The organism is Amycolatopsis xylanica (genome assembly GCF_900107045.1).
Lineage (GTDB): Bacteria > Actinomycetota > Actinomycetes > Mycobacteriales > Pseudonocardiaceae > Amycolatopsis > Amycolatopsis xylanica.
Window position 1 is genome coordinate 742493 of record NZ_FNON01000004.1, and the last position, 57157, is coordinate 799649.

Annotated in this window: 52 protein-coding genes (2 of these 52 cut by a window edge); 25 read left to right on the top strand and 27 right to left on the bottom strand. The window is 68.5% G+C overall.

What is annotated here, in order from left to right:
- On the bottom strand, positions 1-639 hold the beginning of the coding sequence (locus BLV57_RS22325; RefSeq protein WP_091291696.1) for an alkaline phosphatase D family protein. Its footprint begins 906 nt before the window's first position; 639 of the gene's 1545 nt are visible here — the first part of the coding sequence; its start codon is at positions 637-639; its stop codon lies beyond the left edge, outside the window.
- A 78-nt stretch (positions 640-717) separates the two neighbouring features.
- On the opposite strand from BLV57_RS22325, the gene BLV57_RS22330 reads away from it, so the two are divergent.
- Positions 718-2994: a penicillin acylase family protein gene (locus BLV57_RS22330; RefSeq protein ID WP_091291697.1), complete on the top strand. Its 2277-nt coding sequence runs from the start codon at positions 718-720 to the stop codon at positions 2992-2994.
- A gap of 51 nt (positions 2995-3045) precedes the next feature.
- On the opposite strand, the gene BLV57_RS22335 is transcribed toward BLV57_RS22330, so the two are convergent.
- From BLV57_RS22335 to folC, 3 genes are all read right to left on the bottom strand, one after another.
- Positions 3046-4122, bottom strand: coding sequence for a hypothetical protein (locus BLV57_RS22335; RefSeq protein WP_091291698.1), 1077 nt, complete (start codon positions 4120-4122; stop codon positions 3046-3048).
- 690 nt (positions 4123-4812) lie between these two features.
- The gene (locus BLV57_RS22340) at positions 4813-5199 is read right to left on the bottom strand and encodes a DUF4233 domain-containing protein (RefSeq protein WP_091291699.1); all 387 of its coding nucleotides are present in this window, start codon (positions 5197-5199) and stop codon (positions 4813-4815) included.
- Positions 5196-6812: a bifunctional tetrahydrofolate synthase/dihydrofolate synthase gene (gene folC, locus BLV57_RS22345; protein WP_425426017.1), complete on the bottom strand. Its 1617-nt coding sequence runs from the start codon at positions 6810-6812 to the stop codon at positions 5196-5198. Before folC ends, BLV57_RS22340 begins: the two co-directional genes overlap by 4 nt.
- A gap of 70 nt (positions 6813-6882) precedes the next feature.
- Here folC and BLV57_RS22350 point away from each other — a divergent pair, with 70 nt between their 5' ends.
- The 3 genes from BLV57_RS22350 (at position 6883) to BLV57_RS22360 (ending at position 11744) form a co-directional block, all read left to right on the top strand.
- Positions 6883-7497, top strand: a complete 615-nt coding sequence (locus BLV57_RS22350; RefSeq protein WP_091291701.1) for a class I SAM-dependent methyltransferase — start codon at positions 6883-6885, stop codon at positions 7495-7497.
- A 37-nt stretch (positions 7498-7534) separates the two neighbouring features.
- Complete coding sequence (locus BLV57_RS22355) at positions 7535-10723, top strand: DEAD/DEAH box helicase (protein ID WP_091291702.1); 3189 nt, start codon at positions 7535-7537, stop codon at positions 10721-10723.
- Positions 10724-10883: 160 nt separating this feature from the next.
- Positions 10884-11744, top strand: a complete 861-nt coding sequence (locus BLV57_RS22360) for an SGNH/GDSL hydrolase family protein (protein ID WP_091291703.1) — start codon at positions 10884-10886, stop codon at positions 11742-11744.
- Here BLV57_RS22360 and BLV57_RS22365 read toward each other — a convergent pair.
- Positions 11731-12519: an alpha/beta fold hydrolase gene (locus tag BLV57_RS22365; protein WP_091291704.1), complete on the bottom strand. Its 789-nt coding sequence runs from the start codon at positions 12517-12519 to the stop codon at positions 11731-11733. The genes BLV57_RS22360 and BLV57_RS22365 overlap by 14 nt on opposite strands.
- Positions 12519-13262, bottom strand: coding sequence for an alpha/beta fold hydrolase (locus BLV57_RS22370; RefSeq protein ID WP_091292000.1), 744 nt, complete (start codon positions 13260-13262; stop codon positions 12519-12521). Before BLV57_RS22370 ends, BLV57_RS22365 begins: the two co-directional genes overlap by 1 nt.
- Before the next feature lie 87 nt (positions 13263-13349).
- Here BLV57_RS22370 and BLV57_RS22375 point away from each other — a divergent pair, with 87 nt between their 5' ends.
- Together BLV57_RS22375 and BLV57_RS22380 are read left to right on the top strand one after the other, a co-directional pair.
- Complete coding sequence (locus BLV57_RS22375; protein WP_091291705.1) at positions 13350-14228, top strand: LysR family transcriptional regulator; 879 nt, start codon at positions 13350-13352, stop codon at positions 14226-14228.
- Positions 14229-14325: 97 nt separating this feature from the next.
- Positions 14326-14697: a hypothetical protein gene (locus tag BLV57_RS22380; protein ID WP_143047119.1), complete on the top strand. Its 372-nt coding sequence runs from the start codon at positions 14326-14328 to the stop codon at positions 14695-14697.
- A 63-nt stretch (positions 14698-14760) separates the two neighbouring features.
- Here BLV57_RS22380 and BLV57_RS22385 read toward each other — a convergent pair whose 3' ends face one another.
- The gene (locus BLV57_RS22385) at positions 14761-17391 is read right to left on the bottom strand and encodes a valine--tRNA ligase (RefSeq protein ID WP_091291707.1); all 2631 of its coding nucleotides are present in this window, start codon (positions 17389-17391) and stop codon (positions 14761-14763) included.
- Between the two features lie 90 nt (positions 17392-17481).
- Here BLV57_RS22385 and BLV57_RS22390 point away from each other — a divergent pair, with 90 nt between their 5' ends.
- The 3 genes from BLV57_RS22390 to BLV57_RS42915 all read left to right on the top strand — a co-directional run bounded on the left by BLV57_RS22390 (position 17482) and on the right by BLV57_RS42915 (position 21023).
- A complete protein-coding gene (locus BLV57_RS22390; RefSeq protein WP_091291708.1) occupies positions 17482-18411 on the top strand; it encodes a hypothetical protein in 930 nt (309 codons plus the stop codon).
- A 28-nt stretch (positions 18412-18439) separates the two neighbouring features.
- Complete coding sequence (locus BLV57_RS22395; protein WP_091292002.1) at positions 18440-20746, top strand: FdhF/YdeP family oxidoreductase; 2307 nt, start codon at positions 18440-18442, stop codon at positions 20744-20746.
- 70 nt (positions 20747-20816) lie between these two features.
- Positions 20817-21023, top strand: a complete 207-nt coding sequence (locus tag BLV57_RS42915) for a hypothetical protein (RefSeq protein WP_143047120.1) — start codon at positions 20817-20819, stop codon at positions 21021-21023.
- Between the two features lies 1 nt (position 21024).
- Here the strand turns inward: BLV57_RS42915 and BLV57_RS43375 are convergent, their stop codons facing one another.
- The 4 genes from BLV57_RS43375 to BLV57_RS22415 all read right to left on the bottom strand — a co-directional run bounded on the left by BLV57_RS43375 (position 21025) and on the right by BLV57_RS22415 (position 24263).
- Positions 21025-22404 carry a hypothetical protein gene (locus BLV57_RS43375; protein WP_176968746.1) on the bottom strand — a complete coding sequence of 460 codons (1380 nt, stop codon included), beginning with the start codon at positions 22402-22404 and terminating at the stop codon, positions 21025-21027.
- Positions 22405-22407: 3 nt separating this feature from the next.
- On the bottom strand, positions 22408-22953 hold the full coding sequence (locus BLV57_RS22405; RefSeq protein ID WP_091291709.1) for a DUF3558 family protein: 546 nt from the start codon (positions 22951-22953) through the stop codon (positions 22408-22410).
- Complete coding sequence (locus BLV57_RS22410; protein ID WP_091291710.1) at positions 22950-23441, bottom strand: hypothetical protein; 492 nt, start codon at positions 23439-23441, stop codon at positions 22950-22952. Before BLV57_RS22410 ends, BLV57_RS22405 begins: the two co-directional genes overlap by 4 nt.
- Positions 23442-23516: 75 nt before the next feature.
- A complete protein-coding gene (locus tag BLV57_RS22415; protein WP_091291711.1) occupies positions 23517-24263 on the bottom strand; it encodes an ESX secretion-associated protein EspG in 747 nt (248 codons plus the stop codon).
- Between the two features lie 136 nt (positions 24264-24399).
- On the opposite strand from BLV57_RS22415, the gene BLV57_RS22420 reads away from it, so the two are divergent.
- The gene (locus tag BLV57_RS22420; RefSeq protein WP_091291712.1) at positions 24400-25272 is read left to right on the top strand and encodes a hypothetical protein; all 873 of its coding nucleotides are present in this window, start codon (positions 24400-24402) and stop codon (positions 25270-25272) included.
- 46 nt (positions 25273-25318) lie between these two features.
- On the opposite strand, the gene BLV57_RS22425 is transcribed toward BLV57_RS22420, so the two are convergent.
- From BLV57_RS22425 to BLV57_RS22440, 4 genes are read right to left on the bottom strand one after another with little or no spacing between them, the layout of a single operon-like run.
- The gene (locus tag BLV57_RS22425) at positions 25319-26116 is read right to left on the bottom strand and encodes an LLM class flavin-dependent oxidoreductase (RefSeq protein WP_091292004.1); all 798 of its coding nucleotides are present in this window, start codon (positions 26114-26116) and stop codon (positions 25319-25321) included.
- Between the two features lie 28 nt (positions 26117-26144).
- A complete protein-coding gene (locus BLV57_RS22430; RefSeq protein WP_091291713.1) occupies positions 26145-27533 on the bottom strand; it encodes an LCP family protein in 1389 nt (462 codons plus the stop codon).
- A gap of 55 nt (positions 27534-27588) precedes the next feature.
- A complete protein-coding gene (locus BLV57_RS22435; protein ID WP_091291714.1) occupies positions 27589-28311 on the bottom strand; it encodes an SDR family NAD(P)-dependent oxidoreductase in 723 nt (240 codons plus the stop codon).
- The gene (locus BLV57_RS22440; RefSeq protein WP_091291715.1) at positions 28308-28727 is read right to left on the bottom strand and encodes a VOC family protein; all 420 of its coding nucleotides are present in this window, start codon (positions 28725-28727) and stop codon (positions 28308-28310) included. The genes BLV57_RS22435 and BLV57_RS22440 overlap by 4 nt, the downstream gene beginning before the upstream one ends.
- Positions 28728-28771: 44 nt before the next feature.
- Here BLV57_RS22440 and BLV57_RS22445 point away from each other — a divergent pair, with 44 nt between their 5' ends.
- The 4 genes from BLV57_RS22445 (at position 28772) to BLV57_RS22460 (ending at position 32130) form a co-directional block, all read left to right on the top strand.
- A complete protein-coding gene (locus tag BLV57_RS22445) occupies positions 28772-29464 on the top strand; it encodes a GntR family transcriptional regulator (RefSeq protein WP_091291716.1) in 693 nt (230 codons plus the stop codon).
- Between the two features lie 62 nt (positions 29465-29526).
- Positions 29527-29847: a hypothetical protein gene (locus tag BLV57_RS22450; protein WP_091291717.1), complete on the top strand. Its 321-nt coding sequence runs from the start codon at positions 29527-29529 to the stop codon at positions 29845-29847.
- A complete protein-coding gene (locus BLV57_RS22455; RefSeq protein ID WP_091291718.1) occupies positions 29847-31475 on the top strand; it encodes an alpha/beta hydrolase in 1629 nt (542 codons plus the stop codon). The genes BLV57_RS22450 and BLV57_RS22455 overlap by 1 nt, the downstream gene beginning before the upstream one ends.
- An 85-nt stretch (positions 31476-31560) precedes the next feature.
- Complete coding sequence (locus BLV57_RS22460; protein ID WP_091291719.1) at positions 31561-32130, top strand: hypothetical protein; 570 nt, start codon at positions 31561-31563, stop codon at positions 32128-32130.
- Positions 32131-32227: 97 nt separating this feature from the next.
- Here the strand turns inward: BLV57_RS22460 and BLV57_RS22465 are convergent, their stop codons facing one another.
- The gene (locus BLV57_RS22465; RefSeq protein ID WP_091291720.1) at positions 32228-32587 is read right to left on the bottom strand and encodes a MerR family transcriptional regulator; all 360 of its coding nucleotides are present in this window, start codon (positions 32585-32587) and stop codon (positions 32228-32230) included.
- 60 nt (positions 32588-32647) lie between these two features.
- Between BLV57_RS22465 and BLV57_RS22470 the strand changes: the two genes are divergently transcribed.
- Complete coding sequence (locus BLV57_RS22470) at positions 32648-33523, top strand: polysaccharide deacetylase family protein (protein ID WP_091291721.1); 876 nt, start codon at positions 32648-32650, stop codon at positions 33521-33523.
- Here BLV57_RS22470 and BLV57_RS44415 read toward each other — a convergent pair.
- Complete coding sequence (locus BLV57_RS44415) at positions 33492-33602, bottom strand: MFS transporter small subunit (protein WP_425426018.1); 111 nt, start codon at positions 33600-33602, stop codon at positions 33492-33494. The genes BLV57_RS22470 and BLV57_RS44415 overlap by 32 nt on opposite strands.
- Entirely contained in the window at positions 33599-34948 is a 1350-nt protein-coding gene (locus BLV57_RS22475; protein ID WP_091291722.1) for an L-lactate MFS transporter, read from the bottom strand. The genes BLV57_RS44415 and BLV57_RS22475 overlap by 4 nt, the downstream gene beginning before the upstream one ends.
- Before the next feature lie 101 nt (positions 34949-35049).
- Between BLV57_RS22475 and fdhD the strand changes: the two genes are divergently transcribed.
- Positions 35050-35877 carry a formate dehydrogenase accessory sulfurtransferase FdhD gene (gene fdhD / locus BLV57_RS22480; RefSeq protein ID WP_091291723.1) on the top strand — a complete coding sequence of 276 codons (828 nt, stop codon included), beginning with the start codon at positions 35050-35052 and terminating at the stop codon, positions 35875-35877.
- A 153-nt stretch (positions 35878-36030) separates the two neighbouring features.
- Here the strand turns inward: fdhD and BLV57_RS22485 are convergent, their stop codons facing one another.
- Complete coding sequence (locus BLV57_RS22485) at positions 36031-37470, bottom strand: carotenoid oxygenase family protein (protein WP_091291724.1); 1440 nt, start codon at positions 37468-37470, stop codon at positions 36031-36033.
- Positions 37471-37541: 71 nt separating this feature from the next.
- Between BLV57_RS22485 and BLV57_RS22490 the strand changes: the two genes are divergently transcribed.
- Entirely contained in the window at positions 37542-38240 is a 699-nt protein-coding gene (locus BLV57_RS22490) for a TetR/AcrR family transcriptional regulator (RefSeq protein WP_245757454.1), read from the top strand.
- 75 nt (positions 38241-38315) lie between these two features.
- Positions 38316-39251 carry an alpha/beta hydrolase gene (locus BLV57_RS22495; RefSeq protein ID WP_218134855.1) on the top strand — a complete coding sequence of 312 codons (936 nt, stop codon included), beginning with the start codon at positions 38316-38318 and terminating at the stop codon, positions 39249-39251.
- 8 nt (positions 39252-39259) lie between these two features.
- Here BLV57_RS22495 and BLV57_RS22500 read toward each other — a convergent pair whose 3' ends face one another.
- From BLV57_RS22500 to BLV57_RS22525, 6 genes are all read right to left on the bottom strand, one after another.
- Entirely contained in the window at positions 39260-39592 is a 333-nt protein-coding gene (locus BLV57_RS22500; protein WP_143047121.1) for a hypothetical protein, read from the bottom strand.
- Positions 39593-39606: 14 nt separating this feature from the next.
- Positions 39607-40902, bottom strand: a complete 1296-nt coding sequence (clpX, locus tag BLV57_RS22505) for an ATP-dependent Clp protease ATP-binding subunit ClpX (protein ID WP_091291727.1) — start codon at positions 40900-40902, stop codon at positions 39607-39609.
- A gap of 212 nt (positions 40903-41114) precedes the next feature.
- Positions 41115-41741 (bottom strand): ATP-dependent Clp protease proteolytic subunit, encoded by a 627-nt coding sequence (locus BLV57_RS22510; RefSeq protein ID WP_091291728.1) that lies wholly within the window; start codon positions 41739-41741, stop codon positions 41115-41117.
- 28 nt (positions 41742-41769) lie between these two features.
- Positions 41770-42378, bottom strand: a complete 609-nt coding sequence (locus BLV57_RS22515; RefSeq protein ID WP_091291729.1) for a ClpP family protease — start codon at positions 42376-42378, stop codon at positions 41770-41772.
- A 137-nt stretch (positions 42379-42515) separates the two neighbouring features.
- Positions 42516-43895: a trigger factor gene (tig, locus tag BLV57_RS22520; protein ID WP_091291730.1), complete on the bottom strand. Its 1380-nt coding sequence runs from the start codon at positions 43893-43895 to the stop codon at positions 42516-42518.
- 117 nt (positions 43896-44012) lie between these two features.
- The gene (locus tag BLV57_RS22525; protein WP_091291731.1) at positions 44013-44573 is read right to left on the bottom strand and encodes a TetR/AcrR family transcriptional regulator; all 561 of its coding nucleotides are present in this window, start codon (positions 44571-44573) and stop codon (positions 44013-44015) included.
- A 149-nt stretch (positions 44574-44722) separates the two neighbouring features.
- Between BLV57_RS22525 and BLV57_RS22530 the strand changes: the two genes are divergently transcribed.
- The 7 genes from BLV57_RS22530 to BLV57_RS22560 all read left to right on the top strand — a co-directional run bounded on the left by BLV57_RS22530 (position 44723) and on the right by BLV57_RS22560 (position 54868).
- Entirely contained in the window at positions 44723-46486 is a 1764-nt protein-coding gene (locus BLV57_RS22530) for a fatty acid desaturase (RefSeq protein ID WP_091291732.1), read from the top strand.
- A gap of 323 nt (positions 46487-46809) precedes the next feature.
- Complete coding sequence (locus tag BLV57_RS22535; RefSeq protein ID WP_091291733.1) at positions 46810-47628, top strand: transglutaminase-like domain-containing protein; 819 nt, start codon at positions 46810-46812, stop codon at positions 47626-47628.
- Positions 47629-47692: 64 nt separating this feature from the next.
- Complete coding sequence (locus tag BLV57_RS22540) at positions 47693-49129, top strand: sensor histidine kinase (RefSeq protein WP_091291734.1); 1437 nt, start codon at positions 47693-47695, stop codon at positions 49127-49129.
- A 10-nt stretch (positions 49130-49139) separates the two neighbouring features.
- Entirely contained in the window at positions 49140-50963 is a 1824-nt protein-coding gene (locus BLV57_RS22545; RefSeq protein ID WP_091291735.1) for an ArnT family glycosyltransferase, read from the top strand.
- Between the two features lie 62 nt (positions 50964-51025).
- Positions 51026-52273 (top strand): bifunctional glycosyltransferase family 2/GtrA family protein, encoded by a 1248-nt coding sequence (locus tag BLV57_RS22550; RefSeq protein ID WP_091291736.1) that lies wholly within the window; start codon positions 51026-51028, stop codon positions 52271-52273.
- A 1-nt stretch (position 52274) separates the two neighbouring features.
- A complete protein-coding gene (locus tag BLV57_RS22555; protein ID WP_091291738.1) occupies positions 52275-54104 on the top strand; it encodes a glycosyltransferase family 39 protein in 1830 nt (609 codons plus the stop codon).
- A gap of 65 nt (positions 54105-54169) precedes the next feature.
- Positions 54170-54868, top strand: coding sequence for a PP2C family protein-serine/threonine phosphatase (locus BLV57_RS22560; RefSeq protein ID WP_091291740.1), 699 nt, complete (start codon positions 54170-54172; stop codon positions 54866-54868).
- Here the strand turns inward: BLV57_RS22560 and BLV57_RS22565 are convergent.
- Both BLV57_RS22565 and BLV57_RS22570 read right to left on the bottom strand, forming a co-directional pair.
- The gene (locus tag BLV57_RS22565; protein WP_091291742.1) at positions 54836-56011 is read right to left on the bottom strand and encodes an MFS transporter; all 1176 of its coding nucleotides are present in this window, start codon (positions 56009-56011) and stop codon (positions 54836-54838) included. The two genes, BLV57_RS22560 and BLV57_RS22565, sit on opposite strands and share 33 nt — an antisense overlap.
- Before the next feature lie 316 nt (positions 56012-56327).
- Positions 56328-57157, bottom strand: partial view of an SAM-dependent methyltransferase gene (locus BLV57_RS22570; protein WP_245757455.1) — the 3' portion only. It continues 19 nt past the right edge of the window; the window shows 830 of its 849 coding nt (coding positions 20-849); its start codon lies beyond the right edge, outside the window; its stop codon occupies positions 56328-56330.

The following is a 57157-nucleotide window of genomic DNA, read 5'->3' on the forward strand; positions in this document are numbered from 1 at the left end:
CTTCGACTTCTCCGGCGTGACGATGTTGCGCCACGTCTGCCCGCCAGGCAGCGCGACGGTCTCGGTGAGCGGCCCGTCGGCGTACACGGTGTCACCGCTGTGCAGGAACAGGTCGGGGTTCCGCGCGGCCATGGCGGCCCAGATGGTCATGCCGCCGCGTTCGGGGTTGATGCCCCAGTTCTGCCCGACGACGTCACCGCCCCACACCAGCCGCAGGTCACGGCGGCTGAACGGCAGCGGCGCCGTGCCGAACCGCCCGGTCAGCGGCTCGCTGCAAGTGCGGTCGTCGTCGGCGACCACGCGGTAGTGGTACTCGGTGCCGGGCAGCAGGCCGGGGACGCGGACCTTGCCGGTGCCGCCGGTCTCGGGGCTCATCACCGGCCCGGCGATCCGGCGCGCGTGCCGGAACGATTCGTCGCGCGAGACCTCGACGATCAGCCGCGACGGCTTGTCGGCGCGCGTCCAGACGATGGCGGAGTCGGTGGTCACGTCGCCCGACTGCACGCCGTGTGTCAGCACGGGACGCGGGCGGACCAGCGGGGACGCTCCCGCGAGCGGGGCGCGGAGTGCTCCGGTGGCGAGCACACCGGCGCCCAGGAAACCTGCGCGCAGCAGGGTACGGCGAGTCGGTTCGGTCATGCGCGGTTTCTATCCCGGCATTACGGCCGGTTGGCCAACGGCGGCTTTCGGGCCGGTGAACCGGCTAGCTTGGAAACTATGCGAGTCCCAGTGCTGGCGGCCTGTGTGCTGACCACCATGTCCTTGCTCACTTCGCCCGCGTCGGCGGGCCACGAACCCCGCGCCACGATCCGCTACACCGAGCACGGCGTCCCCCACATCGTCGCGCGGTCCTTCGACGGCCTCGGCTACGGCTACGGTTTCGCCGCCGCGAAGGACAACATCTGCGAGCTGGCCAACGGCTACCTGACGCTGAGCGCCGAGCGGTCCCGGTTCCTCGGGCCGGACGGCCAGGGGAACGACGCGCTCAGCGGCGCGCGCTCGAACCTCGCCAGCGACCTGCATTTCCAGCGACTCAACGACTCCGGCGTCGTCGAACAGCTGCTCGCCCAGCCTTCGCCGCAGGGTCCGCTGCCCGAGGTCCGGAAGCTCGTCGCGGGCTATGTCGACGGGTACAACAAGTACCTCTCGCAGGGCGTCACCGACCCGGCCTGCCGTGGTGCGGCGTGGCTGCGGCCGATCCGGGACCTCGACGTTTACCGGCACTTCTACGCCGTCGCGGGTGTCGCGGGGCAGGGCGCGCTCGCCGACGCGCTGGTGAACTCCCAGCCCAGCGCCGCCGCCGAGGCCCCGGCCGACGCGGCGAAGATCGCCGCGGCGGCGGACGCCGCGCTGGGCACCGGTGACCTGGGCAGCAACGGCATCGCGATCGGCGCGGAGAGCACCGCTCACGGCAGCAGCGTGCTGCTCGGCAATCCGCATTACCCCTGGCAGGGCGGGCGGCGGTTCTGGCAGTCGCAGCTCACCATTCCGGGGCGGTTCGACGCCTCGGGCGCCAGCCTGCTCGGCTTCCCGCTGATCCAGATCGGGCACACGGCCAACGCCGCGTGGACGCACACGGTCGCCACCGCGCGGACCGTCGGGCTGTACGAGGTGCCGCTCTCCCCTGACGACCGGACGACGTACCTCGTCGACGGCAAGCCGGAGAAGATGACGTCGACGACCGTGCGCGTCAAGGTCAAGCAGCCGGACGGTTCGCTCGCCGACGTCAGCAGGCAGCTGTACTCGACGCGCTACGGGCCGGTGCTGACCTCGTTCTTCGGGACGCCGGTGCCGTGGACCACGAAGTCCGCGTACGCGCTGCGGGACGCGAACGCCACGAACCTGCGCGGCCTCAACACCTGGTTCCAGCTGGACCAGGCGCAGGACACCCGCCAGGTCGTGCGGGCGCTGTCGTCGACCTTGGGCGCGCCGTGGGTCAACACCATGGCCACCGACCGCGCGGGGAACGCGATCTACGCGGACATCCAGGCTGTCCCGCACGTCACGGACGAGCTGGTGAACCAGTGCTCGACTCCGTTGGGGCGCAACCTCTTCCCGGCTTCCGGCTTCTCCATCCTGGACGGCTCCCGGTCGGCGTGCGGCTGGGGCAGCGATCCGGACGCGGTCCAGCCGGGACTGCTCGGGCCGGGCAAACTGCCGCTCACGCAACGCCGCGACTACGCGCTCAACGCGAACGACAGTCCCTGGCTGGCGAACGCGAAGGCGCCGATCACCGGATATCCGCGGATCGTCGGCGACATCGGCACCACGCGCTCGGCGCGCACGCGTGAGGCGTTGCTGAGTGTCGACGGCAAGGTGTTCACGACCGACTCGATGAAGCAGCTGCTCTTCGGCGACCGGAGCCGGATGGCCGAACTCGCCGCCGCGGACGCGGCGAAGCTGTGCGACCTCGGACCCGAATGCGCCGCGCTGGCGACTTGGGATCACCGGTACACGCTCGATTCACGCGGATCGCTGCTGTTCCAGCGTTTCGTGCTGAAGCTGCCCGCCAATCCGTGGAAGGTCGCGTTCGATCCGAAGGACCCCGTCAACACGCCGAACACGCTCGACACCGCGAACCCATTGGTGCGCAAGGCTTTCAGCGACGCGGTCGCGGAGCTGACGGCCGCGAAGCTTCCGCTCGACGCGAAGCTGGCCGACGGGCAGGCGGTCACCCGCAACGGCGAGCGGATCCCGATCCACGGGGCTCCGCACGCGCTCGGCGTGCTGAACGTCGTCACGCCGCTGTGGGATCCGGCGAAGGGCAACGCCGAGATCGTCCACGGCTCGAGCTTCGTGCAGGTGGTCGGGTTCGGACGGGATCGCTGCCCGGACACTTCGACGCTGCTCACATACTCGCAGTCGACCGACGCGACGTCGCCCTACTTCTCCGATCAGACCAAGGAATTCAGCCAGGGCGCGTGGGTGCGCGGGCGCTTCTGCGAGCGGGACATCCTGAGTTCGCCCGCGCTGCGCGTGGTGCGGCTCCGGTAAAGGGTCGTGAGTGTTTTGACCGGTTAGAACCGGCCGTACCACTCACGACCCCTACGCCTCGCGAGGCCTCAGGACGGGCGCGGTGGCCAGTGTGTCGACGACGAGGTCGGCAGGGGCCGCCGCGCCCGGCTCGGGCCGCGGCTCGCCCCGCACCGCGCGGCAGAGCCAGTGCTGCACGTAAGCCACGTACGGATCCGGCTCGCTCGCGGCCGTCAGACGCAAAGCCTTGCGATAAGCCGTCGCCAGCTCGGCGTCGGGGAGCAGGATGGCGAGCCGCTCGGACGTCTCATCCGTCGCCTTGTTGTTCGCGAGGCTGGTCAGTCGCTGCAGCATGAGCGCGGCGAGCTTCCGGGACACCAACGGTTCCTTGAGCTGCGCCGCGATCTCATGGATGTCGTCCGGGTCGTACAGGTCCACCGACTGGAGGTTGCTCCCGTAAAAGGCCCCGACCCGCGGCTGGAACAAATGGTCGCGGACGCCGAGGTGATCGGCGAGCTCCGGCACGGCTTCGACCGGGACCTTCCACAACGCCGCCACGTGCCGGCGCGGCGCCCATTGGTCTTTCGGGAGGTGCACACGATCGACGACCTGCTTGCGTTCCACCGTCACGGCGGGCAGCTGATCCCGCAGCCAGTCCACCAGCCGTCCGCCACCGTCACCCTTCACCCTCGGGCAGGAGAATTCCTCCTGCTCCGCGTGGAACTCGACGTCGAATCCGCTGAGCTCCCCCAGCCTGACGCGGTCGACGACCTCGACTCGCCGCACCTGCCCGATCGGCACCAACGTTGTGCCGATCACCCGCTTGACGTGCAGTATCCCGGTTTCCGCGCGCAACTCGACCCAGCGCACGGCACGCAGCTCCATCTTCACCATCAAAATCGCCACGCCGATCCCGGCGATGCCCAGCAACGCGCCGATCACCAGCAAGGTGTGCCAGAGTGCGGAAAACCCGAAGATCAGCCAGACCGCCGGTATCGTCACCGCGAGGACGAGCGGCCCCGCCAGCAGGAACGGGACGGCCACGCCGCCGACGGCGTTCGCGGCGAGGTAGCGCGGAACGCTGGGCAGGAACCGCAGGCGCCAGCCAGTGGGAGTGGCGGCGGTCACGATTCTGGGTAACACGTCCATCGTCGACCTCCCCTGAAGCAGTCGCTCCAGCCTCCCCCACCAGCCCCCGCGACGGCGACGCCCACCTGGCCGAACTCTCCGGGGTCGTGAGTGTTCCGGCCGGTTAGAGCGAACCGGTATTCGACGACCTACCCGTGACGTGGCCTTGGCTGGCGCGCACGGACGGGGCGTTTCCCACTCACCCGGCCGCGGTCTGGGTGACAAGGGCCGCCCTTGTCACCCAGAGCGTGACAAGGGCCCCCCTTGTCACGTGCCACGGTGGACGAGCCACGCGAGTGGAAGAATTTCTGCACCCAACGGAGCAAACCTTCCACTCGCACCGACACTCGGGCGACAGGTAACCAAGTACCGATCCGCCAGAACCGCACGCAACACTCACGACTGTCTTCGAGTGAGGCATTGCCACGCGAAACCCGAGTTTGGGCCATCCAGTGGCCCAAACTCGGGTTTCGCGAAGATCGACTTCCTCGAAAGTCGCCGGTCTTGCCGCGGCGCGCGTCCACAAAGGACGGAAAGCCCGCCGCTCTGCCTCTTGGGTCGTATTTGTCCTATTTCGCGTGGTCTCCGGAGGGAATGAGCGGGGCTTTTGCGTCGCTCAACGTTGTGAACGTGGCGTTCACGCGGATCGGGGCGGCCAGGACGCGCGCGGGGGTCGTGAGTGTTTAGGCCGGTTAGAACCGGCCAGGACACTCACGACTGCTGTTGGCTGGGCAACGTCCCGGCGGCCATGCGGCGCAGGACGTCCTTGCGCAGCCAGAGCAGCCACAGCCAGATGCCGCCGAAGATGAGGCCGAGGATGCCCACGGCGGGCAGTGTCACGATGAACGCGATCATCACGACCTGCAGCGCCAGCACCACGGGCACCGCCCACGGCCGCTTGACCATGCCGCACAGCACGATCAGCGCGACCGCGATCGCGATCATCGACCACCCGGTCAGCGTGCTGATGCCGCCGCCGACGTTCGCGACCACGGGCAGCGCCAGCGCGACCGCGATGGCCTCCATGATCAGGGTGCCCGACATGACCCCGCGGAACGACTTCATCGGGTCCTTGACAGGCGGCTTGACCTCGCTCATGCGGGTTCCTTCCCGAACAGCGTGCGCGCGTCGCCGGCGGTGACCACCGAGCCGGTGATCAGCACGCCGCCGCCCGCGAGCGGCTCTTCCGGGTCGTCGTGCTGCTCGACCAGGCCGATGGCGGTCTCGACGGCGGCGTCCAGGCTGGACTCGGCGCGCACGCGGTCTTCGCCGAAGACCGAGATCGCGAGGTCGTTCAGCTCCAGCAGCGGCATCGAGCGCGGCGACGAGTTGACCGTCACCACGATGTCCGAAATGGCTGGTTCGAGCGCTTCGAGGATGCCGAGCGCGTCCTTCTCGGACATCACGGCGACCACGGCGGCGAGCTTGCGGAAGGCGAACTCGTCGGTCAGCGCCTGCGCGAGCGCGCGGGCGCCGTGCGGGTTGTGCGCGGAGTCGAGGATGACGGTCGGTGCGGCGCGGACACGTTCGAGCCTGCCGGGCATCTCGACCTCGGCGAACGCCTCGCGGACGGCCTCGGCCACCAGCTGGCGGTCCTTGCCAGCGCCGAAGAACGCCTCGACCGCGGCGAGCGCGAGCGCGGCGTTGGCCGCCTGGTGCGCGCCGTGGAGCGGCAGGAAGATCTGGTCGTAGACGCCTCCGAGGCCCTGCAGCTTGAGCAGCTGGCCGCCGACGGCGATCTCGCGCTCCAGCACGCCGAACTCGCTGCCCGCGCGCGCGACGCTGGCGTCGACCTCGATGGCGCGCTCCAGCAGCACCTTGAGCACGTTTTCGTCCTGCTCGGCGAGGATGGCGACGCTGCCAGGCTTGATGATGCCCGCCTTCTCGGCGGCGATCTTGGTCACGTCTGTGCCGAGGTAGTCGGTGTGGTCTAGCGAGATCGGGGTGATGACCGCGACCTCGCCGTCGGCCACGTTGGTGGCGTCCCAGGTGCCGCCCATGCCGGTCTCGATGACCGCCGCCTCGACCGGCGCGTCCGCGAAGGCCGCGAACGCCATGCCGGTGAGCACCTCGAACTTGCTCATCGGCACCGCGTCCGGCCCGCCCGCACCGTCCACCATGGACACGAACGGCGCGATGTCCTCATACAGGTCAACGTATTTGGCCGCCGAGATCGGCTGGCCGTCGAGCGCGATCCGCTCGGTGACCAGCTGCAGGTGCGGGCTGGTGTACCGGCCGACGCGCAGCCCCATCCTGGTGAGCAGCGCGTCGATCATGCGCGTGGTCGAGCCCTTGCCGTTGGTGCCAGCGACATGCAGCACCGGGTACCCGCGGTGCGGCTCACCGAGCAGGTGCAGCAGCGCGGAGATGCGCGCGGTCGACGGCTCGATCTTCGTCTCGGGCCAGCGCTGGTTCAGCTCGGCCTCGACCCGCATCAGCGCGTGGCGTGCCTCGCGGCCGTTGGGGTCGGCGTGGTGCTCTTCGACGCCCTGGTCGTCGAGCTCGTGCAGCTCCTGGTCCTCGTCGGCGACCAGGTCCGGCACCGGGCCGAGCACCACGTTGTCACCGAGCTGCCCGACGCCGCCGATGCCGCTGCCCGGCCGTCCACCGGCCTCGAAGGCGGGGTCGTAGCCCTCTTCATCGACCAGATCCGGCAGGCCGGTGACCGGGCCTTCGTCTTCTTCGTCGTCGAAGGGCTCGTCTTGCCGCACACAATCTCCCAAGCTCGATACTTTCCGCAGTACACGAGTCTACGTGCGCGTTTACTGGCACTCTCGACCTATGCCGTTCAACCACAACGACCACTACCACCCGCTGCTGCTGCGGCATCTGCCGCCGGGGCCGGGCGTCGCGCTGGACGTCGGCTGCGGGACCGGCCGGTTCGCGAGGCGGCTGGCCGCGGCCGGGTTGACGGTGGACGGCGTCGACTCGTCCGGCCTGATGGTCGAGGCGGCCAGGGCCACCGGCTCGCCGGGCCCCGGCAAGGTGAAATACCGCCAGGCCGACGTGACCAAAGAGCCGCTGCCGATCGAGCACTACGACTACATCTCGTGCGTCGCGTCGCTGCATCACATGCCGATCGAGATGCTCGGCGTGCTGGAGGAGGCGCTGGTGCCGGGCGGGGTGCTGGTGGTGCTCGGGCTGGCCAGGCCCAGCAAGATCCGCGACTACGCGCTGTGGCTCGCGGCGGCGCCGGTCAACCTGGTCGCCAGGGTCGTCGTGCACGCGGGCGAGCGGCTCAACGGCGGCAGCGAGCCCGCGCTGCGCGCGCCGATCAGGGAGACCTACCCGACGATGAGCGAGATCCGGCGGACCTCGCGGGACCTTTTGCCAGGTAGCACCGTCCGGCCGCTGCTGTTCTGGCGCTACCTGCTGGAGTACACGAAACAGCCCTGATGCCGTTTCTGTCGGTGCCGGGGGCTAGCTTCGGAGGATGGCCACACTGCCCGCCTTCGACACCGACGACCTCAAAGACGTCGTCGGTGGTGCGACGTACGCACGCGGCGTCGAGCACGCGAAGCGGTACGCGATCGCGGAGCCCGCGTGGAGCCCGGCGAAAGGCACGCTGAGCGGCCCGGTGCCCGGCAGCCGGGGTGACACCTACCGCGCGACCGTCTATTTCCACACCATCGAGGGCGAGCCTGCCGAGCTGCAGGCCGGGCAATGCACCTGCCCGGTCGGCTACAACTGCAAGCACGTCACGGCGCTCGTGCTGGCCGCCGCCGACGCGGGCAGGCGTGCCGCACGGCCGGTTTCCTGGGAGACCTCGCTCGGCTACCTGCTCGAGCACGAGCCGGTCACCCCGCGCACCCCGCTCGCGATCGAGCTGACGCTGACCGGCCGCAGCCCGCTGGCCAAGCTGGTGAAGCAGGGCAAGCGCGGCTGGATCGCCAGCGGGCTGAGCTGGACGAAGCTGGCCGCGCTGCATCACTACGACGAACATCCCAGCGAGCAGCTCAGGGTGCTGCAGGAGCTGTTCGCGCTCTACCAGGCGCACAATCCGAGCCGGAACTTCTACGGCGACGTGCGCACGATCGACCTGTCCGGGTTCGACAGCCACCAGCTCTGGCCGCTGCTGGAGGAGGCCGCGACGCACGGCGTCCGGCTGGTGCACGGTGGCAAGGACCTGGGTGAGCTCGACCCGCCGACCAGCGGCGACGTCTGCCTGGACGTCACGACCGCGTCCGGCGACGGGCTGGCCGTCGCGCCGTCCATCCGGCTCGGCGGTGTCCCGGCCGACGCGGTGCCGGTGGCGTTCATCGGCTCCGGCGGGCATGGCCTGGTCTATGTGGATCGCGCCGACACCGAGCGGAGCGACGATCCGGCGGGCTGGCGGCTGCGGCTGGCCAGGCTCAACCCGCCCGCTCCCCCACAGCTGCAACGGATGGCGCTGGAGCGGGAGAAGCTGAGCATCCCGCCGGGTGAGCTGCCGCGGTTCCGCGACGAGTACTGCCCGCGGCTGCGCACGGTCGCGACGCTCGTCTCGTCGGATTCCTCGTTCACCCCGCCGAAGGTGTCGGGGCCCAAGCTGATCGTGCACGCCGAGTACGGCAAGGAGCACGCGCTGGAGGTCAGCTGGGAATGGGCGTACCGCGTCGGCGAGTCCAAGTTCCGCGATCCGCTCGGCACCGAGGACGTCTCCGGGTATCGCGACCTCGGCCGCGAGGAGAAGCTCCTGGCCGCGCTGGACGTGCCGCCGGGCTTCGCGCCGAGGCGGAAACGGCTGGCGTGCGAAGGCGTCGACACCATGCAGTTCACCACGGAAGTGTTGCCACTGCTGCGAGGCAGGCCCGATGTCGAGGTCGAGGTGACCGGGCAGCCCGCCGACTACCGCGAAGCCGGTGATTCGCTGAGCATCGGGTTCTCGACGGCCGAACTGGTCGGCAAGCGGGACTGGTTCGGCCTCGACATCGCGTTCTTCGTCGAAGGCCACCCGATCGCGTTCATCAACGTCTTCCTCGCGCTCAGCCGGGGCGAATCCCAGCTGCTGCTGCCGAGCGGCGCGTACTTTTCCTTGCTGAAGCCGGAATTCCAGACGCTGAAGCGGCTGATGGAAGAGGCGCGGATGATGCAGGACAAGCCCAGCGGGCCCCTGCAGATCAGCCGGTACCAGGTCACGCTGTGGGACGAGCTCACCGCGCTGGGCGTGGTCGACCAGCAGGCCGAAGCGTGGCGGCGGCAGCTGGCCGACCTGCGCTCGCTGGACCAGGTCGGCGCGGTCGATCCGCCTGCTTCGCTGACCGCGCACCTGCGCCCGTACCAGGTCGACGGGTTCCGCTGGCTCGCGTTCCTGTGGAAGTTCGGGCTCGGCGGGATCCTCGCCGACGACATGGGTCTCGGCAAGACCGTGCAGACGCTGGCGTTGATCTGTCATGCCCAGGCCTCGGCGCCGTTCCTGATCGTCGCCCCGACGAGTGTCGCGCCGAACTGGGCGGCCGAGGCGGCCCGGTTCGCTCCGGGCTTGAAGGTCGTCGTGCTGACGGACACGCTGAAGAAGCGGAAGCAGACCCTCGCCGAAGCGATCGGGGACGCCGACGTCGTGGTCACCTCGTACACGTTGTTCCGGCTGGACATCGACGCCTACACCGAGCGCGAGTGGGCCGGGCTGGTGCTCGACGAGGCTCAGTTCGTCAAGAACCACAACGCCAAGGCGCACCAGTGCGCGCGCAAGCTCGACGCGCCGTTCAAGCTCGCGATCACCGGCACGCCCATGGAGAACAACCTGATGGAGCTGTGGTCGCTGCTGTCGATCACCGCGCCGGGGCTGTTCCCCAACCCGCACCGGTTCGAGGAGTACTACGTCCGGCCGATCGAAAAACGGGGCGACCCCGAGAAACTCGGCCGCCTGCGCCGCCGCATCAAGCCGTTGGTCAAGCGGCGCACCAAAGAACAGGTCGCCGCCGACCTGCCCGAGAAGCAGGAGCAGGTCTTGGAGGTCAACCTGCATCCCAAGCACCGCAGGCTGTATCAAACCCATCTGCAGCGGGAGCGGCAGAAAATCCTTGGCCTGGTCAGGGATCTCGACAAGAACCGCTTCACCATCTTCCAGTCCTTGACGTTGCTGCGGCGCCTGAGCCTCGACGCCGGGCTGGTCGACGAGGAGCATTCCGGCCTGCCGAGCGCGAAGGTCGACGCGCTGGTGGAACAGCTCCAGGACGTCACCGGCGGCGGGCACCGGGCGCTGGTGTTCAGCCAGTTCACCGGTTTCCTCGACGTGGTAAGGAAAAGGCTCGAAGCCGAAGGGTTCACCTACTGCTATCTCGACGGCAGTACGCGGCGTCGCGGCGAGGTCATCGAGCGGTTCAAGACCGGCACCGACCCGGTGTTCCTGATCAGCCTGAAGGCGGGTGGCTTCGGGCTGAACCTGACCGAGGCCGATTACTGTTTCCTGCTCGATCCGTGGTGGAACCCGGCGTCGGAGGCGCAGGCCGTCGACCGCACCCACCGCATCGGCCAGACCCGCAACGTCATGGTCTACCGGCTCATCGCCAAGGACACGATCGAGCAGAAGGTGATGGCGCTCAAGGCGAAGAAGGCCGAGCTGGTGGCCAGCGTGATGGACGACGGCAACGCCTTCGGGTCCGGTTTGGACGCTGAGGACATCCGGGGCTTGTTCGCCTAGATCGTTGGTTGACCCTAAGCAACATCGAAATCACCCGTTGTTACACCACGGCCGAGTGAACAAAGGTCTTGACCACCCGAACGGCGGCACCGGCTTCGGATCATCGCTGGCTAGAACGTGAACGGAGTCCGTGAATTCCGCTCACGAAACAGAGGTCTCGATGCGTACCGTCTTCACCGCCGCAGCCGCGACGATCGTGCTGCTGGCGTCCACTCTGACCGCTCAAGCCGGGGTGCTGAACTACGTCGCGCTGGGCGACTCGTACACGTCGGGACCGCTGATCCCGCAGCAGCGGAGCGACCCGCTCGGCTGCGGGCGGTCCAAGAGCAACTATCCGGCGATAGTCGCGGCGAGACTCGGCGCGCAGTACACGGACGTCAGCTGCGCCGGGGCGGCGACAGCGCAGATGGCCTACGCGCAGCCGACGGTGTCGGGGACCAACGCGGCGCAGTTCAAGGCCTTGGAGACCTTCACCGACCTGGTCACCGTCGGCATCGGCGGCAACGACTTCGACCTGTTCCGCAAGGTGATCGACGCCTGCCCGCTGCTGCGCGCGTCGGACTCCACCGGCAACCCGTGTGAACGCCGGTTCTCGAAGTCCGGGACCGACAGCATCAAGGCAGTCATCCCGACGATCTCCCAGCGGGTCAAGGACGTACTGGCCGGCATCCATGTCCGCTCGCCCAAGGCGAAGGTGTACGCGATCGGCTACCCCCGGATCCTGCCGCCAAGCGGCTACTGCCCCATCCAGCTGCCGTTCGCCGACGGCGACTACGCCTGGTTGAACAGTGTCGAGGAGGCACTGAACGCCGCCATCGCCGACGCGGTCAAGGCCGACGGCAACTCGTCCTATGTGGACCTCTACGGGCCGTCGCTCGGCCATGACGCCTGCGCGGGCAACGCCGCGTGGATCAACGGCAAGGATGACTCCCGCTCGCCGGCGGCGGCCGCGTATCACCCCTTCCTGGCAGGCATGGAAGGGATGGCCAACGTCGTCTATCAGCAAGTCACTCGTCCATAAAGGACAAGACAGCCGCGGCGAACCCCGCCGGATCCTCGGCGGGGGCGCCGTGCCCGGCATCGAGCCCGGCGCGGCGCACGTCCGGAATGGCCGCGGCGAGCAGCTCCTGCTGCGCGCGGTCGATGATCCGGTCGTGCTCGCTGGCGAGCAGCAGCGTCGGTGCGGTGATCTTCGGCAAGATGTCCCGGAGGTCGACCCGCCGGTCGACCTCGATCTGCCTGGCCGCGCCGACCGGGTCGATCAGGTCGTCGAGCGTCGCGACGAGTTCTTCGTTCGACTCGGTCGTGGCCGTGGCCCAGTAGCGGGGCCCGAACGCCATCAGCGGCAGCATGCGGGCGAACGCGCCGGTGTCCAGCAACTCGAGCCAGTACCGCAGTTCCGCGTCGAAGCGGGTGTCCGTGACGGCCCAGCAAGCGTGCAGCACCAGGGAGTGCACGCGGTCCGGGTGCGTGCCCGCCAGGTGCGCGGCGACGACGGCGCCGAGTGAATGGCCCGCGAGGCGGAACTCGCCGAGCCCGGCGTCGTCGGCGGCCGCGAGCACCTCAGCGGCCAGGTCTTCGACCGTGAGCACGCCGCCGTGGTCGACGGTCAGGCCGGAGCCCGAGTAGTCGGGCGCGACGACGGTGTACCGGTCTCGCGCGGCGTCCGTCAGCGGCAGCCATTGCTCCCGGGTCGCGGCGGTGCCGTGCACCAGCACGAGCCCCGGTCCGCTGCCGGTCACGTCGTAGTGCACGAGCGCCTCGCCACCAGTGATCTCGACGGAGGTCTTCGGCATCAGTCCTCCCCCAGCACCTTGCGCAGCACGGCGTTGAACGCGAGCGGCCGTTCCTGATGAGGCAGATGTCCTGAGCCGTCGATCACGATCAGCTCGGCGCCCGGCGTGAGCGCGGCGCAGGCGCGCGGGACTTCGAGCGGGATCTCGGCGTCGAGCTCACCGTGCACATAGGTGATCGGCACGCTGAGATCCGCCAGCCGCGGGCGCGGGTCGTAGCGAGTGCAGTCGGTGAATAGCTCGTCGATGTAGACGCCCGAATCGAGGACCTGGCGCAGTGTCCAGTCGATCAGCGCCGGGGAGGTTCGTGGCGCGAACCAGTTCGGGAGCCAGCCCGCGAGTGTGCCCGCCCGGTCGGTGACCAGTGCCTCCCGTAGCGCGAGGACCTTGTCGAGCATGCCCGTCGACGGCCAGTACGCCGGTCCGCCGACCGTCACGACCCGCTCGACCAGGTCAGGATGCCGCAACGCCAGCTCGGTCGCGTAGAGCCCGCCGATCGACGAGCCGACGATGACCGGCTTGCCGAGTTCGCTGGCCACCTCGGCCAGGTCTTCGACGTTGGCGTCGATGGTGTTGCCCTGGGACGGTCGCGGTGAGCGGCCGCAGCCACGCAGATCCAGCGTCACGACACGGTGATCACGGATGAACTCCGGCAGCTGCGCGCCCCAGACGCGCCCGCTGGTTCCCCAGCCATGCAAGAAAAGCAGCGGGCGTCCGGTTCCTTCATCTTCTCGGTAGAGCTTCATGGCTTCGAGCCTCGCGGACACTCAGGTATAGACCAATGAGCGAGACGCTCGTACACTCATCACAAGCCGTGATCAATGGGAGTATGCGTGGAACTACGTCAACTCCGGTACTTCGTGACCGTGGCCGAGGAACTGCACTTCGGGCGGGCCGCCGAGCGGCTCCACATCGTGCAGCCCGCGGTCAGCCAGCAGGTGCGGCGGCTGGAGCGGGAGCTCGGCTCCGACCTGTTCGACCGCACCACGCGCAGCGTCACGCTCACCGCGCTGGGACACCGTTTTCTCCCGCATGCCAAGGAAGTGCTCGCGTCCGAGGCCCGCGCGCTCGCCGCGATCAAGGAGCTGCGCGAGGAACGCGAGCACACCATCCGGCTCGGCACCAGCGACGGCATCGGCGACCGGATGGACCGGCTGCTCGCCGCGTTCACCGCGCGGGTGCCCGGCGCGCATCTGGACCTGGTGCACGCGCCCGTCGAGCAGCGGCTGCGCGACGTCCGGTCCGGCGCGCTGGACGCGACCATCGTGCGCGGCACCTGGGACGTGCCCGAGCTGGACTTCACGCCGTTGTGGGACGACCCGGTCGTCGTCGCGCTGCCCGCCACGCATCCGTTGGCGGCACAGGATTCCGTCGCGTTCGCTGAGCTGGCCGGGCTGCCCGCGAGGCTGAGCTCACGCAAGCGCAACCCACCGCTGTTCGACCTGATCACGCGCTGCTGCCGCGAGGCGGGCTTCGAACCGTTGCTGGGCAAGGAGTTCACCACCGCGCAGGACACGCTGGCCACACTCGGCTTCGGCCCGCATTGGACCGTCTTCTACGCCGCGCACGCGAACCTGCTGCCGGTGCCCGGCGTGACCTTCCGCCCGCTGCGCGACCCCGAGCCGGTCATGCCGACCTACCTGGCCACCCGGGCCGACCGCAGGCTGGGCCCCGAGCTGCTCGGGCTCATACACGCGGGGAAAACCCTTTGAGCGCAGGCGATTTCAGCCAGGCTTGAAATCCTGGCAGCGCGAGCACGTGACGGCTTAGCCTGCTGACAGATCCGTGTCGTCATGAAGGGAAGCCACCGTGCTGGGAAACCTGCGTCGAGTTGTCACGACCGCGGCGGTCATGGTCGCCGCCACCTGCACCCTGACCACCGGTGCCCACGCCTCGAGTGGCGACTGGGACTGCCCGATCGACGCGTACGGCTGCATCTTCGACGGGCCGCTCGGCACGGGTGATCGGTACGTCATCCGCAGCTGCGACACGTTCGACCTGCCGCGCGCCTGGTGGGACAAGGCCGACTCGGTGTGGAGCCCTGATCGGTTGTTCACCGGCTACAGCTACTACGCGAACGGCAGCACGAGCACCTACACCACCGGGTACATCAACCACACGGCGGACAACATCAAGTACCCCAACGAAACCGACAGGATCAGGGTCAACTGCGAATCCTAGAAGACCAGGAAGGGCGCTTTCCCCGGGCTGTCCCCCCGGGAAAAGCGCCCTTCCGCCGTGTTGTCAGGCCTGCGGCAGCGTGGCCAGGCGGGCCTTGATCCGCTCGATGTCCGCGACCGCCGTCTCGCGACGGCCCTTGATCTTGTCGACCACGTGCTCGGGCGCCTTGGCCATGAAGGCCTCGTTGCCGAGCTTGCCGTCGGTGGTCGCCAGCTCCTTCTCGGCGACGCCCAGGTCCTTCTGCAGCCGCTTGCGCTCGGCCGCGACGTCGATGGTGCCCGACAGGTCGAGTTCGACCGTCGCGACGCCACCGGCGAGCCCGACCTCGAGCGAGGCACTCGGTGCGAAGCCGTCCTCCGGCGCGGTCAGCCGCACCAGCGAGCGGATCGCCTCGTCATGCGACGCGACCGCGTCGTAGCCGCCGCCGGAGAGCCGCGCCGCGACCTTCTGGCCGGGCTTGAGGCCCTGGTCGGCGCGGAAGCGCCTGACCTCGGTGACCAGCTTCTGCACGTCCGCGATCCGGCCGTCGACGGCCGCGTCGGCGAACGAGGTGTCGGCCGTCGGCCACGAAGCGATCACCAGCGACTCGCCGCCGGTCAGCGCGAGCCACAGCTTCTCGGTGATGAACGGCATGAACGGGTGCAGCAGCCGCAGCACGGTGTCCAGCACGTGCCCGAGCACGGCGCGGGTGTTCGCCGCGGTCGTCTCGGTCCCGTTGTACAGCTGGACCTTCGCGAGCTCCAGGTACCAGTCGCACAGCTCGTTCCAGATGAACGAGTACAGCGCGTTGGACACCTTCGCGAACTGGTAGTCCTCGAACAGCGCGTCCACTTCGGACACCGTCGCGCCGAGCCTGCCGAGAATCCAGCGGTCGGCCTCGGTCAGCTCGGACGCCGCGGGCACCGGGTGCTCGACCGAAGCGCCGTTCATCATCGCGAACTTGGTGGCGTTCCACAGCTTCGTGCCGAAGTTGCGGGAACCGGCCGCCCACTCCTCGCTGATCGCCATGTCACTGCCGGGGTTCGCGCCGCGGGCGAGCGTGAACCGGGTGGCGTCGGCGCCGAAGCTGTCCATCCAGGCGAGCGGGTCGATCACGTTGCCGCGGGTCTTCGACATCTTCTTGCCCTGCGCGTCACGGATGAGGCCGTGCAGGTACACGTGATCGAACGGCTGCACGCCGTCCATCTCGTACACGCCGAACATCATCATCCGGACGACCCAGAAGAACAGGATGTCGTAGCCGGTGCACAGCACGCTGGTCGGATAGAACTTCTCCAGCTCCGGCGTCTTGTCAGGCCAGCCCATGGTCGAGAACGGCCAGAGACCCGACGAGAACCAGGTGTCGAGCACGTCGGGGTCCTGGGTCCAGCCCTCGCCGGACGGCGGCTGCTCGTCGGGGCCGACGCAGACCATCTGGTCGTCGGGGCCGTACCAGACCGGGATGCGGTGACCCCACCACAGCTGGCGCGAGATCGTCCAGTCGTGCATGTTGTCGACCCAGTCGAAGTACCGCTTGCCCAGCTCCTGCGGGTAGACCGTGGTCCGGCCGTCGCGCACCGCGTCACCGGCCATGCGGGACAGCGACTCGACGTTGACCCACCACTGCAGGGAAAGCCGCGGCTCGACGACCGTGTCGCAGCGCGAGCAGTGCCCGACCGCGTGCACGTACGGCCGCTTCTCCGCGACGATCCGGCCTTCCGCGCGCAACGCGGCGACGACCGCGGGTCGCGCTTCGAAGCGGTCCATGCCCAGGAACGGGCCGTGCACCGTCACCACGGCGCGCTCGTCCATGATCGTGAGCATCGGCAGGTCGTGGCGGCGGCCGATCTCGAAGTCGTTCGGGTCGTGCGCCGGGGTCACCTTGACCGCGCCGGTGCCGAACTCGGGGTCGACGTGCTCGTCGGCCACGATCGGGATGCGGCGGCCGGTCAGCGGCAGCTCGACCTCGGTGCCCACCAGGTGCTTGTACCGCTCGTCGTCCGGGTGGACGGCGACAGCGGTGTCACCGAGCATCGTCTCCGCGCGGGTGGTCGCCACGACGATGGCGTTCTCGCCGTCGCCGTAGCGGATCGACACGAGCTCGCCGTCGTCGTCGGAGTGGTCGACCTCGATGTCGGACAGCGCGGTCTGGCATCGCGGGCACCAGTTGATGATGCGCTCGGCGCGGTAGATCAGGCCGTCGTCGAACATGCGCTTGAACATGGTCTGCACGGCACGCGACAGGCCCTCGTCCATGGTGAACCGCTCGCGCGACCAGTCCACGCCGTCGCCGAGGCGGCGCATCTGGCCGAGGATCTTGCCGCCGTACTCGGCCTTCCACTCCCAGACCCGCTCGATGAACTTCTCGCGGCCCAGGTCGTGGCGCGAGACGCCCTCCTTGGCGAGCTCACGCTCGACGACGTTCTGCGTCGCGATGCCCGCGTGGTCCATGCCGGGCAGCCACAGGACCTCGTAGCCCTGCATCCGGCGGCGGCGGCTCATCGCGTCCATCAGGGTGTGGTCGAGCGCGTGGCCCATGTGCAGGCTGCCGGTGACGTTGGGCGGCGGCAATACGATCGAGAACGGCGGCTTGTCCGACGAAGCGTCCGCGGTGAAGTACCCGGCGTCTACCCACCGCTGGTAGAGCGTGGCTTCTTCATCGGCCGGGTTCCAGGCACCCGGAAGGTCGGTTTGAGGCTGAGCGTTCTCGGTCACAACGACAAGTCTACGAACTCCCTCACCGGGGGTAACACTCGCGTCTCACCAGCGATGAATGGATGTTGGGGCACTGGGGGAAGGCAGTCCGTGACGGACGATCACAGCATTGAAACGCACCCGGATCTGATCGATCCGGAATGGCAGAAGCGGGCCGAGCGGGAAGCGCGCCGGGGGTTGCGCAAGGAACGGCCGCCGAAGGTCCGTCGGCGGCGCCGGTGGAACAAGCCGTCGGTCTGGGTGGCGCTCGGGCTGGTCGTGCTGATCGGCGGCGCCGTCTACGTCACGAAGACCTTCGGCCATACCGCGCGCGAGACCGAGGCCCAGCGTCCCCAGCCGACGTTGGCCAAGGTCGCCCGCGTCGACCTCACCCAGCCGTTCGCGCGCACCCCGGCCGAGCTGTGGAGGGAAGGCCTCGCGGGCATCGAGCCAGCCGAGGGCCTGGACGAGGTCAAGCAGGCCATCGCCGCCGCGACACTCGACGAGAGCGCGCTGCGCGAGCACACCGGAAGCGCCTTGCTGGCGGCACTCGCCCCCAACGACGCGAAACAGGTCAAGAAGGTGCTCGAGGGCGTCGACCGGCGGGCCGCCTCGGCTTACATCAGCCAGCTCGCGGACGGATTCCACCTGCTGCCGGTGGCGCCGAGGATCAAGGGCGTGCTGACCGTCCAACCCGGCGAGCGCAAGGGTGAGCAACTCGTGCACGCCGGCTACATCGTCGCGTACGCGTTCTACACCGATCATCCCGAACGGCTCGCGGGACCGGCGCAGATCGTCGCGTTCGAGAGGCACGAGACGGATTACGTGCTGCGCGGCGCGCCCTTCGCGAAGGCCGACCAGGGACTGTGGATCAAGGGCGGCTCCGGCATGAAGTACTCGATCGCGTGTGGTGCCGCCAAGGCGGGTTTCCTGGCGCCGTCCTACAGCGAACTGGACCCCGCGCAGGCAGGCATCAAGGACGAGGCCCGGTTCTACGACCTCAGCCAGACGCTCGACACGAGCGACCCCGGCTGTGCGTAGCTGACCGCTCGGGCGCACCATGGGCATCGTGAGCAGCAACGCGCCTGAGAACGACGTCGACGAGAGCCGCATCAAGGTCGGCAAGCCGAAGAAGTGGGCGGCCGGTATCCCCGGCGTCGCCGTCTCGCTGACCCGCGGCATGGAGCAGATGGGCGCGGCACGCACCGTCCGCACGCTGCGCCTGCTCAACCAGCGTGAAGGTTTCGACTGCCCCGGCTGCGCGTGGCCGGAGCCGAGGCAGGCCGACGGCGAACACCGGCACATCGCCGAGTTCTGCGAGAACGGCGCCAAGGCCGTCGCCGAAGAGGCCACCAAGCGGCGCGTCGGACCGTCGTTCTTCGCGGAGCATTCGGTCGAGGAGCTCGCGGGCAAGACCGACTACTGGCTCGGCCAGCAGGGGCGGCTCACCGAGCCGATGGTGCTGCGCGAAGGCGCCTCGCACTACACACCGATCTCGTGGGACGACGCGTTCGCGCTCGTGGCGGGGAAACTGCGCGAGCTGGCCGACCCGAACGAGGCGATCTTCTACACCTCGGGCCGCACGAGCAACGAGGCCGCGTTCCTCTACCAGCTGCTGGTCCGCTCGTTCGGGACGAACAACCTGCCCGATTGTTCCAACATGTGTCACGAGTCGTCTGGCGCGGCGCTGTCGGCGACCACCGGCATCGGCAAGGGCTCGGTCAGCCTGGCCGACATCCACCGCGCCGACCTGATCCTCGTGGTCGGCCAGAATCCCGGCACCAACCACCCGCGCATGCTGTCGGCGCTGGAGCGGGCCAAGGCCGCCGGCGCGAAGATCATCGCGGTCAACCCGTTGCCGGAGGCCGGGTTGATGCGGTTCAAGAACCCGCAGAAGGCCAAGGGCGTGGTCGGCAAGGGCACCCCGCTGGCCGACGAGTTCGCGCAGATCCGGCTCGGTGGCGACCTCGCGTTCTTCCAGGCGATCGGTCATCTGCTGCTGGCACAGGAGGAAGCCGCGCCCGGCACGGTCGTCGACCGCGCGTTCGTCGACGGCTCGACCGAGGGCTTCGACGACTACGCGAAGCAGGTCCGCGACCTCGACTGGGCCGCCGTCGACGCGGCGACCGGCCTGCCGCGCGAGCAGATCGTGCGCATCGCGCGGATGATCGCCGAGTCCGAGCGCACGATCTACTGCTGGGCGATGGGCCTGACCCAGCACAAGCACGCGGTGCCGACGATCAAGGAGATCGCGAACCTGGCGCTGCTGCGCGGGATGATCGGCAAGCCCGGCGCCGGTCTGTGCCCGGTGCGCGGGCATTCCAACGTGCAGGGCGACCGGACCATGGGCATCTGGGAGAAGATGCCGGAGAAGTTCATGGCCGGTCTCGAGCGCGAATTTGGCATCAAGGTGCCTCGTGACCATGGCCTGGACACCGTCGATTCGATCCGCGCGATGCGCGACGGCCGCGGCAAGGTCTTCTTCGCGCTGGGCGGCAATTTCGCTTCCGCCACCCCGGATTCCTCGCTGACCGAGACCGCGCTGCGCTCCTGCGAGCTGACCGTCCAGGTGTCGACCAAGCTCAACCGTTCGCATGTCGTGCATGGCAAAACGGCCTTGATCCTGCCGACGCTCGGGCGCACCGAACGCGACGTGCAGGCCTCGGGTGAGCAGTTCGTGACGGTCGAAGATTCCATGTCGGCGGTGCACCCGTCACGTGGCCGTCTCGCACCGGCGAGCGCGTCGCTGCGGTCCGAGGTCGCGATCGTCTGCGGCCTCGCATCGGCGCTGCTGGGCGCCGATCACGCGGTGCCGTGGGCGTCCTTGGCCGACGACTACGACCTGATCCGCGACCGCATCGCGGGCGTCGTCCCCGGCTGCGACGACTACAACCGCCGCGTCCGCGAACCGGACGGTTTCGTACTCCCGCACGCGCCACGCGACGCGCGCGAGTTCAACGGGACGGCCAACGGCAAAGCCAACTTCACGGCGTCACCGCTGGAGTTCCCGGCGATCCCGGAAGGCCGGTTGCTGCTGCAGACGTTGCGCAGCCACGACCAGTACAACACCACGATCTACGGCCTGTCCGACCGCTACCGCGGCATCGAAGACGGCCGCCGCGTCGTCTTCGTGAACCCCGGCGACCTCACCGCACTCGGCTTCGCGGACGGCGAGATCGTCGACCTGGTCTCGGAGTGGCGCGACAGCGAGCGCCGCGCGGAAGCGTTCCGGATCGTCTCGTACCCGACGGCCCCCGGGTGCGCCGCGGCCTACTTCCCCGAGGCCAATGCCTTGGTGGCACTGGATTCCGTGGCCGACACCTCGAACACCCCGGTCTCGAAGGCCATTGTCATCCGACTGGCGCATCGCAGTTGACTGGCATCGCACGCAAAACCGCGTTACAGTTAGTGGAGTAGTCCACTAGCCGTTTTCGGGGGGAGTGCCCATGTTAGCCCGCAGGACGATGGTCAGCGCCTGGATGCGGTTGTCGCGATCGAGCATGATCGCGTATTCCGTGTACCCCACGCAGAACGAAGTCGAGATCACGGTCGACGAAGGCGAGTTCGACCTGGTGATGACCGGTGAAGCGCTCGAGCACTGCATCGAACGCCTCACGTGCGCGCTGGCCGAGCTGAGAGCGGCCCAGGGGTAGGTCAGCCAATGACCGGCGGAACGACCTTCACCCCGTCCGGCCCGATCGAGATGTTCGCGTCGAACATCTCGTCCGGGTCATCACCCTGCACATACTTCGACTTACGCTCTTCGTCTTCTTCCTTCTTACCCTTGTTGGCACCCGCCCTGGCGGCGCCGGGCGCACCGGCCTTCCCCGCCGCGGTCGTACCCCGCGTCAGCCGCTCATTGGCCGCCTTGGCACCCCGCTCGGCGCCACTGCCCTTGCCCTCACCGAGCTTCTCCTGCGCGGCCTTCGCATCGGTCCCGAGCAGCCGACCGGCCGCACTCCCCCGCCCGGCCCCGGCCCTGCCCTTGCGCTCGATATCGCCGCCGGCGCCGCCGAGCTGACCACCACCGAGCCCCATCGGCCCCAGCCCAGGCCCGGCATTCGGCACCTTGGGCAGCACTGGATTGGGCTGCCCGGTCCCCGGCGGAGTGTTGCCCGGCCCGAACACCCCCGAGCCAGTACTCCGCCCAGCCGACTCCGCACCAGGCCCGGGCGAGGGCGAAGGCACCACGCCGGGCCCGGTCCCCGGACCGCTTCCCGGCCCGCTGTACGTCCCACCGCCGGTGCCAGGCGCGAACCCGGAGACCTTAGTCCCCTCGTCATGCCCGACCGAGCCCTGCCCGCCCAGCGTCGGCGCGGGCGCGTAGGCGGGCATGGTCCGCCCGGTCTCGTAAAGCCCGCCGTTCATCCCGGTGACGACCTGCGCGGCCTTCTCGTGCGCCTCCTGCGCCCGCTGCTGCTGCGCGGCGATGTCGTCCATCATCTTGACCCCGGCCTGGATATCAGCCGGATTCGGGCTCACCAGCTTGTCGGCGGCTCGGTCCATCGCCCCCTTCTGATCAAAGGGAACAACAGGCGGCATTTCCCGCCTCGCGTGGTCCACGGCGGCCGACTGCTGCGAATACCGGTTGCCTGCCAGCGCCGTGGCCTCACTGGTGTGATTCAGCCAATTTCCGGACTGCTGAAGGAAAGCGGCAACCCGCGCACCGGATTCCCCTTGCCAGTCGGACTCCTCGGCACTGGCGGCGGCACTGGCCGCCTGCGAACTCTCAGCCAGCACATTCGCGAAGTTCGTGATCTTCTCGCCGTGAATGTCGATCTCGACGGCGTTGCCGGACTGGACCATGTCGAAGAGCGCCTGGTGGTCGTAGCCCATGGCGTCGACGTCCGAGGGCGCCAGGCCTTGGCGGAACTCCTGACCCTGCTGGAAAGCCTCACCTTGAGCCCTCGAGTACGCACCGGCCGCCTTCTCGGCGAACTCTTCGGCTTGCGCGGTGAACGGAGTGTTCCCCGACGCCTGCGCGGCCTCGTAAGCCTTCTTGTAGACGTCCGCCGCGTACTCGTATTTGGTCATGCCTCAGTTCCCCTTAGGCAAAAACGGCTCAACCTTCTTGGCCACGGACATCGCGAAGTCGCAAGCCTCGTCCGTGGAGCCCGCACTCAACACGACATTCACGAAGGCACGATTCTTATCGCCCACAGCCACTGCGACTGCGCAACCACCCTTGGACCCGACGATGTCGCGGAGTTGGGCAGCCGGACGCCCATTGACGTCCCCGTCATGGATCTTTGACGGATCACTGGTGAAATCCTTGAGACCCAGTCCACTGTGCAACGCCAGGCCCGCCGTGCCGTAGCCCGCCTTCTGCGCAGCGCAGGAGTTCGGTCCACCCGCACGGTCCGGCTCGCCCGCCGGGAAACTCTGACCGGCCAGCGCCTCATTCAATAAGTCGCACGACTTCAGATCACCGAAGACGGTTGAAGCAGCGGAGGACGACGGGGTTCCGGATACTGCGGGAGCAGGCTCAGCTTTTCCGGGCGTGTTGGGGGAACAACCCGCCAGCAAAGCCACGCCCACCACCGGAGCCACTAGGCGGACACATACTTTCAGCACGTGGTTCATTTTGCTGGGTTGATCTTTCTCAACGCTTGGTCATGGGCGGACTCGGTTTCCCGGTAGTTGCGCATAGCGATGTCGATCGCTTCAATCAAGGCTTCAAACCCAGCCTGCATGTCGTCGGCTGCCGGCACCAGAGACCGCTGATCACCGTCGATCATGCCAATGACATGCCGTTTCACGGTCTGAGCGTATGGCCCTTGCCCGAGCGCCGGCCCTTCCTTGAGCTGCGCCAATCCGAATTTCATCGACGCGTAGCCGTCGAGGTATACCCGCGCCGCGCGCTTGGCGTGCTCCCCGCCCGCCTCGTTCACCGCGAACTTCCCCTGCTTCGCCAGGCTCTTCACCTGCTCCGCGTTCGACCTGAACACCGAAGCCGTGGCGGCGTCCACCGGCCCGGGCTCGGCGACGATGCCTGCCAGGAACGACCCGCTGGCGTCACCGGCAGGCGTCCCTTTCTCGGCTCTCGACTGGGTGTCGAAACCATCAGGCATGTCCGCTCAACCTCCCCGTGCACATGACACTAAGCGCAACCCGCCGATCACAGTACCGGCCGCCGCCACCTACTGTCAGCGATTGCGCAGATCGCGTGCGTAAGCGATCTGGTCGTGCAGCCATCTTCGCAGGTGGGAGCCGTCGGAGGGAATGAACGTGCGACGCTTGCCACCGTCGGGCAGTGCGGTGGAAAACTGAAGGAAACGGCCGCCGTCCGTGTCGAAGAACTGGGCCGTTTCGAGCCAGGTCAGCCTGCCGTCGCGGCCGCGTACGGAGAGCTCGAAGGTGCCGAAACGCAGGAGCGGCCAGGCGAAGAAGTCGGTCAGTGCGACGTCGCGGCTCCGGACGGGGGCGACCACCGGGGCCGTCGCCGGGGTGTCGAGCACGGACAGTTCGCGGAGTGGGACGGCGGCCAGCGCGGGGAGGCAGGAGACGATCGCGCCGACGAGGCGGTCGGATTTGAGCAGGTCGAAGAGGATCGTGTCGCCGTCCAGGGCGGACAGCACGCCGAGGCCGTCGGCCATCACCGCGCGGTACAGCACGTCCTCGGGCTCGTGCTGGGTCTGGCGGGCGCGGACCACGATCAAGGTCTCGGGACGGGTCCACGCGGTGAGCGCGTTCTCGACGTCGGCGTCGAGGCGGTCGCCGGCAGCGAGGCCGCGTTCGCGCAGGTCGGTCCAGAGGCGGGCGCGGTAGTCGGCTCGCTCGGTGAAGGTGGTGCCGACATGGGGCAGGTCGAAGGGCTGCCAGGAACGGGGCAGTTTGAGTTCCTCGGCCAAAGCCTCGATCGCCCCGAGCTCGAGCGAGAAAGAATCCGGCACGCCACCCTCCCTGTCCGTAACCGGGCGCTCACACTACACGGCCGCCGGTCATTCACAGGGGAAGCGGCCGGTTGGCGGCTTTCCGGCAAAGCGGACAAGGGTGACCGTGGAGGTTTCCTCGACGAAAGGGAAACCCATGGCTCGAAGATCGATCGCGGCCGCCTGTGTCGCGGTGCTCCTGGCGTGCCTGCCCGGCGCGGCGGGCGCCACCGTCGAAAAGTGGCCGTCTCCGCTGGATTTCGCGTCCCAGCTGGACCTGGAGTGTTTCAAGACCGACGCCTACCAGCCGCCGGCGACCGTGGTCACGCTGCGGCACCTCAACCCGGTGCTCGCGGGGCAGCCCGCCGAGACCGTGAAGGTCGGCGCCCGCGACCAGCTGTGCGTGCCGGTCGCGAAGAACGGCAAGATCCCGCCGCCCGTGGTGGCCGACCTCATCCAGTTCGTCGACCTGTCCTGCTACCAGGTGCGCTCGATCGGGGTCGAGTCGAAGCTCAAGCTCACCCACTTGAACCCGGTCGTGACGGCCATGGGCGTGCCGTCCACCGAAGTGATGGTCGGCGGCACGGACCAGCTGTGCCTGCCGGTGGTCAAGAACGGGAAATTCCCGCCGGAGTGGGTGCTGCAGTTCGTCCAGTATCTCGACCTGAAGTGTTCGGTCCTCTTCCCCGCGGCGCCGCTGGGCATCCAGCTGACGTTGAGCCAGCTCAACCCGGTGCTGGCGAATCTGCCGAAGCAGCAGGTGAAGGTCAACGAAGCGCGACGCTTGTGCGTGCCGGTGCAGAAGAACGACCAGAAGATCCCCAGCGACATCCTGGACGTGATCCAGTGGGTCGACCTGGAGAAGTTCGACATCACGCCCGGCCCGACGCCGGGCCCGATCGCGCTGGCCCTCGACCTCACGCACCTCAACCCGCTGATGTCAGCGTGGCCGCGTGAACGCGCCGTGCTGAGCGGGCCCGTGCAGCTGGGCCTGCCGGTCGCCAAGAACGGCAAGATCCCGCCTGGCTGAGCGAGCGCGGTGTGGTGGCCACCGCGGTCACCACACCGCACCCGGCTCAGGTGCCGCGCAGTTCCGCGACCACGGGCGCGAAATCGGCCATGTCGGCCATGTTGAGCGTCCAATAGGAGAGCCCGAGGGTCTCGCGGCGATGCCGGAGTACGTCGGCGGCGTCCAGCGGCACCGCGGAAATGGACTCCTTGAGCCCGTCGAAGCCCATCCGGAAGATCTGCTTGAGCCACGGCTTCGGCTCGTCGCCGACCAGCAGCAGGTTCCCGGCGAGTTCGACGTCGCGGCCGCCCGCGCGCGAGCGGAAGGTGTCCACAATGGGCTGTGCCTTCGCTTCCGTGATGTCCGGAAGCCAGGCGAAGGACACGATGTCGGCCTCACGGGCGGCCAAGTCCAGCATCTTCGGCCCACCGGCCGTGAGCAGGATCGGCGCACGGTCCTCGCGCTTTTTGAGGTAGGCCAGCGTTTCTTCGAGTTCGCGGAGACGTTCGCCGCCGCTGCCGAACTCACGGCCGAGCCCGGCGGCGACCTGATCGGCGCCGGGACGGCCGGTGCCGAGGCCCAGCTGGAACCGGCCGCCGGTGAAGGTGTGCAGCGAATGCGCCTGCCAGTCCAGCTGCCGCCGGTCACGGAAGGCGGCCACGGCGACGAAAGTGCCCAGCCGCAACGTGGTCGTCACGGCGGCGGCCGCGGAAAGCAGGGTGAACGGGTCCAGCCCGTTGAGCGGATCGGGAGCGAGCAGCGTGTCATAGCCGAGAGATTCGGCTTGGCGGGCGAGCTCCGTGAAAGTGGTGAGATCGGGGACCGAGGAAGCGACGACGCCGAAACGGAACGGCTTGGTTGTCATGTTTCCGATCATGCCCAGCTTCGCGGACTCAGTCCACGCAGTTGTCGCCGTCCGGGCTGATCGGCGGCGGCCCGCCCGCCGCACCACCGCCGTCGGAAACCCCGGGTCCGTTGTAGACCTGGCCGAGCAGGACTTCGACGTGCCCGGCGGGAACATCCCCCGAGACCTGCGTGGTAAGGCCTCCGAGCTGCTTGGCGATGTCCGCCCCCGCCGCCGCGAGATCGGCAGGAAAGCGCACCAGGGAGGTGCGCCGCGCGGGCACATTGTCGGTTCTGCCCTGCGCGAAACCCTTGCCGGTCAGCACCGACGACACGCGCGCGGCGAGCCCGTCCTTCGGCGAGGCGTTCAGGACGTCGACGGCCACCTGCGGCGTGGCGGGCGCCGCGCCGATCAGTCCGGCCGCGAACGCCTTGATCTGCACCGGATCGACCTGGACCGCGGTCGCCGTCGGCTTGCTCGGGTTGTAGCGGTAGTCGACGTTCACCACCGGCACGGTGTCGAACTGGATGCCGCCGCCGGAGATCCCGTTCATCTGGCGCACGAAGTCCAGCAGATCCCAGGATTCGTCCAGCACCACCGACTTCTTCACGGCCTCGATGAGATCCGAGAGCCGCCCGGGGTTGGCCAAAGTGCCTTGTGACAACACACTGCGCGCCAGCGCGGCCAGGAATACCTGCTGGCGCCGCACCCGGTCGAGGTCGGTCCGGGGCAGGCCGTCGCGCTGCCGGACGAACGCGAGCGCCTCGCTGCCCGAGATCGTCTGCGGCCCGGCCGGGAAGTCCGCGCCCGAGTTCTCGTCCTTCGTCGCCTTCTTGAGGCAGACGTCGACGCCGCCGACGGCCTTGCTGATCTCGTAGAAGCTCAGCAGGTTGACCTCGGCGTAGTGGTCGATCTTGACCCCGGTCAGGTCCTCGACCACCTGCCGCGTCGCGCGCCTGCCCGCGGTCAGCGAGTCCTTGTAGATCTTGGCCTTGTCGGTGACGCCCGCTTTCCTGAGCCGCCCGGCCTCGGCCAGCTTGGTCAGCCCGAACGCGGAGTTGATCTTGCCTTTGCCCAGGTCGCCGGGGAGTTGCACATATGAGTCGCGCGGAATCGAGAACGCGCGGACGTCCTTCTTGCCGTTCGGGATCCGCAGCACCATCAACGTGTCGGTGAGGTCGTCGCCGTTCGCGCCGGCGCGCAGTTCCCGCAGCACCTCGGCGGGCAGCGGATTGCCAAATTGGTCGTCGCGCGCGTCGCGGCCGACCAGCAGGATGTCGAGCGAGCCGTCCGCGGGCTGTTCGCCGGGCTTGGCGCCGTCGATGACGTCCACTCGCTCGACGCCGTCCAGCGAACTCAGTGCCGTGTAGCCGTAGGCCGTGGCACCGAACACGGCACAGGCCACGCACGCGACGACGGCTTTCCCCAGTATGCGCACGCCCCCTAGACGCCGCGGTGCGCGCTTCTGCTGCACGCGTGTCCTGGATCACAAGTCAATGCAGGTAGGACGCGCCGTTCAGATCGAGGACCGCGCCCGACGCCCAGTCCGACGAGGCCAGGTAGACCACGGCGGCCGCGACCTCCTCGGCCGTGCCGACCCGGCCGAACGGGCTCTGCGCGCGCAACGCGTCGTCGACGCGGTCGGCGACCCGCGAGGTCATGGTGAATCCAGGCGCCACGGTCGCCACCGCGATGCCGTGCGGCGCGAGGGAAACGGCGAGCGACTGGCCCAGCGAGTGCAGCGCCGCCTTGCTCGCGCCATAAGCCGGATGGTCGGGCTCGCCGCGAAACGCCCCGCGTGAGCCGATGTTGACGACGTGTCCCGGCGCGCCACGCGCGATCAGATTCCGCGCGACGCTGTACGTGAGGTTGGCGGTGCCGAACACGTTCACGCCGAAGGTTTCCTGGAACGACCGCTGCCAGTCCGCGTAGGACACGTCGGGCACGGCGTGCGCGTTCTCCGGCCCGGTGGCGATGGCCGCGTTGTTCACGAGCACGTCGACCCCGCCGAGCGCCTCCTCCGCGAAGTCGGCGATCCGCCGCGCGGCGACGGGATCCGACAGATCGCCTTGGACGAGCGCGTGGCCGTCGCCCTCGATGAGCTCCGGCTTGTTCGAGCCGTAGTGCATGACGACGCGATCACCGAGCGCCGCGAACGCCTCCGCCACCGCGCGCCCGATGCCACTCGAAGCACCCGTGACCAGCACGCCCCTCATTTGGCGAACAACTGCGACTCGTCGCGGAAAGCCTTGAACTCCAAGGCGTTCCCGGCGGGGTCATGCAGGAACATCGTCCACTGCTCCCCCGGTTCGCCCGCGAAGCGCTGGTACGGCTCGATGACGAACGGGATGTCCGCGCCGCGCAGCCGGTCCGCGAGGACGTGGAAGGCGTCAACACTGAGGATCAGCCCGAAATGCGGCACCGGCACGTCATGGCCGTCGACCGGGTTCCGGCCCGCCTCGGGGGGCGCGCCGGGCACGACGTGAGTGACCAGCTGGTGGCCGTGGAAGTCCCAGTCGACCCACTGGGTGGACGAGCGGCCCTCCTCGAGCCCGAGCACGTCGCCGTAGAAGGCGCGCGAGGCGGCCAGATCGTCGACGGGGATGGCGAGATGGAAACCAGGTCGTGTCATGAGACCAGGTTGACCGAGCGATGTTCGAATGTCAACATTAGGACATGAGCTCTCCTCAGGTCCGCAAAGCCGTCCGCAGAGGCCTCGCGCACGAGGCGGCGGACAAGGTGCGCGACGCGATCTTCGCGGGTGAGTTCCCGCCGGGCTCCCCGCTCAAGGAAGTCGACCTGGCGGCCTCACTCGACGTCAGCCGTGGCTCCGTGCGCGAAGGGCTGGCGATCCTCGCGCAGGAGGGCCTCATCCGCTCGGAATGGCATCGCGGCACCACGGTCATCGAGCTGACCCCCGCCGACATCGACGAGGTCTACTCGGTCCGCGCCGCGCTCGACAGCCTCGCCGCCCGCACCGCCCAAACCCGCGCCGATCCCGCAGCGCTGGCCGAACTGGACCGCTGCGTCGACGCGATGGCCGCCGAACTCGCCTCCGGCAACGGCCCGCGCCTGCTGGCGCTGGACATCGCCTTCCACGACGCGATCTACGCGGCCGCGGGCAACGGCAGGCTCACGGCCGCGTGGGAGGCGATCCGCTCGCAGGTCCACCTGTTCCAGCTCAGCCGCATCACGCTCGGCACCGAGCACTACCGCGCGCGGGTCGTCGGCGAGCACCGCGAACTCGCCGCGCTCATCCGCGACGGCGACCCCGAAGTGCTGAGCCAGGTCGCGGAGGAGCACGTGCACTCGGCGCGGCGCACCCTGCTGGAGAAGCTGACGGTCCAGGTACCCCTCACGAGTGGCTGAGGGAACGACTCTCTCCCGTCTCACGTCTTTCTGTGGTCGGATGGTCACAGAGGGAGGTCCCGATGAGTGGAGGGTATGGGGTCGTCATCGACACCATCGAGCGAGCATCGGCCGCGGCGGCCCGCGCGGCCGACGCGGTCCGCCCGGTGGACCTGGCAGGAACGCTCACCGGGATCCCGCTGGGCTTACCGGGCGGCCGATCCGTCGACGCGGCAAGACAGCTGCACGACGTGTGGGCACGCGAGCTGCCGACTTGGCTGACGAACATGGCCGACTACGCCCGCCAGCTGCGCACCGCCGCCGCGCATTACCGGGTCAACGAAGCCGACGCACAGGCCGATCTGCACGAGGTGCTCGTGCGCGGCGGAGCGAGGCCGGTCTGATGGTCTCCTGGGGTGACGTACGGCAGTGGAACGCCGGCGCGATCGGCGGCGTCGCGGACTCGCTCAACCAGCGCTGCACCACACTGATCGCGTCCAACGACGACGTCGAGCGCGCGATCGTCCGCGAAGGCTGGCTCGGCGCCGCGGCGGTCGCCGCCGGCCAACGCGGCCGGGTTTTGATCTCGGGCTTGGAACAGCGCGTCGCCGAAGCATCGGCGGTCCGCCGCGCGGCACACGAGGTCCAGCTCGCCGTCGAGCGCATCTCGTCCTTCGTCCGCGAGACCGACGAACTCGCCCGCTCGAACGGCTGGTTCATCGGCACCGACGGAGCACTCGTCCTGCTCCCGACGGCCGGTCACCCGCCCCCACCGGAAGTCGTGGCCCGCCAGAACCAGGTCAAGATCGAGCTTCTCGACCGCATCGAGCAACTCCTGCGCCGCGCCACCGACGTCGACGCCGATTTCGCGGCGATACTGACGAAGGCGATGCGCGGCGAGATCACCGAGCAGGACGCGACGAGCCTCGCCCAGGCGGCCGACGCCGGTGACCGGCAAAGCGGTTTGTCGATCATCGGACCGCCTGAAGGTGGAACGCCTGGCGACAACAAGGCTTGGTGGGCAAGCCTTTCGGACACAGCGAAGGGCGTGATCCTGCGGGACAATCCGGACCTGGTGCGGAACCTGGACGGGATCCCGATCGTGGACCGAGATGCCGCGAACCGCGCCGTGCTGCACCGGGAGATCGGCAAACTCGAAGCGGAGGCCTCGGCGCTGGCGCGAGGCAATCCGAACAGTTCGCGCGTGAACAACCCCGTTGACTGGCCTGGCAAGGAAAAGCTCGACGCCGTACTGGGGAAGCTGGATGGTCTCCGGGCGATCGACGCCCGGCTGAATCATCCAGCGGGTGGCCAATCGCAGGCGTTCCTGATCGGGCTCGATGTGACCGGCGACGGGAAAGCGATCGTGTCAGCCGGAAACCCGGACACGGCAAGGAATGTCGCGACCTATGTACCGGGGACCGGAGCCGGGCTCGCGGGGATGGCAGACGAAATGACCCGAGCCGACCGCATGGTCGACGCGGCACACACCGCGGACTCTCCTTCAACGGCGGTCATAGCCTGGGTCGGCTACGACGCTCCCAATGAAGTCGTGCCGAATGCGATAAGCGCCAGCTACGCCGACGCGGCGAAGAAGGATCTCGATTCATTTCAAGACGGGCTGCGAGCGACCCATCAAGGTGAGCCGTCCCACAACACGGCGATCGGCCACAGTTACGGCACGACCGTCGTTGGCCACGCCGCTCGCGACGAGCACCTCGCGGTCGATGACATCGTCTTCGTCGCCAGCCCTGGGGTCGGTGTCGACCAAGCGGCCAAACTCGGCCTGCCACCGGGGCATGTGCATGCCACCGTCGATGCGCACGACCCGATCCAGCTGACACCGGTTCACGGGATCGAACCCCAGAACGCGGGGTTCGACGCCAACGTCTTCACCTCGGGCCCCACCGATCCAGCCCAAGCCATCGCCGGGCAGTGGTACGCGGACAGGGCACACAGCATGTACTGGGATCCGGGCAACAAGGCACTCGACAACATGGGCCGCATCATCGCCGGGCAACCGACCTACTAGGGAGAAGGCGGCTATGCGGACATATTCACTGGCAACGGTGATCGTGCTGGCGGCCTTGAGCGTGACTGCTTGCAGAGGAGACGATATGAAGCCGACGATCACCGCCGAGGAAGCGAACCGTCTTGTCGAGGACTACGCGATGAAGGTTCGCGAAGCGCTGCCACCGGAGGCCGAGTACAAGCTCTACGCCTCGGAAAACCGGGGCAGTTGCACCGACCCGTCCGACAATGGGGCGCAAGGGCGGGTGCTGGCTTCGCGCAGCTACGAGGTCAACGGGCTGCCCTCGGACAAGATCCCGTCTTATTTCGACGCTCTCCGCACCTGGTGGCTGAACCACGGCTTCCACGTGCTCGACAACACTCCGCAGAACGAGTTCCTGTGGGTCGAGAACAACGCTGATGGCTTCAGGATGACTTTCAAGGCGAGTCCCGGCAAAAAGAACTTGTTCCTCATCTCCACCTCGCCCTGCGTCTGGCCAGGAGGCAAGCCGCTTCCCACGGCTCAGGGCACCGGTAACGCGCCAGGCGGCCAAGCCCAACCGGTACCGCCACCCACTACGGCCACACCTAGTCCGGTTCGAGCCCGGCGCCCGCGCCCTAAGCCCGTCGACGAGGAAGTCGAAGATTTCGACCAGATCGACTGGACCGACTCTTAAGCGGTTCGACTGTGCGCGGTTTCCCCCTCAGTCAACCCGCTTGTCGTGTGTGCTGGGGGTCGTGAGTGTTCCGGCCGGTTAGAACCGGCCGGAACACTCACGAGTCCTTGGCGGCGTCGATGACCTCGTCGAGCACGTCCCGCGCGTTGGCGAGCTCGACCATCATCCGGTCGATGCGCTCACGTTCGCCGATCAGCTCGGTGACCAGTTTCGGGGTGGCGATCGGCGAAGGACCACCGTCCGCGTCCCGCATGCATGGCAGCAACTGCGCGATCTTCTTGCTGTGCAAGCCGGCGGCGAACAGTTCCTGGATGCGGATCACGCGGTCGACCGCTCGCTCGGGGTAGTCGCGCTGGCCGCCGGGCGTGCGGTCCGCCGTCAGGAGTCGCTGCTGCTCGTAGTAACGCAGCGACCGTTCGCTGACCCCGGTGCGCCGGGCGAGTTCACCGATCCGCATGGCCCCTCGCGTGCTGTGTGAGTTGAACCTGACACCGATGTTAGCTCTTACCGTCTCGGCATGGATCTCTTCGACTACAGCCCGATCACCGAGCGTCCGCCGATCAGCTGGCCTGGCGGTGCGCGCGTCGCCGTCTACATCGGCCTCAATGTGGAGCACTTCCTCATCGACCGGGCGTCCACCAGCATCTGGCCCGGCACGGCTGATCTGGTCCCGGACGCGCTCAACCACGGCTGGCGCGACTACGGCGCCAGGGTCGGCATCTGGCGCACCATGCGGAGTCTCGACCGCCACTGCATCCGCGCCAGCGTCCTGCTGAACTCCGCGGTCGCCGAGCACTACCCCCAGATCATCGCGGCGGGCCTCGAGCGGGATTGGGCTTGGCTCGCGCACGGGCGGACCAACTCCATCCTGCAGGCCGGCATGACCCTCGACGAAGAACGCGCGTTCCTCACCGACGTCGTCGAGACCATCACCGCCGCCACCGGCCGCCGCCCGCAAGGCTGGATGGGGCCAGGCCTGACCGAGACGTTCAACACCCCGTCCCTGCTCGCCGAGCTGGGCCTGGGTTACGTGCTGGACTGGACCAACGACGACCAGCCGTACGCGTTGAAGGTGCCCGGCATGCTCAGCGTGCCGTACTCGGTCGAGCTCAACGACCTGCTGGTGTTCGGCAAGGGCTTCACCGGCCCGGAATTCCTCCAGCTGGTCAAGGACCAGTACGAGCAACTGAGCGCGGACTCCGAACACAGCGGCCGCGTCATGGCACTCGCACTGCACCCGTTCGTGATCGGCCAGCCGTTCCGGCACAAGTACCTCGACCAGGCGCTGGAATACCTCGCCTCGCGGCCCGACGTCTGGCTGACCACCAGCGACGAGATCGCCGGCCACTATCGGGAGTCCTCTACCCGAACAGCTGGACGACCTTGCGGATGAGTTCGTAGACGCCGTAGGCGAAGGGCAGCGCGACCCACAGCCAGACGAACACCATCAAACCCGTGCGGTTCTTCGTCATCGGACTTCACTCCCCACTCGCTCTGGCTCGTGGAACTTGGCGTTGACCGGGCGGACCAGTTCGTTGGCGAGGAAGCCGATGACCAGGAGCGCGATCATGATGAAGAACGAGGTCGTGTAGAGGTCGGGGCCGACCTTGCCCGCGCGCTTCTGGCTGTCGGCGATGGCGTTGACGATGAGCGGGCCGAGCACGCCCGCCACCGACCAGGCGGTGAGGAGCCTGCCGTGGATGGCGCCCACCTGGTAGGTGCCGAACAGGTCCTTCAGGTAGGCCGGGATGGTCGCGAAACCGCCGCCGTAGAAGGACAGGATCACCATCGCGCAGAGGATGAACACCGGCTTGGACGTGTTGGTCGTCAGCGCGATCGTGAGATACAGGAGCGCGCCGACGCCGAGGTACACGCGGTAGATGTTCTTGCGGCCGATGAGGTCCGATGTGGACGACCAGACGAACCTGCCGAGCATGTTGCACAGCGAGAGCAGTGCGACGAAGCCCGCCGCGGAGGCCGCGAGCACCGGGGTCGAGGTCTGCTTGAAGAAGTCGGTGATCATCGGCGACGCCTTTTCGAGGATGCCGATGCCCGCGGTGACGTTGAAGCAGAGGATGACCCACAGGAGCCAGAACTGCGGGGTCTTGATGGCGTTGGCCGCCGAGACGTTGCCCTTCGAGATCAGGACGTGGCCGTGGTCGGTCTTGGGGACCCAGCCGTCGGGTTTCCAGTCGTCGGCGGGGACGCGGACGAGCAGGATGCCGAGCGTCATGAACACCGCGTAGACCAGGCCGTGCACGAGGAACGCGGTGGCGATCGTGCCGGTGCTCCATGGCGCGGTGCCGAGCATCTGGTTGGACCAGGGTGAGGCGATGAGCGCGCCGCCGCCGAAGCCCATGATCGCGATGCCGGTCGCCATGCCCGGCCGGTCGGGGAACCACTTGATCAGCGTCGAGACGGGCGAGATGTAGCCGATGCCGAGTCCGATGCCGCCGAGTCCGCCGTAGCCGAGCACGACCAGCCAGTACTGGGAGGTCGCGACGCCGAGTGCGGAGACCAGGAAGCCGCTGCAGAAGCACACCATCGAGACGAACATCGCCCAGCGTGGGCCGTTGCGCTCGACGAAGGTGCCGCCGAAGGCCGCCGAGAGGCCGAGCATGACGATGCCCAGTTGGAAGGGCAGTGCGCTCTGGGTGCCGGATAGTGAGAGCGTCTTCTCCAGCGGTGGTTTGAACACGCTCCAGGCATAGGCCTGCCCGATGGACAGGTGGACCGACAGCGCCGCGGGCGGGACGAGCCAGCGGCTCCAGCCGGGTGGTGCGACGATGCGGGAACGATCCAGGAAGCCGAGGGCCATACGACGCCTCCAGTGGTGAGGATGATCGAGCAGGAATGTAATACGCATTCCCGGCTGTTGCACCAGTCAGGTGTAGAAGGTTCGCGCGAAAGGGCAGGCTAGTGGGCAGGGTGACGGTACGTCGACCAGTGCGGATGCTGTCCGCGAACGGGGAACGGCGGCGTCCGGATTCGCTGGCCGCGGAGGAGCCGATGGAGCTGCGGGTCGGCGGGAAGCCGCTCGCGGTGACCATGCGGACGCCGGGGAACGACATCGAACTGGCGCACGGCTTCCTGCTGACCGAGGGCGTCATCGGTTCGCTCGAGGACGTGGCGACGGCGCGGTACTGCGATGGCGTCGACGATCAGGGGCGCAACACCTACAACGTGCTCGACGTCGCGCTCGCCGACGGGGTCGCGCCGCCGGATGCCGGGGTGGAGCGGAACTTCTACACGACTTCCTCGTGTGGCGTGTGCGGGAAGGCCGCGCTGGACGCGGTCAAGCTGAAGACGCGGTTCGCCCCGGAATCGTCGGGGTTCGCGGTGACGACCGAGGTGCTGGCCGGGCTGCCGGATGCCTTGCGTGCCCAGCAAAAGGTGTTCGCGCAGACCGGCGGGCTGCACGCGGCGGCGTTGTTCGCCGCGGACGGTTCGCTGCTCGTGGTGCGTGAAGACGTGGGGCGGCACAACGCCGTCGACAAGGTGCTCGGGTGGGCGTTGCTGGAAAACCGGGTGCCGCTGAAGGAAACCGGGCTGCTGGTGTCGAGCCGGGCGTCGTTCGAACTGGTGCAAAAGGCCGCCATGGCAGGAATCCCTCTATTGGCCGCGGTGTCGGCACCATCCTCGCTGGCCGTGGAATTGGCCGAGGACAACGGAATGACGCTGATCGGCTTCCTGCGCGGCGACAGCATGAACCTCTACACCGGCGACGCCCGCGTCCTGACGACCTAGCCCGGCCAGCGCCCCAGCCCGACCAGCCCAAACTGTCTGTGCCCCGCGTTACCGTTGATTCGGGGGGTCCCCAAGGGGCCCCAGGGGGACGAAGGTCCCCTGGATCAACGTTACCGCGGGGCACCGACAGTTTTCGGAGCGTGAAGGACGGGGTTACTCCGTGGGTGCCCAGTTGCCGTGGAAGCCCTCCGGGACTCGGTCGGGCAGGTGGATGGCGCCGACGAGGTCGAGGGAGGCGGCGTCGAGCAGGGTCAGGTCGCTGCGCTGGGAGGCGGGGTCGTAGACGAAGCCCATCAGGACGCCGTCGTCCTCGCCGGCGTCCGGGCTGGACGGGACGAAGACGAACTCGCCCGGTTCGCGGCCCTTGCCGAAGGTGCGGACCTCGGAGGTGACGCGCTCGAGGTCGTGCTTGAACAGCGCCGGGCCGCGCGACGGGCACTGGCCGACCGAGTAGCCGAAGCGGTGGCGGGAGCCGACGAGGCGCTCGTCGACGCGGGGGAACTCCTGGCCGCGGTCGTCGAGGCGTTCTTCGATGACCTTGCCCGCGGTGAGGTCCACGGTCCAGCGGTCGAGGGTGGGCGGGCCCTCGTTGGGGCCGGTGTGGTCGCGGTCGAACATCTTCGGGTGGCGGATGACGTCGAGGACGATCTTGTCGCCGTCGTCGTAGGCGTTCATCGGGTGGAAGACGTAGCAGGGCTCGACGTCGAACCAACGGACGTCCGAGGCGGAGCCCTCACGCGGCATGACGCCGATGCGGGCCGGGTAGGACGGGTTCCAGCTGTAGGGGAACCGGCCGTTCGAGCCGAGTGAGTCGCCGAGCATGGCGGTGATCGGGTCCGGCACGCGGACCTTGCCGATTACCGCCGAGACCACCAGCTTCGCCGGGGTGCGCAGGAACTTCGGCACGGTCGCCTCGACGCCCTGGCCGGCGTCGAACACCACCGGCAGGTCGTAAAACACGACGTGGTTCTCGGTCAGCGAGAAGTCGTGCATCATCGGCGAGCCGGTGACCTCGATGTCGACCGTGCGGCGGGCGCGGCCGTCGGTGTCGATCACCGAGTACTGGACGCTGTTGCCGCGCCCGAAGAAGTACGAGACGGCGTGCAGCTCGCCGGTGCGGGGGTCGCGCTTCGGGTGGGCGGTGTACCCGCCGGGCAGCGTGCCGTCGAAGTCGCACGGGCCGACCGTGTCGAGCTCGTCGGTCAGCTCGTAGTTGGCGACGCCACCCTCGACCAGCGCGAGCGTCTTGCCCGCGTGGGAGATGACGTTGGTGTTCGCGCCGAGCGAGTCCATGCCGGCGCGGTGCTCGCGGCCGTGCGGGGTCTCGCCCAGCGCCTCGGCGATCTTCGGGTTGCGGACCCAGCGGTTGCGGTACCACTGCGCCTTGCCGTCGCGCAGGCGCACGCCGTGGACCATGCCGTCGCCCATGAACCAGTTGTAGGTCGCCGGGTCGACCTCGGACAGCGGGTTCGGCCCGTTCCGCAGATAGCGGCCGTCGAGGTACTCCGGGATCGAGCCGGTCACGGCCAGCTCGGTGATCGTGTGCTCCTTCGCGACGGGCGCGTAGTTGCCCTCAAGGTACTTGTTCCCCATGACATGCTCCCCTACCTGGCATAACTTGGTTATGGTCATAGGTATAACAGAGTTATGCGATACTGGCAAACGTGACAGCCGAAGACATCCGAAGCCGACTTGTCGACGCCGCCGTGCATTTGCTGGCCGAGGGCGGACCCGAGGCGCTGCAGGCGCGCAAGGTCGCCGCCGAGGTCGGCGCCTCGACCATGGCCGTCTACACCCATTTCGGCGGGATGGGCGAGCTCGTCGAGGCGGTGGCGCGCGAGGGGTTCCGGCGCCTGCGCGACAACCTCGGGCGGATTCCACCCGGCGACGACCCGGTCGCCGACATCTTCGTCAAAGCCTATGCGTACCGACACACCGCTGTAGAACATCCGCAGCTGTACGCGGTCACCTTCGGGCTGTCCGCGCCGGGTGGCAAGCGAGCCGCGATCAAGGGTGTCGCCGACTTGACAGACGCCAATTCCGAAGAAGGCCGCGAAGCCCTCTCTCACATCGTGGATGCCTCCGCGCGCGCCATCGAGGCCGGAAGATTCCGCCAGGCGGAACCACTGGAAGTGGCTTCACAGCTCTGGAGCGGCGTGCACGGCTACGTGACCCTCGAGATCGCCGGCCACTTCGGCGAGGACAACGCGGGCGTAAATCAAGTACTCCTACCCCTTGGTGTGACTCTCGCAGTAGGACTGGGTGACACTCCGGAGTCGGCCGCGCGATCGCAGAGGGTGGCGGTGGACACTTGGCGCAAGGCGAACGGAAACGCCGGGCACCCATCTGACGATGTGAGGTGAAAGGTCGGTGACTGAGGCAACGCGGGGGCGGGTGTCATACGTCTGACCTGGTGAGGATCTTGGAGAGGGGACCAGGTGGACACGGGGGACGACAAGGGCGGCAAGCGTGCTTCGGCGCGCCGCTGGATCAGCCGCCGGTCGGTGCTGATCGCGGGTGCTTCGGGACTCGCGGTAACCGGCATCGCGGCCGGTTCGGCGACCGGGCGGCTGCCGTTCAGCCCGGCGCTGCAGCGTGCGGCGGGGGTGACCGCGCCGACGCCGACGACCCAGACGGGCGTCGTGCGCGTCGAGCGGGTGTTCTCGGCCGCGCGCAACCGCGAGGTCGAGCTGCTGACCATGCTGCCGTCCAAGTCACCGGCTCCCGGACTGCCGATGTCGCTGATGCTGCACGGCCTGCGCGGCAACGCGCGCCACGCCTCCCCCACCGGCCTGCTCAAGCAGCTCAGCGGTGAGGTCTCCCGCCGCGCGGTGCCCGCGTTCGGGTTCGTCGCGGTCGACGGCGGCGACAACTACTGGCACGAGGCCCACCCCGGCGACAACCCGATGGCGATGCTGCTGGAGGAGGTGCCCCGCTGGCTGGCCGAACGCGGCCTCGGCGGCACCGACGGCAAGCCGTTCGCCTGCGCGGGCCTGTCGATGGGCGGCTTCGGGGCGATGCTCTACGCCAGGCGCCGCGCCGAGCGCCATGACCCGCCCGCCGCCGTGGCGGCGCTGGCGCCCGCGCTGATGACGTCCTGGTCCGAGATGAACAAGCGCAAGGCGTTCCGCGACGCCGCCGACTGGGCGTCCATGGACCCGCTGAAGAACATCGGCGCGCTGAAGGGCATCCCGACGGCCATCTACTGCGGCACTGAGGACGATTTCATCGGCGGCGTGCGCAAGTACATCGCCGAAGCCCGCCCCACCGTGGCGCACACGGCACGGGGCAGGCACGGAGACGGGTTCAACCGGACGGTGGTGCCCAGCCTGGTCGGGTTCCTCGGGAAACACGTCCCCAAGGCCAACGCCTAAGACACGGCCTAGCTGGAGGCGATTTCAAGCCACCTGGCGGCGACCGACATCAGCCAGAAGCCGACCAGGGTGCCCGCGAGGAACCACGAGGTCCAGACGAGCAGGCCGCGGTCGTCCTCGGCCTTCGCCCGCATGCGGCTGAGCGCATACCAGGCGAAGGCGAGGAACGGCAGCGGCATCAAGGGCAGCGCCGAGAACCGGACGACGACCGCGACCAGGCAGGTCACGGCCAGCACGATCAGCACGATCGTCAGCACCCGGTGCAGCTTGGGATAACGGTGGTACGTCGCCGTGACGACGCGCTGCGAGAGCTCCGTGATGCCCGGAACCTCTTCTGACACGTTCTGCTGGACCACTATGCCGACTTCTCGCCACGCTCACTGCGGGTCCGGCGGGACGGCTGCCGCGACACGATGGTCGGGTTGACGTTCTCCCGGACGGTCTGCTCGGTGATGACCACCTTGGCCACGTCATCCCGGCTGGGGATGTCGTACATGACCGGCTGCAGCACCTCTTCGAGGATCGCGCGCAGGCCACGGGCGCCGGTGCCGCGGAGCACGGCCTGGTCGGCGATGGCCTCGAGCGCGGTCTTGGTGAACTCCAGCTCGACGTTGTCCATCTCGAAGAGCTTCTTGTACTGCTTGACCAGCGCGTTGCGCGGCTCGGTCAAGATCGACACAAGAGAGTTCTTGTCGAGGTGGGTCACGCTGGCCACGACCGGGAGACGACCGATGAACTCGGGGATGAGCCCGAACTTGATCAGGTCCTCCGGCATGGTGTCCGAGAAGACGTCGCTCTCGTCGATCTCGGCCTTGGTGCGGATCTCCGCGCCGAAGCCGAGGCCGCGCTTGCCGACGCGCTCGTTGATGATCTTCTCGAGGCCCGCGAACGCACCCGCCACGATGAACAGCACGTTCGTCGTGTCGATCTGGATGAACTCCTGGTGCGGGTGCTTGCGGCCGCCCTGCGGCGGCACCGAGGCGGTGGTGCCTTCGAGGATCTTCAGCAGCGCCTGCTGCACGCCCTCACCGGACACATCGCGGGTGATCGACGGGTTCTCGCTCTTGCGGGCGATCTTGTCGACCTCGTCGATGTAGATGATGCCGGTCTCGGCGCGCTTGACGTCGTAGTCGGCCGCCTGGATCAGCTTGAGGAGGATGTTCTCGACATCCTCACCGACGTACCCGGCCTCGGTGAGCGCCGTGGCGTCCGCGATCGCGAAGGGGACATTGAGCAATTTCGCGAGGGTCTGCGCCAGGTACGTCTTGCCGCATCCGGTCGGGCCGAGCATCAGGATGTTCGACTTGGCCAGCTCGACGGGCTCCTCCTTGGAGTCCTTCGGGCCCGCCTTGTCGTCGGCCTGAATGCGCTTGTAGTGGTTGTAGACCGCTACCGCGAGGGTCCGCTTGGCGTCATCCTGGCCGATGATGTACTGCTCGAGGAACTCGTGGATGTCGGCGGGTTTGGGCAGCTCGTCGAGCTTGACCTCACCGGCCTCGGCCAGTTCTTCCTCGATGATCTCGTTGCAGAGATCGATGCACTCATCGCAGATGTACACGCCGGGCCCGGCGATGAGCTTCTTCACCTGCTTCTGGCTCTTCCCGCAGAAAGAACACTTCAGTAGGTCTCCGCCGTCACCGATCCGTGCCATGGCCGTTGACCTTGTCCCCTCCGGTGCCCAGCACCTGATCTCTGCTCGCCCCGGTCATGGATTTCCTGACAGGGTACTCACGCGCTGCCACTGACGGTACCCGTCCGGCGCGCCTGACGGGAGCACCAACAAGGTTCCTACCGTGCCCGAAAGACCCTAGACCGTGACGCCGGTGCGTGTCTTCTCCCGACACGCACCGGCTCGGTGGTCGTTTAGTTCGCAGAAGCTTTGCGATACGGAAGCACCTCGTCGATGATCCCGTATTCCTTGGCCTCCGCGGCCGTGAGGATCTTGTCGCGCTCGACGTCCGCACGGACCTGCTCCGGGTCCCGGTTGGTGTGCTTCGCCAGCGTGGTCTCCATCAGGCGGCGCACGCGCTGGATCTCGTTGGCCTGGATCTCCAGGTCCGAAACCTGCCCGTAGGTGCCCTCGGTGGCCGGCTGGTGGATGAGCACCCGCGCGTTCGGCAGCGCGAGGCGCTTGCCAGGCGTTCCGGCCGCCAGAAGCACGGCGGCGGCCGAAGCGGCCTGGCCGAGCGCGACGGTCTGGATGTCGGGGCGGACGAACTGCATGGTGTCGTAGATCGCCATCAGCGAGGTGAACGAGCCACCCGGCGAGTTGATGTAGATGGTGATGTCGCGGTCCGGGTCCTCGTGCTCGAGGTGCAGGAGCTGGGCCATCACGTCGTTGGCCGACGCGTCGTCCACCTGCACGCCGAGGAAGATGACGCGCTCCTCGTAGAGCTTGTTGTACGGGTTGGATTCCTTGATCCCGTAGCTGGTGCGCTCGACGTACGAGGGCAGGATGTACCGGGACTGCGGAAGCTCGAACTTGCTCATGTTCTCTCCTGTAAGCCTTCGCGTCCGGTCAGTTACCCGCGGCAGGGTTTGTCAGGTCGCGGGTGAGGACGTGGTCCACGAAGCCGTAATCCTTGGCCTCCTGGGCGGTGAACCAGCGGTCGCGGTCACCGTCCTTGACGATCTGCTCGACCGTCTGCCCGGTCTGCTCCGCGGTGATCCTGGCGAGCTCCTGCTTCCACTTGCCGAACACCTCGGCCTGGATCGCGATGTCCGACGCGGTGCCGCCGACACCGGCCGACGGCTGGTGCATCAGGATGCGCGCGTGGGGCAGCGAGTAGCGCTTGCCGGGGGTGCCCGAAGAGAGCAAGAACTGACCCATCGAGGCCGCCAGGCCCATCGCGTAGGTGGCGACGTCCGGCTTGATCAGCTGCATCGTGTCGTAGATGGCGAAACCGGCGGTCACCGAGCCACCCGGCGAGTTGATGTAGAAGCGGATGTCCGACTCGGAGTCGTCGGCGTCGAGCAGCAGGAGCTGCGCGGTGATCCGGTTGGCGACCTCGTCGTTGACCTCGGAGCCGAGGACCACGATGCGCTCCTGGAGCAACCGCTCGAACACCGAGTCGGTCAGGTTGAGCCCGGCGGTGCTCGACCGCGCCTCGGGCATGTGCTGCGTCACGTCTGCCTGCCTTTTCGCCGCTGGCGGCCCTCGTGGGGGCCGCCGCTTCGTTCTGGGAGATCTGAGGATCTTGCAACCGACCCTAACGAACTTGGGCGGTGCAGAATGCCTGACACCGCCCAAGTTCGCTCAGAGCTTTAGCTTTCGCTGGTGGCGGAAGCCTCTTCGGTGACCTGCGCCTCACCCGAAGGGGTCTCGTCGGCGCCGAACAGCTCGTTGAGGTCCACCGACGCGCCGGAGCCGTCGACGATCGCGGCCTTGCGGACGACCGAGGCCAGCGCCTTGCCGCGGCGGACGTCGGCGAAGATCGCGGACAGCTGGCCGGACTGCTGGGCACGCTGGACGTACTCGTCCGGGCTGATGCCGAAGCGCTGGGCCTGGTAGATGATCCGCTCGGTGAGCTCGCCGTCGTTGACCGAGGTCTTCTCGTTGTCGGCGATGGTGTCCAGCAGCAGCTGCGTGCGGACGGCCTTCTCCGACTCCTCGCGGACGTCGGCGTCGAACTCCTCGACGGTCTTGCCCTCGGCCTCGAGCGCCTGCGCGAACGCGGCCTCGTCGTGGTCGAACTGGTGGATCGCGTCGTGCTTGCGGTTCTCGATCTCGCCCTCGAGTACCTTCTCCGGGATCGGGACCTCGGTGCGCTCGAGCAGCAGCTCGAGGACCTTGTCGCGAGCCTGGACGCCCTGCTGCATCTTCTTGACGCGGGACAGGCGGGTGCGCAGGTCGGACTTGAGCTCGTCGATGGTGTCGAACTCGCTCGCCAGCTGGGCGAACTCGTCGTCGGCCTCGGGCAGCTCGCGCTGCTTCACGGTCTGGACGACGACGGTGACCTCGGCGTCCTTGCCCGCGTGCTCACCGGCGACCAGCTGGGTGGTGAAGGTCTTGGTCTCGCCGGCGGTGGCGCCGATGATGGCGTCGTCGATGCCATCGACGAGCTGGCCGGAGCCGATCTCGTAGGACAGGCCGGTGGTCGAGGCCTCCTCGACGTCCTGGCCGTCGACGGTGGCGGAGAGGTCGATCGAGACGAAGTCGCCGTTCTCGGCGGGGCGCTCGACGCCGGTCAGCGTGCCGAAGCGGGCGCGCAGCTCGTCGAGCTGCTCGTCGACCTCGGCGTCGGTCAGGTCGACGTCGTCGACGCTGATCTCGACACCGGCCAGGTCGGGCACCTCGATGTCGGGGCGCACGTCGACCTCGGCGGTGAACTCGAGCACGACCTTGTCCTCGAGCTTCGTCACGTCGAACTCGGGCTGGCCCAGCGTGCGGACCTCGCCCGCGCGCACCGCCTCCATGTACTTGGCGGGGATGACCTCGTTGACGACCTCATCGAGCACCGGGGCGCGACCGATCCGGCTTTCCAGGACACGAGCGGGGGCCTTGCCGGGACGGAAACCCGGGATCCGGACCTGCTGGGCGATCTTGCGGTAGGCGCGCTCGAAGTTCGGTTTGAGCTCGTCGAACGGCACCTCGACATTGATCTTCACTCGCGTCGGGCTGACCTGCTCGACGGTGCTCTTCAACGTATTCTCCTCGAGCCGAGATGGTGTGATTGAACATTCCTGCTTGGATGTCCCCTGGTCACGTGCTGACCGGGCCGTCCGAGTCTAGGCCAGCGGGTTGTGAGCCCTTTTCACGGGTCAGGCCCGCAGCATGCGGCCGATCACCCAGCGCATCTGCTCGGTGGCGTGCGGGATGGACATCGCGGGCTGCACGAGGTGGCTCAGCAGCAGCCGGACGAACGCCTCGACGGCCATGGCCCACTCGGCCTCGCCGAGTTCCACCTCGGGGTAGAGCCGGATGAGCACCGGCGCGACGGCGCTGACACTGCGGGCGAGCACCGGGTCGGACTGGGTGGTGAGTAGCGGGAGCAGCTCGTCACCACCGCCGTGGCCGCCGGCGAGCACCGATTTCAGCAACGGATTGTCGCGGGCCGCCTCCAGTGTGTATTGGAATGCGGCGGTGACGCCTTCGACGGCGTCGTCCGGATAGCCGGAAAGCGTTTGCGCGACGCCGACGGCGAATCCGTCGGTTTCCCGGAGCATGAGAGCTTCGGCGAGTTCCGATTTCGATCCCAGTTCTTTATAAACGGTCTGCCTGCTGACGCCGACGCGCGCGGCGACCTTGCCCATGGTGACGCTGGCCCAGCCATCCGCGCAGGTCAGCTCGGCCGCGGCGGTGAGCAGTCGTTCACGCAGCATCGCCCGCACGGTTTTGGTGAATCGGGGACCTGGCTCCACAACTCGAAGTTTACATTGTGATCAAGTTTGTTGGTGAAGTTTACAACCGGGGACCCATTGTCTACGGTGGCAAAACTTGCAGCGGGTTGTCGACCTCAGGAGTCCGCTCGATGGCCTTGGTGAATGTTCCCCGGACGAATAGGGGAACTGGGGAATCACTGGCTCGCGGGGTGCCGAACCCCCGTATTCAGCTGCCCGCTGTCGCCAGCCCGACAGTGCTGCTCTTCCTGGGAGCGCTCCTGGTCTGGGCGGGCGCGACCTGGCTGGTGCTCGCCAACGCGGCGCCGCTGTGGGTGACGATCCCCGCGCACACCGTGGTCTCGTTCACCATGTTCACCGTGCTGCACGAGTCGGCACACCACTCGGCAGGCCGGTTCACGGTGGTGAACGAGGTGCTGGGCAGGCTGTCCATGGTGTTCGTCGCCGTGTACGGGTCGTTCCCGATGCTGCGGTTCATCCACCTGGAGCACCACCGCAACACCAACGAGGATTCCCGCACCGACCCGGACGCCTGGACCTCACAGGGCAGCTGGTGGTCGCTCCCGTTCCGCTGGCTCACGATCGACGCCTGGTACGTCCGCTTCTACAACGCCCGCGTCACCTCCCGCCCGCCCGCCGAGCAGCTCGAGACGTTCGCGGTGCTGCTGACGGCGCTGGCGGGCTTCGGCGGGCTGATCGCGACCGGCTGGGGCTGGGAACTGCTGGTGATCTACCTGATCCCGCAGCGCATCGGGCTGGCGCTGCTCGCCTGGTGGTTCGACTGGCTCCCCCACCACGGCCTCGGCGCGACCCGCAGGCAGAACCGCTTCGGCCTGGCCCGCGTGCGCGTCGGCCTGGAATGGCTGATGACCCCGCTGATGCTGTACCAGAACTATCACCTGGTGCACCATCTCCACCCCGCGCTCCCGTTCTACCGCTACCTGCGCGCGTGGAACACGAACCGCGAGGCCTACCTGGCGCACAACGTGCCGATCACGACGGCATGGGGCCGTGACCTGTCCGCCGAGGAGTACCGGCAATGGCGCCGGCTGACCGGTTCCCTGACCGACACCGCCGAGAAACCCGCCGAGCCAAGTTCGCAGGATTTCTTCCCGCTGACAGTGTCCGAAGTGCGCCAGTTGAGCGCCGACACGGTCGCGGTTTCCTTTGCCGTGCCTGATGAATTGCGGGAGACGTTCGCGGGTAAGCCTGGCCAGCACGTGACGATCCAAGCCGTGATCGAGGGACTGACCGTCCAGCGCACCTACGCGATCTGCCCCGGCGAAGGCCTCCGCGTGGCTATCAAGCACGTCGGCGGCGGGGTCTTCTCGACGTACGCCAACACCTCGCTGCGCGCGGGCGCCACCCTCGAGGTCCAGCCCCCGTCGGGCGGATTCGTGCTGGGCTCACCGGCACGCCGCGCGCCGCGTTACGTCGCGGTGGCCGCGGGCATCGGCATCGCGCCGGTGCTGCCGGTGATCGCCGACGCACTGTCCACTCAGGACAATTGCAGGGTGACGCTGCTGTACGTCAACCGCTCGGGTTCGTCGACGCTGTTCGCCGACGAGCTCACCGCGCTGGCCCGCCGCTTCGAGGGCCGTCTCCATGTCGTGCACTACCGGACCGACGAGCGCGACCCCGACCTGCACACCACGCGCCCCATGCGGCGGCTGGATCCGATCGGTGAGGCGCTGGCGATCTCGCATGAGCGCTACCAGCGCGGGCAGCTGGACGGAACGCGCTTCCGTGCCCTGCTGCAGGGCCGCCTGCACCCGGCCAAGGTGGACGACTGGTTCCTGTGCGCGCCGCCCCGGCTGGTGGAGATGATCAGGGGAACGTTGGCGGACAACGAAGTTCCGGCCGAAGCCGTGCACATCGAGTCGTTCCGCGCCTAGGGCTCGGGATAAAGCGGGCTTTATCCCGGACGCGCCTGAGATGGCTTGCGCGAATGGTAACTCTGCTGCATCTAACGGAGCGAAGTTACCACTCGCGCGGGCTTTTCGTACCTTGAACGAGGGGTTTCCCTGCCGCGTTGGGTGCGGCAGAGGTTTGCTCGGCCAGGGGCGAGTGGACTGAGGGGGAAATGCGTCGTTCAACGCCTCAAATCCCCCTCAGTCAAGCTGCTTGTCTTGTGCGCTGACGGGTCGTGAGTGTTGCGGCCGGTTAGAACCGGCCGCAACACTCACGACCCAGGTTCCAAAACGCTAGGGTCGGCCGTATGGCAGCGGTCATCGACTACGTGTCCCCCGGCCCCTTCACCGACCTCGCGGGCGTCGACGCGGCGGCGCTCGAGCCGGTCCCGGCCGATCCGCTGGGCATCTGCCTGCCAGTGCACGGCCTGGTCATCCAGCCGACGGACGCGCAGCCGCTCGGGCTGGACGCCGAGCGGTTCGACGAGAACCAGATCCGGCCTGCCGGGGAGCTGCTCCGCCGGTTGCTCGCGCTGGATCCGGCGCCGGTGACCACCGCGCGCGAGCCGGGGAAGCGCGTTGTCGGGACGTGCCGTCACTTCTCCTTGCTGAGTTGCGCGTTCCTCCGCCACCGCGGGATCGCCGCGCGGGTCCGGTGTGGCTTCGGTACTTACTTCGAGCAGGGGCGAGGGCTCGACCACTGGATCACCGAGTATCACGACGGCACACGCTGGGTCCGCGTCGACACCGAGCACCTCGGGAACGACCTGCCCGCCACGCTGTCCGACTTGCGGCCCGGCGAGTTCCTCACCGGCGGCGAGGCGTGGGCCGCGTACCGGCGTGGCGAGATCGATGCCGCCAAATTCGGTGTGCCCGGCACCGAGAACTGGGGGCCGGCCGAGATCCAGGGCAACGCCGTGCGCGATCTCGCCGCGCTGAACAACGTCGAGATGCTGCCGTGGGACGAGTGGGGCCGGATGACCGAGGCCTATGACGGCAAGACCGGCGCGGACTACGACGTCTTGCTCGACGAAGTCGCCAGGGTGTGCGCCGAGGACGAGCCCGCGGCCGTCAGCGCGCTCTACAAGCATCAGGACCTGCGCGTGCCGGAGAAGCTGATCAGCTGAGGCGCACAGCGGTCTCACAGGTCGCGCACAACGGGCCCATACCCGCCGGTCGCAGCATGGACGCATGAAGAGCAGGCCGTTGCGCGCGAAACTCATCGCGTCGACCGTGGGCCTGCTCGCGCTCGTCTGCCTGGTCATCGGTGTGGTCAGCGAACTCGCGCTGCGCGGGTTCCTGCTCGACCAGATCGACCATCAGCTCGACGCCGCCGCGCATCGGGCCATGCACGGACCCGCGCCGCTCGACGCGCCCGGACAGGCGGCCGGGACGCTGAATCTCACGGTCCACGGCGGATACGTGGGGACCGCCGGGCTGATTTCACCTACCGGGCAACAGGAACTGCTCGACACGACGCAGCAGGCCGCGCTGCTCGGGCTCCCGCTCGACGGCCGTCCCTACACCCGGACGCTCGACGAGCTCGGCGACTACCGGCTGATCGCGCTGCCGACCATGGACGGGGTCACGATCACCGGGCTGCCGTTGGCGCCGGTACAGGACACGCTGTGGACCGTCGGGCTGATCCTGTTCGGTGTCGCCTTGGCGGGCGTCGTCGCCGCCGGGTTCGCGGGCGCCTACGCGATCCGGCGGACGCTGCGGCCGCTCGACCGGGTCGCGGCGACCGCGAGCCGGGTCGCCGAGCTGCCGCTGGACCGCGGCGATGTCGTGCTGTCCATCCGGGTGCCCGAGATCGACACCGATCCGCGCACCGAGGTCGGCCAGGTCGGCTCGGCGCTGAACCTCATGCTCGGGCACATCGGCCACGCGCTCGCCGCGCGGCAGGCCAGTGAGCAGCGGGTGCGGCAGTTCGTCGCGGACGCCAGCCATGAGCTGCGCACGCCGCTCGCCGCGATCCGCGGGTACGCCGAGCTGACCCGCCGCGGCACCGACCAGGTGCCGCCCCAGGTCGCGCACGCCATGTCCCGCATCGAGTCCGAGGCCGCGCGGATGACCACGCTCGTCGAGGATCTGCTCCTGCTCGCCAGGATCGACGCGGGCAAGCCGCTCGAAGTCGGTGAGGTGGACCTTTCGCGCCTGGTGGCCGACGCGGTCAGCGACGCGCATGTCGCCGGGCCGGAGCACATCTGGCGGCTGCGGCTGGCCGACGAGCCGGTGATCGTCTACGGCGATCCGCTGCGGCTGCACCAGATCCTGGCGAACCTGCTGTCCAACGGCCGCGTGCACACCCCGCCCGGCACGACCGTCACCACGTCGCTGACCCGCTCCGCCGACGGCAGCGCCGTGCTCACGGTCACCGATGACGGCCCCGGTATCGACCGCGAGCTGCTGCCGACGGTGTTCGAGCGGTTCGCGCGCGGCGACCAGTCACGGTCACGCGTGGCGGGCAGCACGGGGCTGGGCATGGCGATCGTCGCGGCCGTGGTGATCGCGCATCGCGGCACGGTCGGGGTGACGAGCAGGCCGGGCCGCACGGAATTCGAAGTCCGGCTGCCCACACAGGTTTCCCACAGCGTCGCCACAAGCCTGCCCCAGGCGCGTTCGTGACGCTGAGCGCATGACCGCTCTCGCCGAACCCGAAACCGACATCGCGAGCAAGCCACCCACTCCTCCGCGCACCTGGCACCGCCCCGCGTTCTTCTCGCTCCTCGGCTTGACGGCCATCCTCTATCTCTGGGACCTCAGCGCGTCCGGCTGGGCGAACGCGTTCTACTCGGCCGCCTCGCAGGCGGGCGCCGAGAGCTGGAAGGCCTGGTTCTTCGGCTCCAGTGACGCGGCGAACGCGATCACCGTCGACAAGACGCCTGCCGCGTTGTGGGTGACCGGGCTTTCGGCCCGGCTTTTCGGCGTCAACGCCTGGAGCATGCTCGTGCCGCAGGCGCTCATGGGCGTCGGCTCGGTCGCGCTGCTTCACGCGGCGGTGAAACGGGTTTCGGGGCCGACGGCGGCGTTGCTCGCGGGCATCGTGCTCGCGCTGACACCGGCCGCGGCGCTGATGTTCCGCTTCAACAACCCCGACGCGCTGCTGGTGCTGCTGCTCGTCGCGAGCGCCTACTGCGTCACGCGCGCGCTGGAGAAGGCAAGCCCGCGCTGGCTCGCACTCGCCGGGGTCGCGGTCGGTTTCGGGTTCCTGGCGAAGATGTTGCAGGCGTTCCTGGTGCTCCCCGCGTTCGGTCTCGCTTACCTGATCGCCGCACCGGCAACGCTGGGCAAGCGGCTGCTGCACCTGACCGGCGCGCTGGCCGCGATGATCGTCTCGGCGGGCTGGTATCTCTTGGTCGTCGCGCTGTGGCCGGTGAACGACCGGCCGTACATCGGCGGCTCGCAGGACAACAGCCTCACCGAACTCGTGCTGGGGTACAACGGTTTGGGCCGGATCACCGGCGACGAGACCGGCAGTGTCGGCCCGAGCAGCTGGGGCTTCACCGGCTGGAGCAGGCTCTTCGGCGACGAGATGGCAGGCGGCATCGCCTGGCTGCTGCCCGCAGCGCTGATCGCGCTCGGCGCCGGGCTGTGGTTCACCCGGCGAGCGCGCCGGACCGATCCCGGCCGCGCTTCGCTCGTGCTCTGGGGCGGCTGGCTGCTCGTCACCGCCGCGACGTTCAGCTACATGAGCGGCATCATCCACCCGTACTACACGATCGCGCTGGCGCCGGCGATCGCCGCGCTCGTCGGCATCGGCGCGACCCAGCTGTGGCGCCGCCGTGACGACATGCTGTCGTCCGCGTTGCTCGCGAGCGGGGTCGCGCTGACGGCGTTGACGGCCTATCTCTTGATCGCAAGGCAGTCAGGCTGGCTGCCGTGGCTGGGCCCGGTCGTGCTGTTCGGTGGGCTCGCCGCGGCCGTGCTCATTCTCTTCACCGGCCAGCTTCCCCTTGCCGCGCAACGAGGTGTGGCCGTGCTCGCCCTGGCGGTCACGCTGCCCGGGACCGGTGCGTTCACCGTCGCGACGGCCGCGTCGCCACACACCGGCGCGATCCCGTCGGCGGGTCCGGCCAACGACCGTGGCATGCGAGGCGGGCCCGGCGGCCTGCTCGGCACGTCACTACCCGGCGAGAATCTCACCGCATTGCTCAAAAAGGACAGTGCGCGTTACACCTGGGCGGCCGCGACCGTCGGCTCCAACAACGCGGCCGGGTTCCAGCTCGGCTCCGGCCTGCCGGTGATGGCGATCGGCGGGTTCAACGGGACCGATGCCTATCCCACGCTCGCGCAGTTCCAGCAGTACGTCCGAAGTGGACAGATCCATTACTTCCTCGGCGAGGGCATGAACATGCGTGCGAACAGCGGAAGTGATGTGGCACAACAGATCGCCGACTGGGTGGCCGCGAACTTCAGCGCGACCACCGTCGACGACGTGACCGTCTACGACCTGTCATGAAGCACAGCGAGCGCACAGGTCAGGCACACGGTGACCAAAGCGGGGCCGCCGAAGCTGAAGCCATGACAGCCCTCCCGCAGACCAGCCGCCGTCCCGACCCGGTGCACACGGTGGGCACCGTGCTCGACGTCGTGATCCCCGTGCACAACGAGGAGACCGACCTGGAGCCGTGCATCCGCCGCCTGCACGCCCACCTCGACGGCCACTTCCCCTACCCGTTCCGGATCACGATCGCCGACAACGCGAGCACCGACGCGACACTGCCCGTCGCCGAACGCCTCGCCCGCGAGTTCGACGAGGTGGAAGTCCGGCATCTGGACGAGAAAGGCCGCGGCCGCGCGCTGCGCACCGTCTGGTCCACTTCGGACGCCGCGGTGCTCGCGTACATGGATGTCGACCTGTCGACGGATCTCGCGGCGTTCGGCCCGCTCGTCGCCCCGCTCATCTCCGGGCACTCGGACCTCGCCATCGGCAGCAGGCTCGCACGGGGTGCGCGAGTGGTGCGCGGGCCGAAGCGCGAGTTCATTTCCCGCTGCTACAACCTGATCCTGCGTGGCACGCTCGCCGCCCGGTTCAGCGACGCGCAGTGCGGGTTCAAGGCGATCCGCGCCGACGTCGCCGAGCGGCTGCTCCCCCATGTCCAGGACACCGGCTGGTTCTTCGACACCGAACTGCTCGTGCTGGCGCAGCGGTCCGGGCTGCGGATCCACGAGGTCCCGGTCGACTGGGTGGACGATCCCGAGTCCTCTGTGGACATCGTCGCGACCGCCAAGGCCGACCTCAAAGGCATCGCCAGGCTCACCAAGGCGACCATGACCGGCCAGGTGCCGATCAGCAGGCTGCGCGAACAGCTCGGAAGGGACCCGATCGACGTGCGCACCCCCGGTGTCTCCCCGAGCCTGGCCAACCAGCTGGTCCGGTTCGCGGCCGTCGGCGTGCTCAGCACGCTGGCCTACCTCGCGCTTTTCCTGCTGCTGCGCACTTTCACCGGCGCGCAGGCCTCGAACCTGGTGGCGCTGCTGGTCACCGCGGTCGGCAACACCGCGCTCAACCGGCGGCTCACCTTCGGCATCCGCGGCAAGCGGGGCGCGGGCAGGCACCAGTTCGAAGGCCTGATCGTGTTCGGCCTCGGGCTCGGCCTGACCAGCGGCTCGCTCGCCTTGCTCCACGCGCTCGCCCAGCCGGGGCTGGCGCTCGAACTCTCCGCGCTGGTGGCGGCGAACCTCGCCGCGACCGTGCTGCGGTTCCTGCTGCTGCGCGGCTGGGTGTTCAACCCCCGCCGCCAAACCGTTCCCGCCGAGGAGAACTGAGATGACCGCCGTGCTCGACGTGCCGAAGGCCGACCCCGTGGCCGCGACCCCGTCCCCGCCGCGCTGGGTGCGCCCGGCCGTCTTCGGGCTGCTGGCCGCGACGGCCGCGCTGTACCTGTGGAACCTCACCGCTTCCGGCTACGGCAACGGTTTCTACGCCGCCGCCGTGCAGGCGGGCACGCAGAGCTGGAAGGCGTGGCTGTTCGGCTCACTCGACGCGGGCAACGTGGTCACCGTCGACAAGCCGCCCGCCGCGATGTGGGTGACCGTGGCGTTCGCGCGGATCTTCGGCTTCTCCAGTTTCACCGTGCTGGCACCGCAGGCGTTGATGGGCGTGGCTTCGGTCGGCGTGCTGTACGCGACCGTGAAGCGCACGTCCGGCCCGGTCGCCGGGCTCTTCGCGGGCGCCGGGCTGGCACTGACCCCGGTGGCGGCGTTGATGTTCCGCTTCAACAACCCGGACGCGCTGCTCACCCTGCTGCTGATCGTCGGCGCCTACTGCGTGGTGCGGTCGCTGGAGAAGGCGAGCGCGCGCTGGCTGGCGTTCGCCGGTGTCGCGATCGGGTTCGCCTTCCTGACCAAGATGATGCAGGCGTTCCTGGTGCTGCCCGCGTTCGGGCTCGTCTACCTGATCGCGGCGCCGACGACGCTGCGCAAGCGGATCCTGCACCTGCTGGGCGCGCTCGGCGCGATGATCGTCTCGGCGGGCTGGTACATCGCGCTGGTCGACCTGTGGCCCGCGTCGAGCCGTCCCTACATCGGCGGGTCGACGAACAACAGCCTGCTCGAACTCGCCTTGGGCTACAACGGACTCAGCCGCATCCTCGGCAACGAAGGCGGCGGACCCGGCGGTGGTGGTGGCCCCGGCGGGAACGGGAACATCGGCTTCGGTGGCTCGTCCGGGCTGGGCCGCATGTTCGGCGCCAGCTTCGGCACCGAGGTCTCCTGGCTGCTGCCCGCCGCGGTGATCGGCCTGATCGCGGGGCTCTGGTTCACCCGCCGCGCGCCACGAACCGACCGCACCCGCGCCGCGCTCATCCTGTGGGGCGGCTGGATGCTGGTCACCGGCCTGACGTTCAGCCTGATGAGCGGCATCGTGCACCCGTACTACGCGGTCGCGCTGGCGCCGTCGATCGTCGCGGTGGTCGCGATCTCGGGTCGCGCGCTCTGGCAGGGCCGTCGCAATATGTCGGCCCGCGTGGTGCTGGCGGGCATGGTCGCGGTGACGGCGGTCTGGGACTTCATCCTGCTCGACCGGACCGCGGACTGGCTGCCGATCCTGCGCTGGAGCCTGCTGGTGCTGGGTCTGCTGATGTCGACGTTCCTCGCGGTCGGCCTGCCACCCGTGCGCAGGCTCGTGACGATCGCGGCCACGGCGACCGTCTTGACTCTGGGACTGGGCACCGCCGCCTACGCCGTGGAAACCGCTTCGCTGGCACACAGCGGCTCGATTCCGACGTCGGGACCGAGTTCCGACGCCATGGGCGGCTTCGGCGGCGAGCGTCAGCAGTCGTCGAGCGAAGTGGCCGCGTTGCTGGCGTCGACGACCACGAAGTGGGCCGCGGCCACGAGCGGCGCGCAGTCGGCGGCCTCGCTGGAACTGGCCAGCGGCAAGGCCGTGATCGGCATCGGCGGCTGGAGCGGCGGTGACCCGGCGCCCACCCTCGACGAGTTCAAGCAGTATGTCGCGAACGGCGAGATCAAGTACTTCGTCACGGGTGAGGGCCGGATGGGCGGACGCGGCTCGACGGAGATCGCGGACTGGGTGGCGGACACCTTCAGCGCCACCACCGTGGGCGACGCCACGGTCTACACCCTGATCGATAACTGATCCACAGCATGATCTCAGCATTCGAGCGCATCCTGTAAATAAGCAACCGCGCGAAGGAGGCTCCCGTGAACTCCACTCCGATCTGGCACACCGCGAGCGAACGGGGCCCCCGCACGGTCAACGCCGACGCCGTCGGCGCCTTCGCCAGGCATGGCCACAGCGCCACCTTCGCGTTGGCCGACGGCGTCGGCGACTCACCCGCCGCCGCACGGGCGGCCCGCGTCGCCGCTTCGGCGGCCGCGCGGAGCCTGGAGGAGAACGGCCCGGTCGCCGCGATCCTCGCCGCGCAGGCGGCCGTCCGTGCGCTGGACGGCAAGGGCGACGCGGTGCTCGTCGTCGCCGTCCCGTTCGAGGGCGGCTACCAGGTGGCCTGGGTCGGCGACGTCCGCGCGTACGCGTGGGACGGCGTGCTCCTGCACCAGGTCACCCACGACCACACGCTCGCCCAGTACTTCCGCGACCACGGCCAGGAACCGGCGCCGCACATGGAGCACGTGGTCACCACCAGCGTCCGCACCGCGCGGCCGGACGAGATCGGCACGGCCGTGGCAGGCACCGGCGGCCTGGTGCTGACCAGCGACGGCGTCCACAAGCAACTCAGCCTCACCACCATGCGCGACGTGCTCGCCCGGCCGGAAGCCGGCGCGGCCGGGCTCGTCGAGACCGCGATCGGCGCCGGTGGCCGGGACAACGCGACCGCGCTCGTAGTCGAGCCGACCCGGCTGGCCGACTTACGGACGATTCCCATCGTGACCGCCGCTTAGCACCGGTTCCCGCACCCGCATGGCGGGCGCCAGGAAGAAGACGCACGCGGTGAGCACGACCGCGGACCCCAGCGCCCAGTGCAGCCCGATCCCGTTGGCGAGCGCGCCGACGATCACGGGTTCCACGAGAAAGCCCAAGTACCCGCAAGCCGCGACCGCGGCGACGGCCTGGCCCGGCGAGTCGGGCTGTTTCTTGCTCGCGACGCTCCACGCGATCGGCACGATGCCCGCGACGCCGAGCCCGACCACGGCGAACCCGATGATCGTCACGATCGGCGAGGCCGCCAGCAGCACCAGCGCGAAGCCCAGCACCGCGACGACCGTCACCGCCTGGATGAACCGCACGGTCCCGAAGCGCATGACGAGCCGGTCGGCGACCAGCCGGACGGCGATCATCGTGATGGAGAAGGCGAAGTAGCCCAGCGACGCGAGCGCGGGCACGGCCCCGGTGACGTCGGTGAGGTAGACGGCGCTCCAGCTGTTGACCGCGCCCTCGGCCACGAACCCGCAGAAGGCGATCACCCCCAGCGGGATCAGCGCCCGGCTCGGCAACGCGAACGCGGCCTCGCCCTGGCCGCGGTCGGCGCCGGTGAGGAACCGGGTCAGCGCGGCCCACAGCACGACCGCCAGCAGCACGGCGCCCGCGACGGAGAAGTGCACGGTCACCGGGACGTGCCAGGCTTCCATCAGGGCGTCGACGCCCGAGCCGGCGAGCCCGCCGATGTTCCAGAAGGCGTGGAACCCGGCGAAGATCGGACGGCCGTAGCCTTCCTCGACCCTGGCGGCGTGCGCGTTCATCGACACGTCGAGCACGCTGTTGCCGACCCCGAGCACCACCAGCGCGGCGACGAACACGGGCAGGCTCGGCGCGAACGCGACCAGCGGCAGGCCGCCACACAGCACGACGGCGCCGATCAGCACCCCGCCCCGGCTGCCGACCTTGGTGATCAGCGCGCCCGCGCCGAGCAGCGCGACCACGGACCCCATGGCGAGCCCGAACAGCCCGACAGCCAGTTGCCCGGTACTCAGCCCGAGTTGCGCCTGCACGGCGGGCACCCTGGCCAGCCACGTCGCGAACGCGGCCCCACACACCGCGAAGACGGTCGAAACGGCCCATCGGGCCTGTCGTAGATCCCCAGTCATGCCGCCAACCTACGGCCCCCGGGGTCGTGAGTGTTTTGACCGGTTAGAACCGGCCGTACCACTCACAACCCCCTGGGTCATGGCCCCAGGGCATCAGCTCGACGGCGATGGCTCCCTCACCCCGCCTGGCTGTATGAAGGCTCCCTTCATCCACGCCGGGCCGTATGAAGGGAGCCTTCATCACGTATAGCCACATGAAGGGAGCCTTCATACAGGCACAAGTGGATGAAGGGAGCCTTCATCCACCCGCCCGAGGGCTCAATGGGGTCGTGCGCGTTGCGGGCGGTTCTAACCGCCCGCAACGCGCACGAGTCCGTTAGGGCTTGCGGGCGACGCCGGCGAAGCCGCAGGAGGCGTTCGGGGTGAGCACCAGTTCCTCGGTCATCGGGGACTTGTCGTCGAGCCGCCACTCCGGGATCCAGACGACGCCGGGGTCGACCAGGTCGAAGCCGTCGAAGAGCGCCGTGAACTGGGCGCGGTCGCGGAAGAACACCGGCGACGCCGTGTTCCGGTACTGCTCCATCAGGATCGCCTGCTGCTTCCGCACATCCTCGGGCACGCCGTCGTTCGTGCCGTGGCTCGCGATGAGGTACGAGCCGCTCGGCAGGAGCGTCTTGTAGTACTCGAGCGAGCCTTCGGCGCCGGTCTCCGGCGGCATGAAGTGCAGCAGCGCGACCGTCAGCAGCGCGATCGGCCGGCGCGGGTCGAGCACGCCGGTCTCCATCGCCTGGTCCCAGAGGTTGGCGTGGTCGAGGAAGTCGGCTTGGATGGCCGCGTGCCTGGTCAGGTCGCCGTGCTGCTCGAGCAGGATCTTCGAGTGCGCGACGGCGACCGGCTCGTTGTCGACGTAGACGACACGGCTGTCCGGGTCGACCTCCTGGGCGACCTCGTGCACGTTGCCGACGGTCGGCACGCCGGAGCCGATGTCGAGGAACTGGTGGATGCCCTGCTCGGAGCAGTACCGCACGGCCCGGCGCAGGAATTCACGGTTGGTCTTGGCCAGCATGCGGGCCTGCGGGAACACCTTGAGCGCCATCGCGCCGAACTCGCGGTCGACCGCCCAGTTGGTGGTCCCGCCGATGAACCAGTCGTAGATCCGCGCGACGCTGGGGTGTTCGAGATCGACACCCTTCGGTGCGAAAAGCG

Coding starts and splice junctions, on each gene's coding strand:
- BLV57_RS22530 (WP_091291732.1), top strand. CDS start 44,723: ATGGCCTTGGTGAATGTTCCCCGGACGAATAGGGGAACTGGGGAATCA.
- BLV57_RS22450 (WP_091291717.1), top strand. CDS start 29,527: ATGAGTGGAGGGTATGGGGTCGTCATCGACACCATCGAGCGAGCATCG.
- BLV57_RS22525 (WP_091291731.1), bottom strand. CDS start 44,573: ATGCTGCGTGAACGACTGCTCACCGCCGCGGCCGAGCTGACCTGCGCG.
- BLV57_RS22455 (WP_091291718.1), top strand. CDS start 29,847: ATGGTCTCCTGGGGTGACGTACGGCAGTGGAACGCCGGCGCGATCGGC.
- BLV57_RS44415 (WP_425426018.1), bottom strand. CDS start 33,602: ATGACGAAGAACCGCACGGGTTTGATGGTGTTCGTCTGGCTGTGGGTC.
- BLV57_RS22470 (WP_091291721.1), top strand. CDS start 32,648: ATGGATCTCTTCGACTACAGCCCGATCACCGAGCGTCCGCCGATCAGC.
- BLV57_RS22335 (WP_091291698.1), bottom strand. CDS start 4,122: ATGGACGTGTTACCCAGAATCGTGACCGCCGCCACTCCCACTGGCTGG.
- BLV57_RS22445 (WP_091291716.1), top strand. CDS start 28,772: ATGAGCTCTCCTCAGGTCCGCAAAGCCGTCCGCAGAGGCCTCGCGCAC.
- BLV57_RS22350 (WP_091291701.1), top strand. CDS start 6,883: ATGCCGTTCAACCACAACGACCACTACCACCCGCTGCTGCTGCGGCAT.
- BLV57_RS22550 (WP_091291736.1), top strand. CDS start 51,026: ATGACAGCCCTCCCGCAGACCAGCCGCCGTCCCGACCCGGTGCACACG.
- BLV57_RS22535 (WP_091291733.1), top strand. CDS start 46,810: ATGGCAGCGGTCATCGACTACGTGTCCCCCGGCCCCTTCACCGACCTC.
- BLV57_RS22540 (WP_091291734.1), top strand. CDS start 47,693: ATGAAGAGCAGGCCGTTGCGCGCGAAACTCATCGCGTCGACCGTGGGC.
- BLV57_RS22565 (WP_091291742.1), bottom strand. CDS start 56,011: ATGACTGGGGATCTACGACAGGCCCGATGGGCCGTTTCGACCGTCTTC.
- BLV57_RS22340 (WP_091291699.1), bottom strand. CDS start 5,199: ATGAGCGAGGTCAAGCCGCCTGTCAAGGACCCGATGAAGTCGTTCCGC.
- BLV57_RS22435 (WP_091291714.1), bottom strand. CDS start 28,311: ATGAGGGGCGTGCTGGTCACGGGTGCTTCGAGTGGCATCGGGCGCGCG.
- BLV57_RS22465 (WP_091291720.1), bottom strand. CDS start 32,587: ATGCGGATCGGTGAACTCGCCCGGCGCACCGGGGTCAGCGAACGGTCG.
- BLV57_RS43375 (WP_176968746.1), bottom strand. CDS start 22,404: ATGACCAAATACGAGTACGCGGCGGACGTCTACAAGAAGGCTTACGAG.
- BLV57_RS42915 (WP_143047120.1), top strand. CDS start 20,817: ATGTTAGCCCGCAGGACGATGGTCAGCGCCTGGATGCGGTTGTCGCGA.
- BLV57_RS22475 (WP_091291722.1), bottom strand. CDS start 34,948: ATGGCCCTCGGCTTCCTGGATCGTTCCCGCATCGTCGCACCACCCGGC.
- BLV57_RS22555 (WP_091291738.1), top strand. CDS start 52,275: ATGACCGCCGTGCTCGACGTGCCGAAGGCCGACCCCGTGGCCGCGACC.
- BLV57_RS22370 (WP_091292000.1), bottom strand. CDS start 13,262: ATGAAGCTCTACCGAGAAGATGAAGGAACCGGACGCCCGCTGCTTTTC.
- BLV57_RS22440 (WP_091291715.1), bottom strand. CDS start 28,727: ATGACACGACCTGGTTTCCATCTCGCCATCCCCGTCGACGATCTGGCC.
- BLV57_RS22425 (WP_091292004.1), bottom strand. CDS start 26,116: ATGACAACCAAGCCGTTCCGTTTCGGCGTCGTCGCTTCCTCGGTCCCC.
- BLV57_RS22365 (WP_091291704.1), bottom strand. CDS start 12,519: ATGCCGAAGACCTCCGTCGAGATCACTGGTGGCGAGGCGCTCGTGCAC.
- BLV57_RS22420 (WP_091291712.1), top strand. CDS start 24,400: ATGGCTCGAAGATCGATCGCGGCCGCCTGTGTCGCGGTGCTCCTGGCG.
- BLV57_RS22485 (WP_091291724.1), bottom strand. CDS start 37,470: ATGGGGAACAAGTACCTTGAGGGCAACTACGCGCCCGTCGCGAAGGAG.
- clpX (WP_091291727.1), bottom strand. CDS start 40,902: ATGGCACGGATCGGTGACGGCGGAGACCTACTGAAGTGTTCTTTCTGC.
- BLV57_RS22460 (WP_091291719.1), top strand. CDS start 31,561: ATGAAGCCGACGATCACCGCCGAGGAAGCGAACCGTCTTGTCGAGGAC.
- BLV57_RS22330 (WP_091291697.1), top strand. CDS start 718: ATGCGAGTCCCAGTGCTGGCGGCCTGTGTGCTGACCACCATGTCCTTG.
- BLV57_RS22545 (WP_091291735.1), top strand. CDS start 49,140: ATGACCGCTCTCGCCGAACCCGAAACCGACATCGCGAGCAAGCCACCC.
- BLV57_RS22360 (WP_091291703.1), top strand. CDS start 10,884: ATGCGTACCGTCTTCACCGCCGCAGCCGCGACGATCGTGCTGCTGGCG.
- BLV57_RS22355 (WP_091291702.1), top strand. CDS start 7,535: ATGGCCACACTGCCCGCCTTCGACACCGACGACCTCAAAGACGTCGTC.
- BLV57_RS22510 (WP_091291728.1), bottom strand. CDS start 41,741: ATGAGCAAGTTCGAGCTTCCGCAGTCCCGGTACATCCTGCCCTCGTAC.
- BLV57_RS22410 (WP_091291710.1), bottom strand. CDS start 23,441: ATGCCTGATGGTTTCGACACCCAGTCGAGAGCCGAGAAAGGGACGCCT.
- BLV57_RS22405 (WP_091291709.1), bottom strand. CDS start 22,953: ATGAACCACGTGCTGAAAGTATGTGTCCGCCTAGTGGCTCCGGTGGTG.